Source organism: Croceicoccus esteveae (assembly GCF_031846435.1).
Lineage (GTDB): Bacteria > Pseudomonadota > Alphaproteobacteria > Sphingomonadales > Sphingomonadaceae > Croceicoccus > Croceicoccus esteveae.
The window spans coordinates 342,643-399,567 of the sequence record NZ_JAVRHS010000002.1; the positions used below are offsets into that span (position 1 = coordinate 342,643).

The following is a 56,925-nucleotide window of genomic DNA, read 5'->3' on the forward strand; positions in this document are numbered from 1 at the left end:
CTGGCGCAACCGGGAAGACACGCGGCTGGCGCTGCACGATGGCTGGCTGCACACAGGAGACATCGGGCTGATCGACGAAGCTGGGCGGATCGTCATCACCGATCGCAAGAAGGACATGATCGTAAATGACAAGGGCGACAACATCTCGCCTTCCCGGGTCGAAGGCATGCTGACGATCCAGCCTGAAATTGCACAGGCGCTGGTTTCAGGCGACCGGAGGCCTTATCTTGTCGCTCTTGTCGTTCCCGATGCCGAATGGACAGCGTCATGGGCGGCAGCAAACGGCGTGTCCGGCGACTGGCCTGCATTGACCGGCAATGCCCGGTTCAAAACGGCGGTGGGCGCAGCAATAGACCGGGTAAACGCTACTCTTTCCGTCACTGAGCAGGTGCGAAACTTCGCTTTTGCGGACGAGCAGTTCTCCGTTGCCAACAAGGAACTGACGCCGTCACTGAAGCTGCGCCGCCACAAGGTGCGCGACCGCTACGGCGACCGGATGGCGGGGCTCTACAGCAGGAAAAATTTCGACGGGGCGGCAATAGCTTTAGCGATATGTGAACCGGTCTCTCGCGCCAGTGCGCGGAACCCGATGCAGGTTCATGCGCTTTTTCGCAAAGCTTCCAGGCAAGACGTCAGGCCTGGCATCCGCCGACCCCGCGCAGGAGACCACGACACATGAAAACCCGCCTTGTCATCAACGGTCAAGATCATGAAGTCGATGCCGATACCCGCGTGACCTTGCTGGATGCATTGCGCAACCATCTCAACCTCACTGGAACGAAGAAGGGGTGCGACCACGGACAGTGCGGTGCCTGCACCGTTCTTGTGAACGGGCGGCGCATCAACAGCTGCCTGTCGCTTGTGTGTAGTCACGAAGGCGACGCTGTCACCACCATCGAGGGGATCGGCACGCCGGACACTTTGGCACCGTTGCAGCAGGCGTTTGTCAGCCATGACGGCTATCAGTGCGGCTATTGTACGCCGGGACAGATATGTTCCGCGCTGGCCATGATGGATGAGGCAGCAGCAGGGTGGCCCAGTGCCGTGACGGCAGATCTGGCAGACCCGGTCACTCTCAGCGACGCGGAGATCGGTGAGCGGATGAGCGGCAATCTGTGCCGCTGCGCTGCCTATTCCAATATTGTCGACGCCATCCGTGAAGTTGCGCATGGCGATGTCGCGCACGGAGAAGCAGCATGAGGCCGTTTGCATACGAACGCTGCGCCACCAGCGACGATGCACTTCGTTCGGGCGCAAAGGGTGCGCGTTTCCTTGCCGGGGGAACCAATCTGCTCGACCTCATGAAGCTTCAGATCGAAACGCCGGAGCAGCTTGCCGATATCAGCCGGATCGGCTTTGACAGCATCGATGAAACTGCGGACGGGGGCTTGCGCATCGGCGCGCTGGTCAGAAACTCGGACTGCGCCGCACATGCCCGGATCCGCCGCGATTATCCAGTGCTTGCCCGCGCCATCCTTGCAGGAGCAAGCGGCCAGTTGCGCAACCGCGCGACCACCGGCGGCAATCTGTGTCAGCGCACGCGCTGCAGCTATTTCTACGATATCGCCATGTCGTGCAACAAGCGGGATCCGGACACCGGATGCAGCGCCATCGACGGGCAAAACCGGAACATGGCCATCCTGGGCACCAGCCCTTCCTGCATCGCAACCTACCCCGGTGACATGGCGGTGGCGCTTCATGCTCTTGATGCAGTTGTGGAGACAGAAGGAACAGGCGGCACGTCGCGGCGGCTGCCCGTGCGCCAGTTCCACCGCCTGCCGCAGGACACGCCTCAAAAGGACAATGCACTTGAGCCAGGAGAGCTCATCACATGTGTCGTCCTCCCGCCGCCGGTGCCGGGTCAGCAGGGCTACCGCAAGGTGCGCGACCGGGCGTCCTATGCCTTCGCGCTCGTGTCCATTGCTTATGTGATCGATGTTGCCGACGGCATCATCACCCGCGCGGACCTGGCCTTTGGCGGAGTTGCTCATAAACCATGGCACGATCCTGCAATCGCGCAGATGCTTGTCGGGCAGCGCGCCGAGGCAGGCCTGATCCGTGCCGCTGCAGACGCGCTTCTTGCCGGCGCCCAAAGCTTTGGCGACAATGATTTCAAGATTCCGCTGATGCGGCGGCTTGTCACCGCCACCTTGAGCGAAGCGACAGGAGTTCGCGCATGACCGGGACCGATACGACAAAGCAGGGCTTCATGCTTGACGAAGCTGCGCAAGGCGTGATCGGCACGCCCATGGACCGGCCGGACGGTCCTCTCAAGGTTTCGGGCGCAGCTACCTACGCCCATGAGTGGAACCTGCCCGGCACGGCACATGGCGTGCTGGTGCGCGCGACCATCGCACATGGCCGGCTTGACCATGTAAACGCGACTTCGATTGCCGATATCGACGGACTGCTGGGCGTCTATTCCGGCCCGCGTTTCCTGCGCAATCCGGCGCAGGGAGGCGCAGAGGAAGCGCCGGTGCAAGGGGTCGACATCGAATATTTCGGTCAACCCGTCGCTCTTGTCGTTGCAGAAACCTTTGAAGCTGCCCGAGACGGGGCGATGCGCATTCAGCTGCGGATGGAAGCCGATGACAGCGGGGTTTTCGATCCGGCAAATTCCCCTGCCGAACCGCAAGAGGATGAGGCGCTGGAACAGGGCGATCTTGACCAGGCGATGCAGGACGCTGCCCATGCAATCGACGTGACCTATACCACACCTGGTCACAACAGCGCCGCGATGGAGCCGCATTGTTCCATTGCGCATTGGCAGGATGGCCGGCTGACGCTTCGCGGCAGTTACCAGATGCTGAAATACAACAAGATGGAGCTTGCCGACGCGCTCGACATTGATCCGGCGCGGGTGCGGGTGCTTTCTCCATATGTGGGCGGCGGCTTCGGCTCCAAGCTGGGGCTCGCGCCCGAAGCACTGGCCGCAGCCATCGCGGCGCGCGACCTTGATCGACCGGTTGTTGTCGCGCTGTCACGTCAGCAGGTGTTCGAAGTGGTGATGCGCCGCTCGGAATCGACGCAGCGGGTGCGGCTTGCCGCCAGCGAGGATGGAACACTGACTGGGTTGGGACACTCCGGGCTGGTGTCGAACCTGCCGGGCGAAAGTTTTGCCGAACCGCTCCTGCAGGCAACGCGGTTCCTGTATGGCGGGCAGAACCGCACGCTGTCGCTTGGCCTGTCTCGCGTAAACCGGCTGTGCGCAGGCTCGGTCCGGGCGCCGGGAGAGGCAATCGGGATGCAAGTGCTGGAAAATGCCATGGACGAACTTGCCTGTGCAGCAGACATCGATCCGGTCGAACTGCGCTTGCGCAACATTCCCGAACGGCATCCGGAAACCGGCATTCCTTTCGCTTCGCGCAAGCTTGCCCAAGCGCTGCAGCAAGGCGCCGAGTCTTTCGGCTGGAACCGACGTCAGACGCAGACCGGCGCCTGTCGCGAAGGAGAATGGCTGATCGGCATGGGCATGGCCACAGCAGCGCGTGTGAACTGGCTGTCGAAATCGGCTGCGCGCGTCACCCTGAAAACCGACGGAACGGCTCTGGTCGAAACGGACATGACCGATATCGGCACCGGAACCTACGCCATCCTGACGCAGATCGCGGCAGAGATGCTGGGGCTGACGCCCGGTGCGGTCACCACAACCCTTGGCGATACCGATCTTCCTGCCGCTGCCGGATCGGGCGGGTCCTGGGGCGCGTCCTCCAGCGGTTCGTCGGTTTTTCTCGCGTGCCAGGAAATCAGGAAGGACATTGCACGTCAGATGGGGTGCACGCCGGAGGATCTGACACTGAAGAATGGCACCGCGGTTTGCGGAAACCGCAGCACGCCATTGACCGATTTGTTGACCAGGGACGTTTGCCGCGAGGCAACGGTAAAGCCCGACAAGGCCATGAAGGATAAGCAGAGTGCCAGTTATGGCGCGCATTTCTGCGAAGTCGCAGTCAATGCGGTGACAGGAGAAACGCGGGTGCGCCGGATGTTGGGCGTGTTTGGCGCAGGACGCATCCTGAACGAGAAGACTGCGCGATCGCAGTGCATTGGCGCGATGACCTGGGGGATCGGCATGGCCCTGCACGAAGACCTGATGTTCGATCTTCGCGACGGACATCTCACCAATCGTGATCTTGCGGAATATCACATCCCGGTAAATCTGGACGTTCCACATCAGGATGTCATCTTTATCGAGGAACGCGATGATGACGCCAGCCCGATACAGGCAAAGGGACTGGGCGAACTGGGCATCTGCGGCGCAGCAGCAGCGGTCACCAACGCGATTTACAACGCGTGCGGCGTGCGGGTGCGCGAATATCCGGCGACGGTGGACAAGATCATCACGGGTCTTGCCTGAGCGGATCCTGCCCGTGCGCATGCCGTCTGACCGCAAGAAGGTCAGCCGGGGTGTCGATATCGGCGGTTTCCGAAGGTGAGGCGTTGATGCTGATTGCCTGATTGACGGGGTTGCGCAGGATTGCGCCAGCCCCGGTGTCGCCTGTGCATTGCGCCAGCAGGGCAAACCAGTCGCGACCGAACAGTGCAGGCGGTCCGGGCGGCGCATCACCGGATCGCGTCGCGACGATCGCGCAATGCCACGACCGCGGTGCAGACAGGATTGCAGCAAGCGTGCCGAACGAGACGCACGGCATGTCGCCTAACGTGACGAGCATCGCTTCGATCTGAACCTTTTGTGCCACGGTTGCCGCCAGCGCGATGGAATGGCCGATCCCGGCATCCGGCGCGTCATTGACGATAACTTGCGTGTCCGGCCGTGCGAAACCTGCTGCACGAACAGGGTCCAGCACAATGATCCGCCTGTGAAACCGGAACCGGTCGAGCAGCCGCAGCCCGTTTTCCAGCACGCTGGTGCCATTGATACATGCTGCCAGCTTGTCTGCGCCGAACCTGCTTGCCTTGCCTGCAGCCAAGGTCACGGCAAGTACAGGCAGCACATCGCTCACCGCGGCAGCGCTTCGTAGCAGGCGACAATCTGCGCCAGCGCGGACAGCGCCAGTACCTGCGGATCGCGTGCATGCGCGATGATGCCGACGGGTCCATGCAGCCGGTCCATCCGGGATGCAGGCGTGTCAAACCCCTGCTGCTTCAGGAATGCCATGCGCGCCCGTCGCGTCTCCTGTCCGCCTTGCGCTCCGATGTAGAAGCACTGCGAAGCAAGCGCCCAAGGGAGCAGGGTCCGCTCCCATTCATGGTCGTGGAACAGGACCAACACGGCTGTCCACGGGTCAAGAGCGATATCAGGCACTTGCCCAAGTGATAGCCCGCCGCCGCCGCCGCCGCCGAGCCCTTTTCCATGTGGTGCAAGCGCGATCACTTCGGCTCCGAATGCTGCTGCCTGCCGGTGCAAAGCGACAAGTTCAGGTCCGGTGCCGATAGCAACGATCCGCAATTCGGGGATGTAGCGGCGCGTGCCGCCGCAGCCCGCCGCCAAGGTGGCGACTTCCCGCCGGTCAAGCAATTCGACGCATTCGCGCAGTGCCGTGCGGTCGGGTTCGGGCTCGACGCAGATTGTCAGGCTGGAACCGCACGGGAGCCGTTCGTCTATGGCAGCATCATTGCCCCCATAGCGCACGATCTGCGGCTTGCCGCCTCTTGCCGCGTGCGCGCTGAGCGCTGCTTCAAGGCAGCCGTCCGCCATGCTGCCGACCATCTGGCCAGAAGGCAGAATGGCGAGTTGCGCGCCCAGTCTGCGCGAAAAGCTGCCCTCGATCTCCACTATGGTGCAAAGCGCCCCTGCGATGCTGGACGCGCGCAAGGCTGCATTGTCGCTGAAGGATGCTGCGGGAACGATAATGGCGGATCTCCGCTGATGAGCCAAGGGCGTGCGTTTCATTGCACGCGAGTGGTTGCAGATAGGATATTCATTGATGAGCGACAACGGCTACGAACCGCCCCGGGTCTGGCAGTGGCAAAAGGATGCAGGCGGCACCTTTGGCGCCATAAACAGGCCGACGGCAGGTCCGCGCGAAGAACGCACGCTACCGGTGGGCAAGCACCCGCTCCAGCTTTACTCGCAAGGCACTCCCAACGGCCAGAAGGTCACCATCATGCTGGAAGAACTGCTGGCGGCTGGACACAGCGCGGATTATGACGCCTGGCCTGTCCGCATCATGGATGGCGACCAGTTTACCAGCGGCTTTGTCGACATCAATCCCAATTCGAAGATCCCGGCGCTGGTCGATCGCAGCAACAAGACGCCGGTGCGGGTGTTCGAGTCAGGTGCAATCCTGATGCATCTGGCAGAAAAATTCGGCGCGTTCCTGCCCGAAGCCGGCACTGAACGGAGCGAAACCCTGTCCTGGCTCTTCTGGCAGATGGGATCCGCCCCCCTGCTGGGCGGCGGCTTTGGTCATTTCTATGCCTATGCTCCCGAAAAGATCGAATACGCCATTGATCGTTACTCCATGGAAGCCAAGCGCCAGCTCGACGTGCTTGACCGGACTCTGGCGGATCGTGAATTCGTCGCAGGACCGGATTACACCATAGCGGACATCGCGATCTGGCCATGGCACGGACAGCTTGCGCTGGGCCGGCTTTATGAAGGATCGGCCGTTTTTCTCCAGGTGGAGGAGTATGAGCATGTGCAGCGCTGGGCCGCCCGGATCGATGCACGGATGCCTGTTCAAAGAGGCCGGCGGGTAAATGACACAGGCGACCGGGTTGGCGGCATAGCAGAACGGCACAGCGCCGCGGATCTGGATGCGCTGAACCTCTGAGCGCGCGAATCGCTCAGCCCGCCACGCGCACCGCCGCGCTTGCCAGGCATGGTGGCGGCTTGCCGTCTTTGCCTCACAATAGCGCTCGACGCAGCGGCACCCGACCTTAAAAGACCAGCAGGGGCACAAGGCGGGAGAGATCGATGATAGCGTGGCTGGGACTGCTGGGCGGGCTGGCGCTGCTGATCTGGATGACCATCAGGGGGACCAACATCCTGATCGCCGGTCCTGTCGCTGCACTGCTGGTGGCTATTACTGCCGGACTACCGCTGTTGCCTGGCATCGGCGATGGAGTGCCAGATAATTTTGCCACAAGCTACATGGCCGGATTTTCAAGCTTCCTGGCCGATTGGTTCTTCATGTTCCTGTTGGGTGCAATCTTTGGCGAATTGATGGCCGTTTCAGGTGGGGCAGCGTCGGTGGCGCGGTTCATCACTGGAAAACTCGGCAGCCGCTATGCCCTTGGCGCAACGGTCCTTGCGTGTGCGGTGCTGACTTATGGCGGGGTGAGCGTGTTTATCGTTGCTTTTGCGGTGTACGGACTGGCCGTCGAACTGTTCCGCGACGCCAATCTGCCGCGCCGGTTCATCCCCGGAGCGCTGGCGTTTGGATCGGTGACGTTCACCATGACCAGCGCCGGTTCGCCCGAAATCCAGAACCTCATCCCCATGCCGTTTCTTGGCACCACCGCCTATGCGGGATGGCAGGTCAGCATTGTGGTCGCACTGTTCATGGCGGTTGCCGGCTATGTGTGGATCGCGCGCATGGTGCGCCGTGCGGTCGCGGCAGGCGAAGGGTTCGTGCCGCGCAGCAGCGATGCCGCTTTCGATCTCGATATCCGCCTGCCGCCGCCATGGCTGGCGATCCTGCCACTGGTCGGAGTGCTTGGCGTGTTCCTGGTGACGCAATCGCTAGGCAAATGGGCGCTGGTGGCAGCCCTCGCGACCGGCGTGATGCTGGCCTGCGTTGTCGGCGTGTCGCAACGCGAACGGTTTGGCGCGGCATTCTCGCGCGGGGCGACAGGCGCGGTCGTGGCGATCACCAACACCTGTGCGGTCGTCGGCTTTGGCTCTGTTGCCAAGCTGTCACCTGCCTTTGCCGAGGCCCTGGCCGCCGTGCAGGCAATCCCCGGCAGTCCCTTGATCGGCGCCGCCATCGCAGTGACAGTAATCGCAGGGCTCACCGGCAGTGCGTCGGGCGGGCAGACCATCGCCTTGCCGCTGATTGCGCCACACTACCTTGATGCCGGCGCCGATCCCCAGGAACTGCACCGCACGGTCGCCATCGCGTCGGGCGCGCTCGATAGCCTGCCGCACAACGGCTATGTCGTGACCACCATTCGCGCGGTTTGCGGCGAAACCCACGCGAGTGCCTACAAGGCGGTCGGCGCGACAACTGTAGTGGTCCCGATCATCGGCACGCTGCTGGCGCTGCTGCTGTTTAGCGTGTTCTGACTTGCCCGGCAGAGGTTTTTGCCTGCGTCTTTGCCGCTAGAGCCTGGGCAGGGTGACGCCTTGCTGCTTCATGTATTTGCCCGCCCGGTCGGCATAGCTCACCTCGCAAGGTTCATTGCCTTGCAGAAACAGGAACTGGCACGCGCCTTCGTTGGCATAGACTTTTGCCGGCAACGGCGTGGTGTTCGAAAATTCCAGCGTTACATGCCCTTCCCAGCCCGGTTCCAGCGGCGTGACATTGACGATGATCCCGCATCGGGCATAGGTCGACTTGCCAAGGCAGATGACCAGCACGTCGCGCGGAACACGGAAATACTCCACCGTGCGAGCCAGCGCGAAACTGTTGGGCGGAATGACGCACACGTCGGTCTTGCGATCGACAAAGCTGTTGGCGGCGAAATCCTTGGGGTCGACCACGGCGGAATCGACATTGGTGAAAATCTTGAATTCGTCGGCGACGCGCGCGTCATATCCGTAGGACGACAGTCCATAGGAAATGCACCCGTCGCGCCGTTGGCCTTCGACAAACGGTTCGATCATGCCGGTGGCGTGCGCCTGCTCGCGAATCCAGCGGTCCGATTGTATTGCCATGGTCGTTCCTGTTGCATGCGGCAGATCAGCCGCGAATATGAAGCACACAGATCAGCGTGAACAGCCGGCGGGCAGTCGCAAAATCTGTCTCCACCTTGCCGTCCAGCCGCTCCAGCAGCAGTTCTGCCGCCTGATTGTGGACACCGCGCCTTGCCATGTCGATGGTTTCGATTTCCTGCGCGCTCGCCTTGCGGATCGCCTGATAATAGCTGTCGCAGATGGCGAAATATTCGCGCACCGGGCGGCGCAGGCGGGCAAGGCCAAGGATCAGCGTCTCCAGTGTCTGATCTTGTTCATCGGCAATGACAACCGAGAGCCTGCCGTCCACCACCGACAGTTGCAGCCGGTAAGGTCCGGTATGTCCGGCTGAAAAGGAGCGCAGCGGCTTGAAGCAGTTCTCCTCGATCAGATCGAAAATCGCGATCCGCCGCTCCTGCTCGATATCGGGATTGCGCCACAATATCGTCGCCTCGTCCAGCGTGATGTCGATGATGCGCGGGTCTGCCATGGCCTGCCGCCATTGCAAATGCAGCCGCGCGGCACAAGCAGCCCGAGCAATCACTGCCCGCTTTGCTAATCAGCCTGCGATAGCCGCGCCAGGTCATCGGGCCGGTTGATGTTGCCGATCGCGCAGGCAGGGTCCACCATTCGCGCATGGCTGCGCCGTGCCAGGTTCATCATGGAATGCGAGCCGGAGCCAAGCAGGATATCTTCCAGCACGGGAAGAACGCAGACCGGCCACAATCCCACCACCGGCTGAGAGGCAAAGCACGCAGGTGCGGGCCGCAGCCGCTGCAGACTGTCCGGCGGCAGCCCCACGCTGTCGACGCCGCAAATCAGAACCTCTGCAAATCCAGCTTCGCGCGCATGACGAAGACCGGCGGCAATCCCGCCAAGCGGCCCCATGCCGGCACGCGGCCAGTCCGGGATCGTCACCACCGGCGCTATGCTGCGCCCTGCCACGACAACCGTACCGCACCATTGTGCCAGAACGGCGATCGCGTGATCCAGCAAGGTTTCCCCGTTGAGCAAGGCAAGCGCCTTGTCGCTGCCAAAGCGGCTGCCCTGCCCGCCTGCGAGGACGCACCCCAGCAGATTCCCGTCGATGGCTGCCTCCTGTTTTGATGATCGGATACATCAGCAGTTGACGAAACGCCTCAAGGCGAGTCAATCCGCACTGCCGCCGGGTTTTCCCGGTTCTTCCCCGGTCGGCAACAAGAAAGGCATGTACACGACAGATGTGGCGGCTCTATCAGTTCCCCCTGTGCCCGTTCAGCCGCAAGCTGCGCCTGTTGATGAGCGAAAAAAGCATCCGCTTTTCGCTTGAGCGCGAGAACCCGTGGGAAATGCGTGACGAGTTCTTTCTGATGAACCCGACCGGCCGCACGCCGGTGATCCAGCATGCCGAAAAGGACATCGTCCTGATCGACAGCCGCGCGATTTGCGAATATTTCGAAGAGACGGTGGGTAAGAACCCGATGATCAACGGCACTGCTGCTCGACGTGCGGAAATCCGCCGACTGGTTGCACTGTTTGATGAGAATTTCTACGGCGATGTCACCGCACCCCTTCTGATGGAGCGGATGACCAAGCGCATCGTGCTGCGAGAAGCACCCGATTCGCGCAATCTGCGGGCGGCCATGCGGTTGGCTGACGAACATCTGGACTACATCGATTATCTCATCGACAACCGACCGTGGCTTGCCGGCTCCACGATGAGCCTTGCTGATCTTGCCGCCGCAGCGCAATTGTCTGTCGCCGACTATCTCGGCGGGATCAACTGGTCAGGGCACGAACAGGCGCGCGGCTGGTACTCCACTTTCAAAAGCAGGCCCAGCTTTCAGCCTCTGCTGGCAGAGCGCATGGAAGGCGTGCAACCACCAAAGCATTACAGCGACATCAACGCCTGACCGAACATCTGCGGCACGCTTCCCGATCCGGTTACAGCCCGCGTGTGTCGGTGAAACGTCCGTGCTTGCGATAACGCAACATCCATCTGTCCAGAAACAGTGTCATCGGGTGGGTTGGGACACCGAGGTCGGCCATGCCGGGCATGGCATCATGCGCGACATTGCCCTGCGCCAGCATGGCGTATTGATCGGAGTTGATCGGTGCTCCCGGGAGCCAGCCGACTGCCTTGGCAAAGCCGCTGCCAACCTTGTCCGATAGCGGAACGAACATGCGGTCACGCCCCTGCGCCTCGGACAGGCGGCGATTGATCTCCAGCATCGACAGCTTTTCAGGGCCGGCGATCTCGTAGATGTGTCCGCCATGAAGATCAGGCCGGGTCAGTGCGGCGACTACTGCAGCAGCGGCATCGTTCACGAACAGCGGCTGCAGGCAGGCATCGGGCGCAAACACGGGCAACACCGGAAATTTTGCGATCAGGCCGGCAAACATGTTGAGAAAGGCGTCGTCCTCGCCAAACAGGATCGAAGGGCGCAGGATGGTAGCGGTGGGAAAAGCGTCGAGCACGCTGCGTTCGCCCACGCCCTTGCTGCGCTGGTAACCCAGCGATGAGTTCGCATCCGCGCCGATCGCGGAGATATGAACCAGCGCCTGCACGCCAGCAGCCTTGGCCGCAGCAGCCAGCCGCCCGGCGCCACTGCCCTGCACGGCATCGAGATCGCCCGAGAACGCACCCACCAGATTGACGACTGCATGCGCATCCTGAACGACCGCTCTCACGCTGTTTTCATCTTGAATGTCGCAACGGGAAAACTGGATCTGCCCCAGCTTGGCTAGCGGCTTGAGAGAATAGCTGCGTTCAGGATGACGGCTGGCAATCCGCAACCGCGCTCCTGCGGACAGCAGATCCTGCGCTACATGCGTTCCGAAAAATCCGCTGCCGCCGATCAGCGTTACCGGCCTGTCCGACAGTTTCGAGGACGTCATGCCCCGTCCCTTCCTTCAACAATGCGCTATCCCCGCATCGGGAATACTTCACGCATCGGGCCTTGGCACAGCCGCCGCCTGTCCTGCAAGCATGCAGATGGGTGCTGCTCGCCATGACCGTACATGGATCACACTGCCTGCACGTCCAGAAAGACCTTGCTCCGATTTGCCGACAAGGTCAGCGCGACCGTTCCGATCCCGGCGACTTCGATGTTGCCCGGCCGGTCCAGCGGCCCAGTACGCACGATATGATCGGCAATTCGCATGATCAGCTTTGCGCGCTCCGCACGGCTGGGCGCGCTGCCTGGCAATGCCGCTACTTCCTGTCCGGCAAGCGCGGTCAACCCCCTGCTGTGCATGGCGCCATCGGCATCCGCCCTGATCGAGATCAGCCCCAGCGCCGGAAATGCTCCGCCATTGAGCCATTGCCCAATGACCTCTTTGAAATACCCAGCGCCCATTATCGCACCGGAGGGGGGCCAGCAGAGTGCGATGCAGCCGGGCAATTGCGATAGCCGTAATGCGCCTGCGGCAAGCACACGCAGACGCGCAACCTGTGTGGCAGAAGCGCACATCGGTACGTCGTGCCCCTGGTGGGAGAACATCTGGCAAGGCTGCCGCAGCATCAAGGAAAACTCAGCTTTGCCAAGGCTTGCCGCGTCGACGCCATACAGGACATATCCCTGGCCCGTCGCTCCTTGCGGCGGAAGGGCAGCCATTTCAAAGCTGAATTCATCGGTGCCGATGCGCAGGAAAGTTCCTGCATGATCCTCTGCATCCGACCGGCACCTGAGAACCTCCAGATCCGCCATTTCCGCAGCAGCCGGCTTCAGATCGGCCAGCTTTAAATCGGCCAGCTTTGAATCAGGCAGCGCCGGACCGGCTGCCGTGACATCGCTCATGAAGCTGTCAGAGGCAAGGAACACCTCGATTCCGCTGCTTTCGGCAAAGCATGCTGCCTGTTCTATGACAGTTCTCCCCTCAGCCATGCAGCACGCTTTGCGGTCATTTGCGTGCGCTATCCGCCGGAGAGGGGATCCGTCGAGAGCCGTTGCCGGACTGTGCCCAAATCGAACTGTTTGGATGGCGCCGGCATGAACCTGCGATCAGAAGATGCCGAGACGTACGCCTTCTGCCATTGCGGCACCAAGTTCCCGACAGGGATCAAGCTGATCATCGTCCAGCTCCTTTCGCGCCAAAATCGCACCGGCATCCTGTGCATCGCAATTGATGATGACCGGTTCGGCAATGCGTTTCAGACGCCAGCCGGTGGCAATCCGGTCAATCTGCCGCGTGGCGCCTGTGCCGTCGGATCCTGCCGCAACCATCGTGGCATAAGCCCGCCCCTCGATCCGGCCGAGCACCGGATAATAGCAGCGGTCGAAGAACTCTTTCATGATGCCCGACATGGTGGCAAGATTTTCAGGACAGGCGAACAGCAGGGCAGCAGCGCCAAGCACATGACGAGGCTGTGCCTCGTGCGCAGGCAGCAGGCAGGTGCCGTGCCCACCCGCCGCCGCCGCCGCAGCTGCCATCTGGTGCGACGCGCCTGTACGACTGTGCCACACGATCAGCAGGCTGGTTCCTGCCGTTGACGCCATTTTGTTCATCTTGCGCAGCGCCCCTTGGATCGGCGATGTTAATGCGCCCGGGCAGACGCTGTCAGTCTGGACTACGGCATTTCCCAAAACTGCTCCACCCCGCTACTGCACGCGCATGACGAACAGATTTTCACAGCCTGCCTGCGGGGTCACGCACTCGCTGTCCGACCGCGCCTGGCGCTGGCGCGGCGGCAACATGGATGGCGCAGGCGAGCTCGATGCGGCTGATCTGGTCAGTCAGCTTTTGCTTTCGCGCGGAGTGTCGCCCGACGATCTTCTGCGCCACCGCCAGCCGACCATGCGCGGATTTCTTCCAGATCCATCGATCTTCGCCGATATGGACGCAGCAGCGCAGCGGCTTGCAGATGCGCTGACCACAGGCGAGACCGTGACCATCTATGGCGATTATGATGTAGACGGAGCGACAAGCGCTGCTCTTCTTATCAGAGTGCTGCGGATGCTGGGCGGCGATCCGGGCCACTATATTCCTGATCGCCTGCTGGAAGGATACGGACCGTCTGGCGAAGCACTGGTCAGGCTCGGCACGGCGGGCAGCAGCCTGATTGTCACGGTTGACTGCGGTGCGATGGCTTATGAGGCGCTGGAGATGGCGCATGATGCCGGCATCGACGTCATTGTGGTTGATCACCACAAATGCGCAAGCGTCCTCCCGCGGACCGCTGCGCTGGTAAACCCGAACCGGCTTGACGAAACAGGGGATGCGGCTGCGCACGGCCATCTGGCAGCAGTGGGCGTGGCGTTTCTCCTGGCAGTGGCGCTTGTCCGGCATCTGCGCGCCAGTGACTTCTTCAAGGATCGCGCCGAGCCCGATCTCATGCAATTGCTGGACCTTGTTGCTTTGGGCACGGTCGCCGATGTCGCGGCGCTACACGGGCTTAACAGGGCCTTTGTCGCGCAAGGCTTGAAGGTCATGGCACAGCGCCGCAACATCGGCATTGCCGCGCTGCTTGATGCCAGTGGCGTCAACAGGCCGCCGATCTGCAGCGATCTTGGCTTCGCCCTCGGGCCACGCATCAACGCCGGTGGGCGCGTGGGAGAGGCAACCCTGGGCGTGCGCCTGCTGACCACTCAAAGCGTTGATGAAGCGGCGGATATTGCGCGGCGGCTGGATACGCTCAACCAGGAGCGCCGCGCAATCGAGGCGGCCGTTCAGCACGAGGCAGAAGCACAGCTTGGCGCACAGCACAACCGCGCCATCGTCGTTGTCGCAGGACATGGCTGGCACCCAGGAGTCATCGGCATTGTTGCCGGGCGGATCAAGGAACAGGCGGGCCGCCCGGCGATCGTGATTGCGCTTGACGCGCCGACAGACAGCGCCGTCGATGAGCCGGCGCTGGGCAAGGGGTCAGGACGTTCGATCAGCGGGGTCGATTTAGGCGCAGCGGTGATCGCCGCGCAGGATCGGGGCCTGCTTGTGCAAGGCGGCGGCCACGCAATGGCTGCCGGCATGATTATCCGCGCCGACAAGCTGGAGGATTTTCGCGATTTTCTTGACGAGCGGCTTGGCCAGGACGTGGAACGCGCGCGCGGTGCGGCAGGCATCTCGGTTGATCTGAGCGTCGCACCGCGTGGACTTCGGCCGGATCTTGTCACAACTCTTGAAAGCGCAGGACCGTTCGGCATGGGCTGGCCAGCACCCAAGGTGGCCGTCGGGCCGGTCACGATCGTGAAGGCAGATGTGGTCGGCAACGGTCATGTCCGGATCATCGCATCAGGCGCGGATGGGGGACGCTTGAAGGCAATTGCGTTTCGGGCGGAAGAAAGCAGGCTTGGGCAGACGCTGCTGCACGGATCGCATGGCCGCAAACTGTGGCTGCTGGGTCGGGCGAAGATCGACGACTGGGGGAGAACCGCAGCGGCAGAATTGCATCTGGACGACGCAGCCTTTGCCGAGTGAGGGGGCAGCCGTCTTCACCGAGGCGGTATTTTGTTGCGGCAAGATCAAAACGGCTTGACCGGAGCGTGCTGCGCCCGTAATTGCCCGGCCAGCATCATGGCCCCTTCGTCTAGCGGTTAGGACGCGGCCCTTTCACGGCTGAAACACGGGTTCGATTCCCGTAGGGGTCACCACGATGCTGCACTTCTGGATGGCGATCTCAGTGCATGTCCGGCACGGCCCCTTCGTCTAGCGGTTAGGACGCGGCCCTCTCACGGCTGAAACACGGGTTCGATTCCCGTAGGGGTCACCAGAGCTTCCGTTCAATGCGTATGGCCGCAATCTTTTGATTGGCTCTGAAAAAGCGCTCTTCGGAGCACAGGCGCGCAGTGGCGCGCCGATCGATCGGCAGAAATGTACCCGGATACGCGCGCAGCGCCCTTACGTGCTTGAACTGCCAAACGCCAGGTCGATCTGGCAATGCGTTATCCTACCCCGGCGGTGGGCGTGACAGATGGTCGAGGATGGCCTGGCGCACTGCTGGCAGGTGGCTTGAGGAGACGGGCGGATCTTCTCGCTCTAGATCCCGTGCTTGGTCCGGTACTCCTGCAAGGGCGCAGGCACGCCGGCCTTCCCATGTGCGCAGCATTGCCCGTCCCATGAAACGCCTTGCCGAGCAAGACATCGAAGTCGATGGTGTCGATCAGCGGTGCAACGTAGATGCTGTTCACAGCGGTTTGCTGGCAGGAGCTTGGAGCGGACGAGATTGCCCAAGGCATCCGTCAGTGCCAGAATACGGGTTGGTATGCCGCCTTTGGAACGGCCAATGACCGGCCTCTCAGCCTCCTAGTTTGCGCCAAGGCCGTGCCGGTGAACTTTGACGATGGTGGCATCAACCATGGCGTATTTTCTGTCGGGTGCTTCTGACCCGGCAATCGAAAATCGGTTTGAAACCATCTGCTTCACGCCAGCCACGAAAGCGGCGAAACGTCGTGCTCCGGTTGCCGAACATCGGTGGCAAATCGCGCCACCGACTGCCCGTCCGGACCATCCACAGCACAGCCTTCATGAACAGCCGGTCGTTCCTACCGCTCCGTCACGGCCAGTCGGACGGTCAGTCGGCTTGCCCGGACAGTGTGGTTCCACCTTTGTCCATTGCGCATCGGTTAATACAAAGCGACCCAGCCAAAGCGGCAATCACCTGTTGGACAAAGTGGGAAACCTAAATCCTCGCAACTTTCAGACTGGTTGATGGCCGCCGCATCATTTCTGTGCCCGGCCTGACAGGTTTCGTGAGGTTTTGGCCGCAGACGAAGATGGCGGAGCGACGGAAGTTGTCACGCGATCGGCCTATGGCAAGCATCTGGACTTGACGAGATCAAGAGTTTTGAGGTTCAAGAAAGCCTCTTTCGGAACGGTACTTCTGTCGCAGTGCAGGCACGACTTAGTCCTTCATTTCGCAGCTGGATCGATGCCTGCTTACATACAGCTATATTGTCGGACCTGTTCAACACCGGCTTTCAAGGCCGCAGCGTATTGCAGGTGATACGCGCCGGCGGCCAATGGTGTTTTAGCCCGGCAATCAAAAGCAGGACCGGCATCGCGGCACCCAACCTACGTGACGCAGCTGCGCCTGCTGATCGACAACATCTTTTCGGAAAGGAATCGGATGTTATCAGCCGAATGCTCTGGTGAGATGCAGTACTGCGATCAGGCCGGTAAACTCGAGAGTTTGCCCCCGATCAGCCGGTCAAGGCTGGCAGGTCACCCGACCGAATTCCCGCCCCTTGCCTCCCCGAATGCCCTATATTTATCAGTTCTCACGCGGCATGAGCGTTTGCAAAGAAGATTGTGTGCCAATCTGACGCGACATACCAAATCTTTTCTAGGAGTTTTGCAGAACGACTAAATGTACAGGTGGCCTTTCAAAGGAAAGAGATTCTGTGCCAGTTCACATGCAATACCCTATGGTTACGCTAGGCGCTGGCCTTTTCGGCTGTTTTTCGGACAAGAGTGTGCTGGGTGAGCTGCAAAATGACCTTTGCGTCAACGATCCCTTGCTGGGTGCAGACGAGATGTTCTCGATATGACGCATAACGAATATTCGAATTGTTGCGGTGCGCTGTGATAGTCCCACCTTATCTGCAGTCCGTCGGATCTGGCGATCTGGCCTGCCTCGCCAGTGCGAGCGATCATCGACAATGTCTTGGGCAGACGACCACAAACAATGCGCACAGCGCAATCAATCTTGCTCGGTCTGACAGACCAATCCGGTCCATGGCGGCGATGTCATTGGCCACGTCGGACAGGAATGGAGAAAGACCGGCGCTCGTGCGGTCAGTTCGCTTTCCTCGATAAAGGATGATTCACTTCAAATAGATAGATTGCGCCAGCTTCAGCCGGATTTGTGACGCACCAAAATTTTTGGCTTGATAGCACTTGTCCGCGTTAATAATTGGTTAACTTATGAACATCCGGTGACTACAATGCTTCAAATACGAATGACGATGTTGTCAGTCTTCAAACTCGCTGCGTTTAGACAACAATAACATCCAAGATTCCTTAATCTAATCTACTATCATATCTTATCATGCTACAGGCCCGTGTATTTTGGTGTGATCTAAAACATCGATGGGTAATATTTTACGGCGATCCAGGACATTCTCGTGAAGATCAGTTTGCTGAGGGCCGCGGCGTTCAAACTAGCGATGCATTTTGCTGCGCCTGCTCCTGCGACGTACAGCGCTGCCTTCGCGAACGCCAAACGGTCGCTTCGAAAATTGAAGCCTTTTTCCCGTAAGGAGAGTGGCGGAGTTCCCGGTGCGACAGGTCACATGGCGAAGTATTGTGCATGTTCTGTTCTGTTTTCTGGCACCTTTGGTTGCTGCAACACCTCCCGAAGGAGGCCGCAACACCTCCTCTTCGGTAAAGATCGCTTTCGCGAGGAAACCGGTCTTGAAATTGCCGTCGGTGTTGCGCTGACCTGGCGGAACGGCGGGGTACCCGCAGGATGAGCGATGCCCGCAATCCGAAGGTAGGCGTTATCGTGCCCATGTACAATTCCGCCGCCACGATTGGCGAAGCTCTGATCAGCATCTGCGCACAAAGCTGGCAAAATCTTGACATTGTCGTGGTAGACGACGGATCTGAGGATGGCTCAAGTGAGATAGTGGCCGAACATGCGCGTCGCGATCCGCGCATTCGGATGATCAAACAGCGTAATTGTGGTGTTGCGGCTGCAAGAAACCGCGGCGCCGCTGAAACCGATGCCGATATCTTGTCCTTTATCGATGCAGATGATCTCTGGGCCCCGAACAAGATCGAGGCGCAACTGGCAGTCTCTACAGACGAGCAAGGTCTGCCCAATCTTGTCTATTGCTGGTTTGCCCGAACTGATCAGCATGGCCGCGCCTACAAGGTTGGCGAGCAGGAAATTGTCGAAGGCGATGTATTGCGCCGGATTTGTCGTGAAAACTTTGTCGGCAGTGGCAGTTCGCTATTGATGGCACGCCAGATTTTCGACCGCGTCGGCGGCTTTGATGTCAGCTTGCAGGCTGCAAACGCACAAGGATGCGAAGATCTGCTTTTTCTGGCGATAGCCGCCCGGTTCTTTTCATTCCGTGTCGTCCCCCGCTATCTGCTCGGCTATAGGCTGAGCCATACCAGCATGTCGAGCGATGCCGCGAGCATGTTGCGATCCTTCAGGATGGTCGCACAAAAAATGCTGGCGGTAGAACCGGCCTACAAGGCGGAATGGGACGCCCACCACGACGCCTTTGTCTTATGGCTGATGCGACGGGCAGTGACGGGCGGCCGCATTGCCGATGCCCGGTCCATCATGAAAAATCTGGGGCCGCATCATTCAAGCGCCAACGCTGCCATGCTTCCCGAACTGTTATCAATTTACACAAAGTCTGTCGCCATCCCCCGATCGGTAAAAAGTTTTGCGCAGCGATCACGCATCCAGAAAAAACGTGCTCGGTATCTGGATCTTGTCTGGTAGCGGGAGGTCGTCAGGTCAGGTCTGTTCAGCCACCACTGTCCAGCGGCGCGGCGGCGACAGCGCACCTGGCGCACCAATGGCATTCGTGATTGTCAACGGGTACGCGTGCCAGTGATAATCATAGGCGTACTCCCAGCCTGGATGGTAAATCCCGACGTTTACGAAATATTCGCCAGCTGCCAAATCCACCCTGTCCAGATTGAGGTAGATGGCGCCAGAAGCAATCTGGACGGGAACGGTGACCTCATCAGTTTCGCTGTTCACGTCGAGTGCGCTGTCGCCATCGGCGGTTCCGATGGAAACGCTGACAATCGGCATAGGATCAGTGCTGCCGGTGAAACTCACTTCCACACTCAGTGGATCGCCGCTGATGATCTCTCGGACAATGTGGCGATTCCTATCGCGGATGACCACAGCCTCTATTTGTCTTTCGAGTGAGCCGAAACGGTTTTGATGGGCGCGAAGCACAACGCCGCTCGAGGCGATTTTTTCTGCCATTTGAGGAGGAGTTCGGTCGCGCGTCTGCTGTGCCATTGCCGCGCGATATTCACCAACGATTACATCAGGCTCTCCCAATGCCACCACTTCTCCCTTGCGCAACCACAGGGCATTTGTGCACAATTTTTCTACATGAGAAAGGTCGTGCGTAATCAGTATTATCGCGGAGCCGTCATCCCGGTGTTTTCGGATCCGCTCAAGGCACTTGGCTTGAAAAGCGAGGTCTCCGACAGAAAGCACCTCATCGATCAGAATGACTCCGGGATCGGTGTGGATCGCAACGGAAAACCCCAGCCGCAAGCGCATGCCCATGCTGTAAGTCCGCACAGGGTTATCAATTGAATCTTCAAGCTCGGCAAAGGCGACGATCTGGGACAGACGTTCGCTCACCTGTCGCCGGGTCAATCCCGCAATGACGCCGCCAATCAGGATGTTGTCACGGCCGCTGAGTTCCGGGTGCATGCCAGCGTTCAGTTCCAGCAATCCGCTGACCCGGCCGGTGGTCGTTACCGACCCTGTATCAGATCGCATCACCCCGCCTACCATGCGCAGCATCGTCGATTTCCCGCTGCCATTATGGCCAATCACCCCAAGCATTTCGCCCGGTGCGACCTTGAAGCTGACACCTCGCAGCGCCCAGAACCGTTCGGTTACGCGTGCCTGCTGCAAGCCACGCCGCAGGAACTCTTTCATGGATCCGGCACGCTGCTGGTCATACCGCGCAAAGCGCTTGCCCAGATCGAGCACTTCAACCGAACCGCTCATCAAAGTTCCTCCAGGAAGCGATAACGTGCCCGGCTGAATGTGCGGATGCCAATGAAAAGCAAAACCCCCGAGACAAGCACCAACATGCCAAGCGCGCCAAAGTCCGGCCATGCCCCGTCCATGACAACCTCACGGTAGGAGGTGATGATCAAAGTCATCGGATTGGCCAGAAAGACCGGCTCAAACTCGCCAGGAACATTTGAAAGCGAAAAGAAGATCGGCGTTATGTAATATCCGAGTTGCAGCAGGATAGGCAGGATCTGCTCTATATCGCGCAACCCGACATTCAGCGCTGCAATGATGTACGAAATGGATAAAATGAAAAGAAACTGAGTGACGACGATGAGCGGTAATGCGGCAAGCGTCATCGTGAACTCTGCCCCGTCTGCCCAAGCCAGCAGCATCAGAAGCGGAAATGCAATCAGCAGGTTGAGAAGCGCCGACGCCACCGCGATGATTGGCATTGCGGCAATGGGAAAGCCAGGTTGCGCGACCAGGCCCTGATTTGCCGAGATGCTCGAAGCAGAGGCGAGCAGTGCCTGCTGGGTCCAGTTCCACACGATGATCCCGGTAAATGCAAAGGATGCATATTTCGGAATATCCAGATTGATGACCCGCTGGAACAGGAAGTAGAAGATCAGAAGAAACATGATCGGACTGGCTATCGACCATAGAACCCCGATCTTCGTGTGCTTGTAGCGACCGCGAAAATCGCGGCTCACCAGGAGCACGACAACGTCTTTCCAGTAGCTGATCTGCCTTGCCGTCATGAACCCTGCATCAATCATCCTGATAGAAAGCCTTGTGATCGCCGCCCCCGGAGCACTGGACAGTTCACAACTGAACGCGAGGCGAAAAATTGATTTGGCGTGTCGTCTGAGGCATCATCAAACAGGAAAACCGCGTCACGGCAAGAGCGGGCTTTTCATTCGACCAGTGTAGGGCGGCGGCATGCTTACCGCGCATCTTCTGAGCTTCATTTTTCACGCTGAAGGCGTAGTGTGGCTGACGCTTGTCGCCATGGCGAGCCGATCGTAGGTCTGCTCTACGCCATGAAGAAGGCAAGCTGATGGGTAATCCGCTACAGGCATCACAATTGCCGCGAACAAGGCAGCAGACCGAGGCCCATGCCGATATCCTTCGCCTCGACATCCAGTCGGGGCAGCGCCCGGTCGCGAGCCGGCGCACACTCGTCATCTTTGAAGCCGATAATCTACCTGTAGGACAGCGATGGGTTGAAGCAGGCGAGCCAGTGGTCATTCCCGATGACGTCACAGCGCGTGTCCTCACCCGCAGGAAGGCGCCGCAAGTCGACGCTTTTGCAGGTTCGACAAGCGTGGTCATATGCACGCGCGACCGACCGGACGAACTGGAACGCTGCCTGGCGAGTTTTTCACGACAAAGCCGGACGCCCGACGAACTGATCGTCGTCGACAATGCTTCACGGGGCGAGCGCACGCGCGAAGTCGTGCTTGCAGCGCACGCCACCTACGTCAGGGAGGATCGACCTGGCCTTGATTATGCGCGCAATGCCGGCGCGCGGGCGGCGAGCGGCGACATCGTGCTCTATACCGACGATGATACAGAACTTCACCCGCACTGGGTTGCCAACACCGCTGCTGCGTTCGACAAACCGGAAGTCATGGGCGTCACGGGGCTGGTCCTGCCCGCGGCACTGACCACCAAGGCACAATGGATCTTTGAAACCGAATGGGGGTTTGGCCGCGGCTTCGACCCGATCGACTTCGGGCGCGAATTCTTTCTTGCGACGCGCAAGGATGGCTGCCCGGCGTGGACCATCGGCGCGGGCGCCAATATGGCTTTCAGGCGCCGCATATTTGACGAGATCGGCTTCTTCGATGAGCGGCTCGATGTGGGCCAGGCTGGCTGTTCCGGCGATTCCGAATTCTGGTACCGCGTCTTGGCCGCAGGATATGTCTGCCGTTACGAACCGACCGCAGTGATGTATCATCATCACAGGCTTGAAATGGCGGGACTGGCCAGTCAGATCTATTTCTACATGCGGGGTCATACCGCCGCGCTGATGGTGCAATACCAGCGCACCGGCGAGAAAGGCAATCTCCGGCGTGCTTTTATCCTGCTGCCACGCTACTATCTTGGCCTCGGCTTTGACCGGCTGACCAGGCGCGTTTCGAAAGACCAGCACTTTGTAGGCAAGCAGATAGCAGGAGCGATCTCCGGCATCTGGTTCTTTGCCCGCAATTTCCGGCTGCCTTCTCCCTAAGGCACTTACGACATCATGTCCGCAGGAGGCGATCCGTCCGGCAGCGAAACACCCGGCTCGGGTTTGGCGCCTTTGGCGAGATATGCCGACCCTGCCGAGGAGCCGGGTTGTCCGCGCAGTTTCTGCCGAAGGAACTTGGCGCCAAGTTTGGCTCGCCGCGCGACCATGCGAAGCGGATTGGATTCTGGTCGGCGTTCGTGAATGAGTGTCATGCAGTTGTGCCAGTTCAGAGCAGTCATTTCACGCCATAACAGCCATTCGAGATAATGACGTCGACCCCAGTCCAATTCAAACAGGTATTCAGGGTGGCGTGCGGCCATTTCGTCGCGCACAATTGCATCGGAACGGAGCATTTGCGACACGTCCCCGGACATGGCGGCACTGGTCTGCCGGTAGCCGACAAGATAATCGGGTACGACGGCGAAATGAGTGCGTTCGGCCAGAAGCAAATAAAGCTTCCAATCTTCGCACCCTTGCGCCTTTCGCGCCCGCAATGTTGGATCATAGCCCCCTGCGGCAAGGATTGCCTCCTTGCGCATCAAAGCGGAACTGCCATTACCGACGAAATTGCCGTAGAACAATTGTGGCAGAACATCACCAGCGTGGGATGGCGTGCTCGAGCGTGAGATCACGTCGCCGTTTTCATCAATGGCTGCGCTCCAGCAATAAATGAGCCCGGTTTCCGGGCCGGCAGCGCGCAACGCCCGCAACTGCCGTTCGATCTTGCGTGGTCGCCACAGATCATCGGCATCGACCGGTGCGACAAACGCGCCGCGTGCCTGTTCTATGCCATGGTTACGGGCGACAGCCACCCCGCCGTTGGGCTGGCTGATCACGCGTATGCGCGGATCGAGGCTTGCCTGCCTTTCGCCGATCTCGCGCGTCCGGTCATGCGAACCATCGTCAATGACAATGATCTCGAGGTTGCGATGCGTCTGATCGCGCACGCTCAGCAGCGTTTCTTCAAGAGTGGCTGCAGCGTTGAACGCCGGTACGATTACGCTGACCAAATCTTCTTCTGGAGTGCTCGTCGCGATGGGGCACCTATCTTGCAGTTAAGGTTGATCTTTACATCAGCCCCGATGTTGAGCTTTCTGTCGGCAGGCGCAAGGCTGCAAAAATGAATTTCGACAGCGCCATACTGGGCTTACTACACGAAATCGACGTTCAGGTGCTGTCAGTCTGATCCATATTGCAGATCAGTCGCTCTGGCATCCTCTGCTTCGCAAATAGAACGATACGGACGGTTCAGCCACACCCCCACAAAATGAACTGTCGAGGCTGCAAATTCTGGCTGTCGACGAGATGTCACGGCAACTGACCTGAGTGACCTGAATGCATTGAAACAGGCTTGTCTGCATAGCCTCTTCTTCCGGTGAAGGCGTTTCATACCCGCTTTGGCTGTAAACGCGGCGCGATGAAGGGCTGTGTTCCCAGCTGGTGCCTGCCCAGGGTCATGGCCTTGGTGGTGCAGGCATTGCCCAATACGTTTCTTGCTGCTCCAGGTCGGAATCTTTGTGTCGATCAACGTCTCCAGCAGACCATGACACCCCTTCTGATCGAAGCTCGTGCCGCATAACAGATCTGGCAGGATTGGCGCACTTCTCGTTGGCCATGGCATCAAAGGCGCGCCTTGTTGCGGCGCTACCGCCGCAGTTGGCCAACATCGCTACTGAGGCCAGCACCGCTACTGAGGCCGGTATCATGCGGCGTTTGCCTGCCTTTGCAGTGATGCTGAACCGTTGCAGAGGTGACAGATTTTCGCATTATCAGGCGCGGGACGAAAAATGTTCTCGCACCCGCCATTGGCAGTTGGCATGAGCCCGGTTGAGGATCAGCTTGGAAGTCTGCTTACGCCCGGACAGCGAAACATGACGTTTGATACTGCCTTGATATTCGCAGCTCCGGCTTCATGCCTGCCGCGAATTTCCTATTATTCCGCTGGACAGGCGGCGCTACAGAATCGGCGATAAAGCAGGATTACGCAATGACACGCATCGGAATAGTCGGTTCTGCCGGTCAAATGGGCAAGGCGCTGAAGGAAGCCATTGCAGCTGCCGGACATGATCTTGCCGGCGGCGTGGATCAGGCGGACGGCGATGTGGCTGGCCGTGTTCAAGAAGTTGCGAGGCAAAGCGATGTCCTGGTCGATTTCTCCGCTCCTGACGCATTGTCCGCGACGCTGGCGGCGGCGGTGGCGGCAGAGGTGCCGGTGCTCATCGGCACGACCGGGCTTGATGCTGCGCATCTTGCGGCAATCGACCGGGCGGCATCAAGGATCGCGGTGCTGCAGACCGGAAATACTTCGCTTGGCGTCGCCATGCTGGCGCATGTTGTGCGTGAAACAGCAGCGCGTCTTGGTCCGCAATTCGATATCGAGATCGTGGAGATGCACCACCGGATGAAGATCGACGCACCTTCGGGCACCGCGCTGCTGCTGGCGCAAGCCGCGGCGCAGGGGCGCGGGATCGCACTTGCCGATCACATGGAACGCGGGCGCGACGGGTCAGGCGCAGCGCGGGACAGGGGCGCGATCGGCTTTGCTTCGCTGAGAGGCGGCACGGTTGCAGGAGAGCACAGCGTGATCTTTGCAGGCGATGATGAGCGTGTGGTCCTGTCTCACCAGGCCGAAAACCGCATGGTGTTCGCGCGCGGGGCCGTGCGGGCAGCCTGCTGGCTCATTGGCAAGCCGCCCGGCCGGTTCACCATGGCGCAGGTGCTGGACCTGCAATGACGGGCAACCCGTCGCCCTCTGCAAGCGGCCATGCCCCGCGCACCAAAGCCGATGTGTTCGCTTTTTTCGAACTGCTTGCGCAAGACAATCCCGATCCGGCCAGCGAACTTACCTACGGCAATGATTACCAGCTGCTGGTCGCGGTCGTACTGTCTGCGCAAGCGACCGATGCGGGCGTCAATCGGGCTACGCGCGAACTGTTCAGGACGGTCGCTACTGCGGAGGATATGCTGGAACTGGGCGAAGCGGGCCTGAAGCAGCATATAAGGACGATTGGCCTTTTCAACACCAAGGCCAGCAACATCATGGCGCTGTCGGCCATGCTGATCGAGCGGCACAACGGCCGTGTTCCGCAAGATCGTGACGCCCTTGTTGCTCTGCCGGGTGTTGGCCGCAAGACTGCCAATGTGGTGATGAATTGTGCGTTCGGGATGGAAACGTTCGCAGTGGACACGCATGTATTTCGCGTGGCGAACAGGACCGGACTTGCGCGTGGCAAGACACCCGATGCCGTCGAGTTGAAACTCGACAAGCTTGTTCCGCAGCCATTCCGCATGGGTGCGCATCACTGGCTGATTCTGCATGGACGTTACGTATGCAAGGCGCGCACTCCCGAATGCTGGCGCTGTGTCGTCAAGGATTTATGTGGCTACAAGCACAAGGTTCTGGAACCACGCGGGCGGTCTGCGACTTAAGGCAGCAAGGAGAATTGCTGCCATGTCGATTGCTAGCGCCCACCTCCATCATCGCGATGGTCATCAATATGCGCCATCCGCCCAGCCGCAGGGCGCAGCAGGATTGCTCCGGCTCCGATTGCCTGCAATCCTCGCGCTTGGCGCCGCTGCTGCAAGCCTTGCAGGATGTGCCCCGGCGAAGGACATGACCAATTTCGTCGATGACAAGGCTCCGCCCGCGGTGGTCAGCGGCAAGCCGGTTTCATGCATTCCGCTGGTCGGCATTCGGGAAAGCCGGGTGCGATCCGACTATACCATCGACTTTGTCACCAGCGGCAACGACATCTACCGCAACACCCTTGCCAATCGCTGCTCCGGTCTGGGGTTCGAGCAACGTTTCAGCTATTCCACTTCGCTCAGTCAATTGTGCAACACGGAAATCATAACCATCCTTGACAGCAGCGGCTATCCGCTCGGTTCGTGCGGCCTGGGCGACTTCGTTCCCGTCACGCTTGTCGATGCGCCCAACTAGCGAAAAGCCGGCTTTAGATAGCGCCATGCCGGGCCGAAACCGCTCTGCCGATGCGCGGCTGAACAGATTATCATTGACCTTGCCCTGCATTGCGCAGAGTGGCTGCTCATGTTTTGCGCATGAGGGGTATAATGATGGCTGGTTCCGCACTCAGATGGTCTGCTTCATTTGCAGCAGTGACGCTTGCAACCGGAATGACCAGCCCTCTGGTCCATGCCCAGATGGTCGAACCGACTGTTGCGCAACCCACCACAGGCGAAATCATCGTCACCGCCCGGCGGCGCGAGGAACGCCTGCAGGATGTGCCGATCGCCATCAGCGCCATCGGACAGGAGGCACTGGAGTCGCGCGGCTATGATTCTGTAACCGACGTGCAGCAGACTGTACCCAATCTGACCTTCACGCCAGGACAGGGCGGCAACAGCGGCGGCATTGCGCCCTTTATTCGTGGGGTCGGTGAAAACGACTTTATCATCACCGCCGACCCGGCCGTTGGCCTTTACATCGACGGTGTTTACGTTGCCCGCACCTTTGGCGCCACGACCGAACTGCTTGGCATCGATCGCATCGAGGTCCTGCGCGGTCCCCAAGGCTCCCTGTTTGGAAAGAACACCATTGGTGGCGCCATCAACGTCGTCAGCAGCATCCCGGGCAATTACACCCGGCTGAGCGGGGATGTGCGGTATGGATCGTACAACACCGTGCGGGTCCGCGCCAATGTGGAAACGCCGATAAGCGACACCTTGGCCTTTGGTGTATCAGGCCTGAGCGAGTTCGGCGAAGGTTGGCAAAAAATACCTTCGGGCGACAATCTGGGCAACAAGAACGTGATCGCCGGTCGCGCGATCCTGCATTACGACAATGCCGATCTCGATGCAGTGTTAAGCGTGGACGGGCTGCGCCGGCGGCAGAACTCTGCCCCCCACTCCCTGCTTGCCTTCAACGATCAGGCATTTTTTGCCGTGTTGCAAAATGTGTTTCTCGAGCCGTGCTGCACGGTTCCGGACCGGATCGACCGGACCGACTCCACGCCGGAACTGAACCGCGACGACACAGATGCCTTCAATGCGGGCCTGACCCTTTCCTACGGGCTGGGCGATGCAACGCTCAAGTCGATCAGCGGTTACCGCTGGGTCAGTGCAGAGTTTGGCAGGGACGGCGATGCATCGGCCAGCATCAATTACGCAGGCGATTTCCATGATGAGGAGGCAGAACAGTTCAGCCAGGAGTTCCAGCTGACCACTCCGCTGTTCAACGATCGTGGTAATCTGCTCGTTGGCGGCTATTTCTTCCGCGAGAATACCCGCGACGATACGCGGCTGATCGTCGCCGATGGGCTGTTGGCTGCCCTGCAGTCTGCGCCGCAGGAATTGCTGGATCTGTTCGGCTTTGCGCCTGAAGCGCTGCCGTTCCTCGATTTCAACGTCGATTTCGAAAATCGGCAGAAAACCACCAATTACGCAGCCTTTGCCAATTTTACCTATGACGTTACCGATGCCCTGACGGTGGAGGCCGGCGGACGCTACACTTACGAAAAGAAGCGTTTTTCACAAAATTCGGTGCGGATCGCCAGCGGCCTGCCGCTGATCCCAGGCGTGGTTCCTTACACACTTGAGGAGAACTGGGACGCTTTCAGCCCGCGTCTTTCGGTAGGGTACGATATCACGCCTGATGTCCTTGCCTATGCATCCTGGTCGCGCGGATTTCGCAGCGGCGGCTTCAACGGCCGCCCCACGTCTGCAGCCGAGGTCGGCTCCTATGATCCTGAGTTTCTCACCGCTTATGAGGTCGGTCTGAAAAGCGTGATCGGACCCGTCGTGTTGAATGTCGCTGTGTTCCGCAATGAATACGAGGACCAGCAATTGCTGGTAAACGAAAACAATCTGAACGTGGCGTTCGAGAATGCGGGCAAATCGCGGATCCAGGGGCTCGAACTGGAGCTTGCCGCCAAGGTCACACCGCGTTTTCAGGTCAGCGGCTCTCTGGGGTTGCTGGATGCAAAATATCTGGAGTTCGAATCCTTTGTGAACGGCGTCCTTACGGATCTTACGGACCGCGAACTTAAGAATGCGCCGGATATTACAGGCAGCCTCAGCCTTGCCTATGTGCTGCCCATGACAGACCGGCTAGACGCCCGCCTGCGCGCAGATGTCAGCTATCGGACAGAAGCCTTTGTCGATATCGAAAACTCACCCTTGCGGTCGCCTGATCATGCAGTGCTCAACATAAGCGGAGAGTTCGACCTGCCCTGGCGAGGAACCGCGCTGCGGCTTGGCGTGGACAATGTCACCGACAAGCAGGTGATCATTGCCGGGTTCGACGGCACCGCAAGCTTTGGCTTCCTTGAAGGCTACTACAGCGACCCGCGCCGTTTTTCGGCAACCCTGTCTTTTGACCTGATGCCGTAAACAGGACTTGTCGAGAGAACCTACGCCGGTGGCTCCACGATACTTTCTGCCGGGGTGGATCGCCTCTTTCCGGCGAACGGCTGGTCAGGAAAGCCGTGGCTTGATGCAGGTTACGGCTGCCCTTGTCGCGCTCCTGCTGCTGAACGGTTGCCAGTATCTCGATCCGCCGGCGCTCTACTACAGCCGTGCGCCCTTGCCGGCGCAATCGTCAGCCGCTGCTGAAACACTGCAGGACGGTGAAAGCACCACTTTTTCCGTGCTGGTCTACAACGTCGAAGGGCTCGCATGGCCGGCCCGCTCCAACCGCGGTCCAAATCTGGTTCGTATCGGCGAAGCGCTTGAGTATTGGCGCAATCTTGGGAACGGGCCTGACATCGTGCTCCTCCAGGAAGCGTTCAGCCGCGAGGCAATCGCTATCGCGGAGCGATCCGGCTACGCAAATGCACTGCCCGGACCTTCCACCAGAGACCGGCGGGAAATTGCAGCAGCAGACGTCAGTGCTGATTTCAAGAAGGCCCGCCGCCGCTTCAAGGGCGAGCGGCTTGGCAAGCGCGCCAACAGCGGCCTTTACATACTCACCGATTTTCCGGTTCTGACAGCTGCCTCGCAGCCATTTTCGCGAAGGGCCTGCGCGGGCTTCGATTGTCTGGCAAACAAGGGTATTCTTCTCGCCCGCATCCAGGTTCCCGGAACGCAAGCCGTCATCGATGTTTACAACGGCCATTTCAACTCACGCGGTGCGACCGGGGTAAATGTTTATCGCGCTGACCGCGCCCATGCCTTCCAGGTCTATGAAAGCGCTATTTTCCTTAACGAAACGCATCGGCCGGCCAACCCCATCATCTACGGCGGGGATTTCAACACCAAGCATGCACAGAACCGGTTCGATGCGCTGCGCGAAGGACGCCAACTTGAGATTGCGCATCGGCAATGCATCATCGCCGAACCGCTGTGCAAAGTGATTATCTCGCAAGATGGCGACGAACCATGGCTCGATACGCAGGATCTGCAGTTCTACAGCAACAGTCCTCGGTGGAAACTCGAACCGATCCGCGTCCAGGCGATCTTTGACACTCCCGCGGATGGGGCCAAATTATCAGACCATGATGGCCTGATGGTCACCTATCGTATCATCCGCACGGGCTGATCCGCCTGCATGACAACGGCCGCGAACAATATGGTGCGCCCGACAGGATTCGAACCTGTGGCCCCCAGATTAGGAATCTGGTGCTCTATCCTGCTGAGCTACGGGCGCGACCATGGCTGCCATAAGGTTGCGATATGGGAAACGCAATCATCAAGCGGAGTTCAGTTCACGCTGTCGGGTGGTGCAAGCGGGAACAGGATTGGCGCAACCTCCACCCCTTCGTCAGCCAGTTCCCGCGCCTGTTTGGCCGATGCCTGACCGTGGATCAGTTCAGGCTCCTGTTCACCGTAATGCATGGCCCGGGCCTGATCGGCAAAGGCAGGACCGACCCAACGCGACTTTGACAGTGCCTCACGTTGCATGTCGACAAAAGCGCTCAGCACCTTGCGTGCTTCGGCAGGCAAGGGACTGGGGGCGGCAGGGGCACTTATCTGCTTGCCCGACATAGCTGGAGAAGGCTCGTCGCTGGTCTGCCTTTGAGGGTCGGCGCTGTTGCCCTTGCGGGAAACCGCCGGAGCCATGACTGCCTTTTGCACATTATTGTTGCCACATTGCGGGCACAGCAGCAGACCGCGGGTCTGTTGCTGTGCAAAATCGGCAGACGATCGGAACCATGTCTCGAAACGGTGTTCGCAAAGGCAGCAGGACAGGTCGAAAACAATCATGATGGCGCTGCTGTATCGACAACCTGTCGATTGGCAAGGCTGGGTATCTGGCGTCGCACGGCTTCCGTCCGCTCAAGATCCACTTCGGCAAAACCCAGCGTCTTGCCGGCGCTTCCCATGTCGAGCACCACCTTGCCCCACGGATCGACGACAAGGCTGTGGCCATAAGTGCTCCGGCCATCCTCGTGCCCGCCTTCCTGTGCAGCGGCAATGACCCACGCGCTCGCTTCAATCGCGCGGGCCCGAAGCAGGACGTGCCAGTGAGCCTGTCCGGTAGGCACGGTAAATGCAGCCGGAACCGCGATGACGTCGCAGTGCCTGTCACCCAGGGCTGCGAACAATGCGGGGAAGCGCAGATCATAGCAGATGGACAGGCCCAGCAGACCAAGCGGCGTCTGCGTTGAGACAGCCTTGTTGCCGGCAGCGTAGACAGCGGATTCCCGCCACTGCTCGCCATCATCAAGATCAACATCGAACATGTGTATCTTGTCGTATCGCGCGGTGATGCGCCCGGCGGCGTCAATGACGAAGCTGCGGTTGACGAGCCGCCCGTCCCCGCGCCGGATCGCTACGGAGCCAAGCGTTACCCAGATCCTGTGTCGGGCGGCAGCGGCGCATGCGGCACCAAGCACCGGGTCGTCTGCTTCAGCCTTGATCGCGGCCGCAGCACGGCTGCGTTGCCTGTCGAGCAGGCCGACCATTTCAGGCGTGAACAGCATCTTGGCCCCGCCGTCTGCCGCTTGCCGGATTGCTCCTTCAACATCTGCTGCGTTGGTTGCAGGATCAATGCCGGTATTTGCCTGGTAAAGGGCAATCCGCACGCTCACCTGCCGAGCAAGGCATCAAGCTTGCCGCTGGATTCCAGCGCCATCAACTCGTCAGAGCCACCCACCGGCTGATCATCGATGAAAATCTGCGGAACCGTGCGTGCATCGGGTCTGCGGCTTTGCATCTCGTCACGGCGAGGCCCGCCGCCCGAGATGTCATACTCCTCGAAAGCAACATTCTTCTTGTTCAGCAAGGCCACTGCGCGATGGCAGTAAGGACAGCCATATTTGGTGTAGATTTCCACTTTCGGGCTGGCGCCTGCTTGTGATTGTTGTTCCGTCATTGTTTTTCCCTTGCAGTTTGTATGACACTGGCTCGCCGGTTCATCAGGGGACTTGAAGCCGGCCTTCCCGTTACCAGATATAGGACGGTCGTGACATGCCGAAAGGGTGCGCGACGATACTGAACCAAGTCTTGTAGGAATGACCGGGCGCAACGCCGCACAGGGTGGTGCCCAGGTCGTGAATTGCTTCTTTCGGAGGATTTGCACAATGAACCGTTTCGATTTTACCCCTTACCGGCGCAGCACCGTTGGCTTCGATCGTGTTTTCGATCTGCTGGAAAACCATGGCCGCGCTGGCAACAATGACAATTACCCGCCTTTCAATATCGAACGGCGCGGCGACGATGCTTACAGGGTTACTCTGGCGGTAGCCGGCTTCCGGCGCTCCGACATCGATATTACAGCACAGCAGAACCTGCTCGTCGTGACGGGTCGCAAGGGCGAGGAAGAGCAGCAGGGACAATTCCTGCACGTGGGCATTGCTCAGCGCGGTTTCGAACGCCGCTTCGAACTTGCTGATTTCGTCCTGGTCAAAAATGCGCGCCTGCAAGATGGCATGCTTACCATCGATCTGGCGCGCGAAGTGCCCGAAGCCATGCGACCCAAGACGATCGTTATTGATGACGCCGGATCGCCCGATCGCGATGCGATGCTGGTCGCGGACAACAAGAGCGATGAGCCATCCGAACATGCCGCCTGAGCAGTCAGGCATTTTGAAGCCATAATAAAAGGGCGCGCTTCGTAATGAGGCGCGCCCTTCTTGCCATGGTATTCAGAAGAGCGCCTGCCGATTGATCAGACAAGCCGCGACTGTTCGACGGCGGCAGCAATGAAGCCGACGAACAGCGGATGAGGGGCGAATGGGCGGCTTTTGAGTTCGGGGTGGAACTGTACGCCGATAAAGAAAGGATGATCCGGCCGTTCCACGATTTCGGGCAGCAGGCCGTCAGGCGACATGCCGCTGAACAGCAGGCCGCCGGTTGCCAATGGTTCACGATAGGCACTGTTTACTTCGTAACGATGGCGATGCCGTTCTGAAATGGTGGTGGCGCCGTAAAGCTGTGCGGCGCGGCTGCCCTTGGCCAGTTCGGCCGGGTAGGCGCCAAGCCGCATGGTGCCGCCAAGATCCTGATTTTCAGCCCGACGCTCCAACCCCTCTGCGGTCATCCATTCGGTTATGATGCCCACCACCGGCTCGTGCGTTTCGCCAAATTCGGTGGATGAGGCAAGGTTCACGCCGGCGGTGTTGCGCGCCGCTTCGATGCAGGCAAGCTGCATGCCAAGGCAGATGCCAAGGAACGGCACGTTGCGTTCGCGGGCAAACCGTACGCTGGCGATCTTCCCCTCGCTCCCCCGCTCCCCGAAGCCGCCGGGCACCAGAATGCCATGCAGCGGCTCAAGCTGGGCAATGATCGTGTCGTCTTCCTGCGAGAACAGTTCTGCGTCGATCCAGCGCAGATTGACCTTGACCCGATTGGCCATGCCGCCGTGGATCAAGGCCTCGTTCAGCGATTTGTAGGCATCGGGAAGACCGACATACTTGCCCACGACGCCGATCGTCACCTCGCCTTCGGGATGCTCGAACCTGTCGACGATGTCTGTCCAGCGGGACAGGTCGGGCAGGACAGATTGCATGCCGAAATGGCGCAGCACCTCTGCATCCAGCCCTTCTGCGTGATATTGCAGCGGCACCGCATAGATACTGGTGGCGTCAAGCGCGGGAATGACCGCTTCGGTACGCACATTGCAGAACTGCGCGATCTTGCGCCGCTCGCCATGAGGCAGGGGCCGCTCGCACCGGCACAGCAACATGTCGGGCTGCACGCCGAGGCTGGTCAGTTCGCGCACCGAATGCTGCGTTGGCTTGGTCTTCAGCTCCCCCGCAGCGCTGATATACGGCACCAGCGTTACGTGGATGGCGAGCGTGTCTTCGCGCGGCATGTCGTTGCGCAACTGGCGGATCGCTTCGATGAACGGAAGGCCTTCGATATCGCCGACCGTGCCGCCGAATTCGCACAGCACGAAATCCAGCCCGTCTGTATCCGCGCGGGCAAATTGCTTTATCGCGTCGGTGACATGGGGAATGACCTGGACTGTCGCCCCGAGGTAGTCGCCACGCCGTTCCCGCGCGATGATCGACTGGTAAATGCGGCCCGAGGTGATGTTGTCGCTTTGATGTGCGGAGACGCCGGTGAAGCGTTCGTAATGCCCGAGGTCGAGATCGGTCTCGGCGCCGTCATCAGTCACGAACACCTCGCCATGCTGATACGGGCTCATCGTGCCGGGATCGACGTTGAGGTAGGGGTCGAACTTGCGAATACGGACCTTGTAGCCGCGCGCTTGCAACAGGGCCGCAAGACTCGCCGCCATCAGACCCTTGCCAAGCGAGGAAACCACGCCGCCGGTGATGAAAATATACCGCGCCATGGGAGCTATGCCTTATGTCATTGCCGGGTTTGTACGCAAGCGAAAGCTGTCGCTGCCGGTCGGAAGCGGGAGCCGATTGATCGTGCAGTTACCGGTGGAGCGTCTTTTGATCAAAACCGCGCAAAGCTACTGACCGGCGAGCGGATCAATGTCTGCAGGGGCAGGTTGCGGTGCCACAGGTTCAGCCGGGAGAGGATCGGTCTGACCCAGCGGATCGGGCGCCGCAGCCGGCAAGGACCGGTCAAGCGATGTATCGATTGTGCCGGCCGAAGTGGCCTCTACCGAAACGGCCGCCAGAGCGATCGAGAGGATGACGAACACCAAGGCAAGAATGGCGGTTGCCCTGGTCAGGAAATCTGCCGCGCCGCGTGCGGACATAAGGCCCGACGGACTGCCGCCGACACCAAGCCCGCCTCCTTCCGATCTCTGCATCAGGATAACCCCGACCAGCGCGGCACCCACCAGCGCCTGAATGATCGTCAGAAAGAAGAAAAGCGACATGAACGTCAATCCTGCAAGACTAGCGACAGATCCATAAGGCTACACACCGTGGTGAATGGAACGGGGGCAATCAGCTTTATGACCACCCCGCGTCCAGTCCTGCCCGGTTGTGTTCATCCCGGCACTGTCAGCCGTCCTTATCGCCGCGACCGGCCGAGCGCAACCCATGCCCCCGGCGGCTGGCGGACGACCCTGCCCTTGGAGCGCCAGCCGTGCCGGACCATGAGAGACAAGCGGTTCAGGCCAGTTCGGCAGCGGCGGCAAGGATCGGAACGAACGCATCGGCTGTCAGGCTGGCACCACCGACCAATGCGCCGCCTACTTCAGCCACGCTCAGCAGGTCTGCCGCATTGTTGCCATTTACAGAACCGCCGTAAAGGATACGGACGGCTGCACCAGCTTCGCCATATGCTTGAGCAAGCGCGCTTCGCAGGCGCTTGTGCATGGCAGCGATATCCTCGATCGAGGGAACGCGGCCGGTGCCGATCGCCCACACCGGTTCATAAGCCACTGACAGCCGGTCTGCCGAACCCGGCAGCGACGCAGCCAATTGTCGTGCGACCACTTGCTCCGCCTCGCCGGCGTCACGCTGTGCCTCACTCTCGCCGACGCACACGATCACGCCCATGCCGGCTGCCTGCACTGCTTCGGCCCGAGCCTTGACCATGGCATCTGTCTCGCCATGATCGGCGCGACGTTCGGAATGGCCCACGATCACAAATTCAACCCCGCTCTCGCGCAGCATTGCGGCGGACAGGTCACCGGTATGCGCGCCTTTTTCCGCCGAATGGCAGGTTTGCGCCCCGATGCCGATATTCTCGACCGCTTCGCGCATGGCTGCAATCAGCGTCACTGGCGGTGCGACCGCCACCTCCACCTTGGGCAGACGCTGCGCCGCCCTATCGATCGCACGCGCTTCAGGCAGCGCGGTGCGCATGCCATTCATTTTCCAGTTGCCGACGATATAGTAACGTTGGGCCATTGCATTACTCTTGTAAGAAAATCAGGCAAATCCCTGCCTTGCCGGCATTCAGGCGGCTAGACCAAAGGCGGCACAGTGTCAAAGCTGGACAGCCCCCGAGGACAGGATTCGTGCCTTGGGCTGCGGCGGCGCTGCTAGGCTGATTGTAGCCCGGATCCCCGCGTGCACCGGCCCCGTGTTGCAGGAGCGGCAAGACCCGCCTAAAGGCGCTGATGAATGCGCGATGGAGCCGATATACAAAGGGTCCTGTGTGCGTGACACGATCAATCGGAACACAGGCAATCGGAACGCAGGCAGATGATCCAGGGATTTCGCAAGCTTTTCAAGTCGAAGATCGGCCTTGCTCTCGTGCTTGCGTTCGTGGGGCTCATTGCGCTCGCTTTTGCCAGTGCGGATATCACAGGCTTCGGCTTTGGCGGGGTGGCCGGCACTGAACGGGCTGCCAAAGTAGGCGACGAGACGATCACGACGGGCGATCTTCGTCAGACCGTCGCCGGCGCCTATGATGCGGCAAGGCAGGAACGTCCGGACCTCACCATGCAGGAGTTTGTCGCAACAGGCGGCGTCGATGCAGTGCTCGACCAGATGATCGAACGTGCTGCACTCTATGATTTTGGACGGCAGAACGGCGTAAGGATCGGCGATGCACTGGTAGGCAGTGAATTGACCCGCATTGGAGTGTTCCGCGGTCCTGACGGCAATTTCAGCGAGCAGGCCTATCGCCAGGCCCTTGTGCAGCAAGGAATCAGCGAGGCAATCCTGCGGGCGGACATCGAAGGCGGCCTTGTCGCGCGTGTCATCCTGGAAGCTTCGACCTTTGGTGGCGATACGCCTGCACTTCTGGCACGGCGCTATGCGATGCTCCTGACCGAGCGGCGGGAGGGTGCCATTGCCCTGCTCCCTTCTGCGGCTTTTGCAGGCACGAAACCTATTTCAGATGCCACCTTGCAGGATTATCTTGGCGCCAATCGTGAACGTTATCTCCTGCCCGAGAGGCGGACTATCCGCTATGCGGTAATCGACAGCGGCAATGTTGTGGATGTCACGGCCACGCCGGCCGAGATCGCTGCGCAATACAGGCAAGATGCCGTCCTTTACGAAGGATCGGAGCTGCGCAATCTGTCGCAACTGGTCTTGCCGACCGAGGCTGCGGCGCAAGCGGTGCTGAAAAGCGTAGATGGCGGCGCCTCGCTTGACGCTGCTGCGAAAAACGCCGGGTTGAGCACCGCGCAGCTTACCCGGCAAAGCCGCGAGGCGCTTGCCGCTGCCACTACCGAAGCTGTGGCACAGGCTGCCTTTGCCACTGCGAAGGGCGAGCTTGCGGGACCGATACGCGGGCCTCTGGGCTGGTACGTGTTGCGGGTCGACAGCATCGAGAGCAAGCCTGCACGCAGCCTTGCACAGGTGCGCGCAGAACTTGCCGAGACAGTCACTGCGCAAAAGCGTCGCGACGCACTTGCCGATCTTGCAGCCCGGGCGGAGGAGCAACTGGTTGGCGGGGCAAGTCTTGCAGAGGTCGCCCGATCGCTGGATGTGCCCATCCGCACGACGGGGCTCGTTCTTGAAAATGGCAGTGCCTTCGGTTCCGATGAAGCGCCGCTCGCGCAGATCGCGCGCATCGCGCCAGCAGCCTTCGCCATGGATGAGGACAGCGATCCTCAGATCGCGGCGGGTGAAGATGGCACAAGCTATGTCCTCTACGCACCGGGCGAGATCCGCAGGTCGGCGCCGCCGGAGTTTGCCGATCTGCGGAGCAGGCTGGTGGCCGATTACCGCCTTGAGCAAGGCGAGAAACTTGCCAGATCGGCAGCCGACCGGGTGATTGCAGCAGTAACACGCGGCGCCTCTCTTGGAGAGGCCCTGCGTATGCTTGAGACAAAGGTACCGCCGCCGGAAACGGTCGCACTCTCGCGTCAGCAACTGGTGTCGAGTGGGCAATCGGTACCGCCGCCGCTTGCCTTGATGTTCACCATGGCCAAGGGAGCACCCAAGAAAATTACGGCACCAGGCAATCAGGGCTGGTACGTCGTCGCGCTGAACGAGATTGAAACCCGTGACATCGAGGCTGGCAATCCGTTGCTGGCGCAGATGCAGCAGGAGTTGACGCGCCTGCGCCGCGAGGAATACGCCCAGCAGCTTGGCCGCGCGATCATGCTTCAAACCAGCATCAGGCGCAGCGACAGTGCCATCGGCGCAGTCCGCACGCAGCTGGTCGGGCAGAACTAGGTTCTGGTGGTGTCACAGGGAAAGGTGCTAGGATCGGGCAATGGAGCGGATGACGGTCCTGACTGGGATGAGCGCGCACGCGCTTGTCTGGATAGCGGCCAGGCAGGTGTGGTATGGCGGCGCGTGATTGCGGATTGCGAAACGCCGGTATCCGCCGCGCTCAAGCTGATGGTCGAGGGGCGGGGCGACTTCCTGCTCGAATCGGTAGAAGGCGGTGAAACACGCGGACGATACAGTCTGGTCGGCATCGACCCGGATCTGGTGTTCCGCGCCAGCGGCAACACTGCCTGGGTAAACGCGCAATGGCAGCAGGACGCAGACGCGTTTGAAGTGGCCAGTGGCGACCCGCTCCAGTCATTGCGCGCGTTGGCTGCACAGTGCCGCTACGATGTGCCTGATCCCCTGCCACCCGCCCTGTCCAGCCTGGTCGGGTATCTCGGTTACGAGACGATCGGTCTGGTCGAAAAGATCGAGCGACCCGAGGCAAATCCGCTTGAATTGCCTGACATGCTTTTCGTGCGACCCACTCTGGTGCTCGTGTTCGACAGCCTCAAGGCAGATATGTTCTGCATCGCCCCGCTTTGGCCGGGCAGCGGGAACACCGCGTCAGCGCTTGTTGCTGATGCCGCAGAACGGATCGATAGCTGCCTCGCCCGGCTCGGGGGCACGCTGGTGCGCGATGCGGTTGCAGGCATGGCTTGTGCACCGTTGGCAGACGGGTCACTACCTGAACCTTTGCCTGATCCTTTCGCGACACCCTGTCTGCCTTCCGGCGAATATCACCGCATGGTCGATCGCGCGAAAGACTATATCCTGGCGGGAGATATCTTCCAGGTCGTGCTGGCGCAGCGATTCACTGCGCCCTTCCCGCTTCCGCCGCTATCGCTTTACCGGGCACTGCGCCGGATCAATCCATCGCCTTTCCTTTATTTCCTCGACCTGCCTGGCTTTTCCCTCATTGGCAGCAGCCCGGAAATCCTCGTGCGCGTGCGCGATGGAGAAGTGACAATCCGGCCCATTGCCGGCACCCGTCCCCGGGGCAGGACCCCCGCAGCGGATGAAGTGAACCGGGCAAGCCTGCTTGCCGACCCCAAGGAGCGTGCCGAACATCTGATGCTGCTTGATCTTGGCCGCAATGACACCGGACGCGTGGCGGCGGCAGGGAGCGTGCGCGTGACCGATAGCTACAGCGTGGAAAAATACAGCCATGTCATGCATATCGTGTCGAATGTGACCGGCACCCTGCGTTCCGGTCTGGACGCTGTGGACGCGCTGCTCGCCGGGTTTCCAGCAGGTACGGTCAGCGGCGCACCCAAGGTTCGCGCCTGCCAGATCATCGCTGAACTGGAAAACGAGACGCGCGGCGCCTATGCCGGCGGCGTCGGCTATTTTGCGCCGGATGGTTCCGTTGATAGCTGTATCGTGCTGCGAACCGCGGTTGTGAAGGATGGCGTCATGCATGTGCAGTCGGGGGCGGGGATCGTTGCCGACAGCACGCCTGAATACGAACAGCAGGAATGCGAAGCCAAGGCAGGTGCCCTGTTTGCAGCCGCCAGAGAAGCTGTGCGGCTTGCCAGTCTGACCGGGTTTGGCCAGTGAAGACCGGACAATCAGGGCAGGCCTTGCGCCTGTCCGGTATTTTGCTCGTGGTTCTTCTGGCGCTTGGCGGCTGCGAGCCGATGGGCTCGTCGGCAGCGCGGACAGCAGATGACAGCACCGCCGCCTGTATCAAGGAAGCGTTCGAAGGCAGCAGCTTTACCCATTGCCTTGCCGACCCGCAGCAGCATGCCATCGCGCTTTATCTTGCAGGTGCAGACAGCCTGCCGTTGCGATCGTTCGGAGCCTTGCGATCAGCGCTTGGCGAAGATGCCGCAACGGTGGTGTTTGCTGCCAACGCCGGGATGTTCGATACAGATGGGCGGCCAATCGGGCTTTATGTTGAGCACGGTAAAGTGCTGAAATCCTTGAACCGCAACGAAGGCGCGGGCAATTTCCACCTTCTGCCAAATGGCGTTTTTCTGGTCGACGATTCCGGCTGGCAGGTCCTGACCACGCAGGATTTCGCGATGCGCGACACAGATGTCGCGTTTGCCACGCAATCGGGCCCTATGCTGGTGATCGACGGAAAACTGCACCCCGAATTTGCGCCTGACGGAACTTCCATCAACTACCGCAACGGTGTCGGGGTTGACCAGGAGGGGCGAGCACATTTCGTGATCAGCGACGACCCGGTTTCATTCGGTCGCTTTGCGCGGTTTTTTCGTGACCGGGCAGAGACACCGAATGCGCTATATCTGGATGGCGCGGTGTCGGCGCTGTGGGATCCGGCGTCTGCGCGTATCGATGCTGCCCCGCCGCTTGGGCCCTTGATCGCGGTTCAGGATCGGGCAAGGACGCTGCCATGATCCTTGTTATCGATAATTATGACAGCTTCACCTGGAACCTTGTCCATTACCTTATGGAACTTGGCGCGAAGGTTGAAGTGGCGCGTAACGACGCATTGTCCGCCAGCGACGCCATTGCGACTGGAGCAGAAGGGTTCCTGCTGTCGCCTGGCCCCTGCACACCTGATGAAGCCGGCATCAGCCTGGATCTGGTCGCTGCCTGCGCACAATCGGGCCGGCCATTGCTGGGCGTGTGCCTTGGCCACCAGGCGATCGGCCAGCATTTTGGCGGCATCGTGCGGCGCGGCGGTCTGATGCATGGCAAGACATCGCTTGTCACGCATGACGCCAGCGGTGTCTTTGCCGGACTGCCATCGCCTTTTGCCGCCACCCGCTATCACAGCCTGGTGGTGGAGGACGTTCCTTCGTGCCTTCATGTCAATGCGCGCACGCCGCGCAGCGATGGTACGGACGGCGATGCACTGGACGGCGACGCGCATGTCATGGGGTTTCGCCACACCGACCTGCCCATCCATGGCGTGCAGTTCCATCCCGAAAGCATTGCAACCGAGCATGGTCATGCCGTGCTTGCCAATTTCCTCGGCATCTGCGGTATCGATGCAGGAATGCCGTCATGAGCATGTCCATGGCGCAGACCGAAGAAGTGTTTGGCCAAATGCTCGATGGCATGATGGATGACGAGGCAATTGCAGACCTGTTGAGCGCAATGGCCACGCGCGGCGAAACTGCCGAAGAAATGGCTGGCGCTGCAAAGGCGCTGCGCAGACGCATGCTCCCTGTAAAAGCGCCAGTAAATGCCATTGATGTTTGCGGCACGGGCGGAGACGGTCAGCACAGCCTCAACATATCCACCGCAGTCGCGCTGGTGGTGGCAGCCTGCGACGTCCCGGTCGCCAAGCATGGCAATCGTGCAGCGTCGAGCCAATCGGGCGGAGCGGACACTCTGGAGACGCTGGGCCTCAACCTGGCGCGAGCAGGTCACATGGCGCAGGCGACGTTGCCCGATCTCAACATCGCGTTCCTGTTTGCCCAGGCGCATCACCCGGCCCTTGCGCGGCTGGCGCCGATCCGCAAGGCGCTTGGCAGACGCACGATCTTCAACCTGGTCGGCCCGCTTGCCAATCCTGCGTCGGTTGATCGGCAACTGGTCGGTGTTGCGTCGCCCGAGCTTGTAGATCGTTATGCAGAGGCAATGCGTCTGCTGGGTATCGGGCATGCGTTGGTCATATCGGGCATGGAAGGTCTGGACGAGCTTTCCATTGCAGGCCCCTCGCGCGCGAAAGGCATCGGGCTTGATGTTCCCGACACCATCGTGCCTGAAGATGCGGGCCTGCCTCGCCACCCGCTTGACGCGCTGCGCGGCGGAGATTGCGAGCACAATGCCGCGGCGTTGCGGCGGCTGCTGCTGGGCGAACAGGGTGCTTACCGCGACGCAGTCCTCCTCAACAGCGCGGGGGCATTGCTGGTGGCAGGAGCGGTCGACAATCTGGCCAGCGGGGCCGAGGAAGCAGCAGAGGCATTGGACAAGGGACTGGCCAATGCTCTTCTGAACTGCTGGATCGAGAGTGTGAAATGACTGTCAAGCCAGAAGGAAAACTGGGTGAAATCTGCCAGACGAAGCGCGCCGAAGTTGCTGCGCGCAAGCAGGCGCGCTCGCTTGACATGCTCGACAGCGTGGCACGCGCGCAGGAACCGCCGCGCGGGTTCGAACGACGCCTGCGCGATGCTGCGCACGTCGGTTTCGGCCTCATCGCAGAGATAAAGCGGGCTTCACCATCCAAGGGGTTGATCCGTACAGACTTCGACCCTGCCGCCCATGCGCGGGATTATGCCGCCGGCGGTGCGAGCTGCCTGTCGGTGTTGACCGACGCACCGTATTTCCAGGGGCACGAGGATTATCTGGTGCTCGCACGAGATGCATGCACGTTGCCGGTGCTGCGCAAGGATTTCATGGTCGATCCGTGGCAGGTTGCCGAAGCACGAGCAATAGGTGCCGATGCCATCCTGATCATCGTGGCGGCGCTTGACCTTGAAACCATGCAGGACCTCGAAGCAGCCGCAACGGAGCGTGGCATGGATGTGCTTGTCGAAGTGCATGATGAAGCTGAGATGGAGCTTGCCCTGCAGCTTGACAGCCGGTTGATCGGCATCAACAACCGCGATCTGCGCAGCTTTGCGACCGATCTGGGCGTGACGGAACGGCTTGCATCCATGGCTCCTGAAGACGCATTGCTGGTCAGCGAAAGCGGGATCAGCGGGCCGGCTGATTGCCAGCGACTCGCACAAGGCGGGGTGCGCTGCTTTCTTGTCGGAGAAAGCCTGATGCGACAGACCGATGTGCAAAGCGCCACGCGGGCATTGCTCCACCCGTGAACACCCTGACCCATCTCGATGCATCAGGCGCTGCCCGAATGGTGGATGTCAGCGGCAAGGATGTTACCCGGCGCACCGCAGTGGCGCGCGGCCATATCACGCTGTCACCAGCCGCTCTCGATGCAATCCGGGCCGGCACGATGCGCAAGGGCGACGTGCTCGCAACGGCACGGATCGCCGGGATCATGGCGGGCAAGAAGACGGCCGATCTCATTCCGCTGTGTCATCCGCTCGGTCTCGACGCGATGGAAGTCGCCTTTGCGTTCGAAGATGATGCGATCAGCTGCACAGCCAGTGCCACCCTTGCGGCACGCACAGGTGTCGAAATGGAGGCCATGACCGCCGTTTCGGTAGCTTTGCTGACCATTTATGACATGGCCAAGGCGGTGGACCGTGGCATGGTGATCAGCGCAGTTCGCCTTATTGCAAAAGACGGTGGCAAGTCAGGCAGATGGCGCGCAGCGGGGCACGAGGACCTGATGGCATGAAGCCGCTGCTGGCCTTGGCAGAGGCGCAACGCCACCTGCTCTGGCGCTTGTCGGGCGGACAACAAATGTGCACCTCCAAGTTGGACAGGCGCTCGGTCACTATCTGACCGAGCCGCTGGTCGCGCGCAGAACGCAGCCTCTCCGGCCCCGTCCGCCATGGATGGTTGGGCAGTGCAGCCGGCCGATGTGCCTGAGCTGCAGAGCGGGTCCGGCGCATGGCAGATCGTGGGCGACAGCGCGGCAGATCGCCCGTACGAGACAGCACGCTTGCGGCCGGTGCAGCGGTGCGCATTTCGGCAGGTGCGGTGCTGCCCGGTGGGGCCGATATGATGCTGGTGCGGGAAGACTGCCGGACCAGCGGCGCGCTGTCGAGGTTCAGCGGCTCACCTCCCCGTCCGCCCGGACGGCACATCCATCAACCGGACCTTGATTTCAATACCGGGCACATGGTCGCACGCGCTGGTGGTCATATCACCCCTGCCCGGCTTGCATTTGCCGTTAGTGCCGATCTGGATCGACTGCAGGTTGGCTGCGCGCCCCAGGTGGCGGCGATCGACAGCGGCACTGAATTGCGCGCACAAGCCGCGCCGGATGATCTGAGGCCCGGAGACATTCCTGCGAACAACGGTCTCATGCTGGCCGGTTATCCCTGCGCTGCGCAAAGAATCGCTCCTGTCAGTGATGACAAGGCGGTGCTGCAGGCCGCTTCGCCAGCGTAACGGATGCAACCATTGTAATCACCAGCAACGGTGTCTTTATAAGGAGCACGATCTTGTCCGGCCGGTGATCGCCGAGATGGGAAGCACGGTCGAGTTCCGGTGCGTCGCGAGCAAACCGGTCATGGTGGCAAGTCGGCAGGATCAGCTGATCGTCGGTCTGCCGGGTAATTCCGTTTTCTGCTTTGTCATCGCAATGCTGTTTGCGCTCCCCTGCCGCGCGCAGTGCTGGAGGCAGGATCGGCCCATACCGGTGCTCGACAGTCAGAACAGTGGTGCGCTCTTGCCGCTGGCATTGGCAGACGCGCTGATTGTTCGCGCATCACACTGGCCGAAGCGGGCGGCAGGCGAAAAAATCGCAATACACCGCATCTGAGTTTCGTCCTTGTTGACGCAGGCTGTTTTTGTTGCTTAATTGTTCCGTGTTCGTTCAAAGGCACAGGTGCGAAACGGGCGAAGAGGAACCGTTTGATGCTTACACGCAAACAGCATGAACTGCTGACTTTCATTCAGCTGCGGCTTGAGGACGGCGGCATTTCGCCTTCTTTTGAAGAAATGAAGGATGCGCTTGATCTCAAATCCAAATCTGGCGTGCATCGCCTTATCTCGGCGCTGGAAGAACGGGGCTTTATCCGTCGCCTGCCCAATCGCGCCCGCGCGCTTGAGGTCATAAGGAACGCGGACGCACAGGGAACATCGTTGCGCAGACCATCTGATGGAACGCTGAACGTTGGCATTAATGGACAGGCAGGCGACATCCGGACGCAATTGAGGAACCCCGCCAATGATGTGGTGGAAATCCCGCTGCATGGGCGGATCGCCGCGGGCGTTCCGATCGAGGCGCTGGAGGACACCAGAACCCTGCCGGTGCCGGCCGCCCTGCTTGGTTCAGGAGAACATTATGCGCTGGAAGTGGCAGGTGATTCCATGATTGATGCCGGGATCCTTGATGGAGATCTTGCTCTCATCCGGCGGACCCACATCGCCGACGATGGCGCGATTGTCGTGGCCCTCGTAAGGGATGAGGAAGCCACGCTCAAATATCTGCGTCGCGACAATGGTCGGATCCGGCTTGACCCTGCCAATGCCTCCTTTCCCTCGCAGATCTATGACGCAGCGGAGGTCAAGATCCAGGGGCGATTGGCGGGATTGCTGCGCCAGTATCACTGATCGAGAACGAGAGAGCCGGCCGTGATGGCAGGGGCGCCGGCTCCTTCAAGAAGGCGCTTGGTTTGCTGCCTCCGACTCTGCCTTACATCCAGCCGTGACGGTCTCGTGCCGGACGGGCTGATCGGATCACGCCTGTCTGCAGGTTCATTGTCACGCCGCCCCGGCGCGTAAGCAAGGGCTGGTCGATCTTTGCCATTCGCGGGCGGCAATGTTCGGGCAGCTTGCGCTCTGCGACAACCACGTCGCTCGCCGCGCATGCTGCCAGCAGCGTCGCATAGTCGACATCCGAGCGGCGGCGCGAGATCAGGAGCACGCGGTGGCGGTGCGTCAGCAGGCAGAAATCGCGGTTGCAATCGGCCCCCGGCCATTGGGTAATGGCTTGCACATCTTGTTCAGAAGCGGCGTCGAAGCCCGCCTCTTCCAGCAATTGGTCATGCGCAAAACCGCGGCGGTTCCTGAGAAGGAATATCTGCCCCTCGTCATTGGCGATCGCGACATGCCGCCCTTCTGCCGCGACCATGAGGTCGGGCGGAGTTGCAACGGCGAAACCTGCAAGCCCCGCAAGCGCAGGCAGCACACCCCAGACCCGCACCCGTCCTTCCCACAAGGCGAGCCACAGAAACCCGCTCACAAACAACAGCGCCGCCCACAGAGGAATGGCAGGCACCAGCAGGATGGATCCGTCAATGGAGCTGACAAACTGCGCGATCCCGATCAGCAGTTCGAGCGCCTTGCCAGTGACGAACCATGCCGGCCAGCCAAGACCGACGAGGTCGAGCAGCAGCGCCACTCCCAGCGCTGGCATGATCACAGTCGTGGTAAGCGGGATGGCAACAAGATTTGCAAGAGCGCCGAGTACGCCCGACCGGTGAAAATGGAAAAGCACCAGCGGTGCCAGCGCCGCTTCCACGACCAGACCCGTAATGAGCAACGCCAGCGCCGCCCGCGCCAGCCGCATTGCCGCGCCATGCTCCCCACGGGCGACGAGTGCACGCATGGGGGCGCTGTTATGCAGGGCGACGATGGCGATGACCGCGGCAAAACTGAACTGAAAGGATGGCCCCACCACCGCCTCTGGCCAGAACAGCATCACGGTGATGGCAGCAAGCGCGATCAGCCGCATGGACAGTGCCTGCCGCCCCAGCGCAAGAGCCGCCATGACCAGCAATGCAGCGATGCATGCGCGGATCGTCGGCACCGCGGCGCCCGTCATCAAGGTATACGCAACAGCAGCGACAGCGCCGCCCGCGCTGGCGACAAGCGGCAACCGCGTCCTGAGCGCCAGCGCGGGAAAGAGCGCCAGCGTCTTCATCATTGCAAACCACACGATACCGACCACTGCGCCGACATGCAGACCGCTGATCGACAGCAGATGGGCCAGCCCTGCATCGCGCATGGCAAGCGCATCATCGTCATTGATCGCACCACGATCGCCGCTGGCCAGCGTGGCGGCAATAGCTGCATGTGCCCCGTCACTGCCGGTCGCACTTGCAACGCTGGTGCGCACATGCCGGGCAAGGTCGCGACGATACAGCGCCATGCCACTTGCCTGCGCTTCTGCAGGAGAAGCCAGGACAGGCGGGTCGATTGCAGAACCTGTCGCGGCAATCCCGTCAAACCAGGCAATGCGTGCAAAGTCATATCCGCCGGGCAGGACGGGATGCGTCGGCGGCGTCAAGCGTGCGCGCACATTTATGACCGCCCCTTCCTGCAGGAAAGGGCGGTCATCGACAGCCGAGATGTTGATGCGGGCACGGATCGCCCGGTCCCTCTGTGGATCCTGCGTGGCGACCACCAGCCGTACCCTGTTGCGCGCGGGCTGCTCCTCTCGTTCAAGGATCAAGGCGTGCAGCCGCGTGACGACTGGTGCTTCGATCGGATGTGTGCCCACCAGTTCGGAACGCAGCCATGCAAGCAGACAGCCGGCCGCCACCATGACCGCGACTGCCATTATGGCAGCACGCAGAACCGCAGTGTCCTCATCCTGCCACCAGGCCCAGCCACATCCCGCGACAAGACCGCACAGCCCTGTCAGGACAAGCCATTCTGCCGGTCCGGGAAGCAGGAACCACAGGCCCGTGCCTGCCAGCATCGCAACCGCCAGCCAAGGCATGCGTTCAAACGGCCGGCTCGCGAGGAACGCTTCTGCTGCGTGGAGCACACTGGACAAACCGCCCCGCCTGCGCCATTGCCGCAACAGCGAAGAAGGGCGGTTTTCCGCTTCTGGTTGGTCCGCGACGGGAATGGCCGCATGCGCTGCGAGGTTTTCGTATCCCGGTATCAGCGGCCTGCCCATGGCACTATAGGAAAGGAAGCGGGAGCAGATGGCAAGCGGCAACAATGATCCCGACCGCAGCATGGCGGATCACAACGGTCGGATCGTGACCAGGTTTGCCCCCTCCCCCACTGGCTTCCTGCATATCGGCGGCGCACGCACGGCGCTCTTCAACTGGCTTTTTGCACGGCATCACGGTGGTAAGGTGCTGCTGCGGATCGAAGACACCGATCAGACCCGATCCACCCGCCCGGCCATCGATGCGATTATCGACGGGCTGGACTGGCTCGGCATCGACTTCGACGCGCCGCCTGTATTTCAGTCGCAACGCGCCGACCGTCATGCCGAGGTTGCGAACATGCTGCTCGACGCAGGTCATGCTTACAGATGCTATGCTTCGGCGGACGAACTTGAAGAAATGCGTGCCGCTCAGCGGGCAGCAAAGCAGCCGATGCGTTATGACAATCGGTGGCGCGACCGCGACCCTGCCGATGCACCTGCGGGCAAGCCGTTCGTGGTGCGGCTTAGAACGCCTTCCACCGGGCAGAGCGTCATAGAAGACGCAGTTCAGGGTGGTGTTACGGTGCAGAATGCCGAGATCGACGATTACGTCTTGCTGCGCTCCGACGGCACGCCGACCTACATGCTCGCCGTGGTGGTCGACGATCATGACATGGGCGTGACGCATGTCATTCGCGGTGACGATCATCTCAACAATGCGTTCCGGCAGCTGCCGATCATTCACGCCATGGATGCAATCACTGGCGGCGACTGGCCGGAGCCTGTCTATGCGCATATTCCGCTGATCCACGGCGCCGACGGTGCCAAGCTGTCGAAACGGCACGGTGCCATGGGTGTCGATGCCTACCGCGATGAACTGGGCCTGCTGCCCGAAGCGGTGGTCAATTACCTGCTGCGGCTGGGGTGGGGATATGGTGACGAGGAAATCATCGAGCCTGCACGGGCCATAGAACTGTTCGACCTTGACGGTGTCGGCAAGAGCCCGTCGCGGTTTGACATGAAGAAGCTGGCCAGCCTCAACGCGCATTACATGCATGCAGCGCAGGACGCACGGCTTGCCGACCTTGTCAGCAGGCGGATCGCGGCACTGGAACCCCGCTTCAATGCCGAAACGGACCATGACCTTCTGGTCCAAGCCATGCCGGTGTTCAAGGAGCGGGCCAGGAACCTTGATGAACTGGCCGCAGCGATGCTGTTCCTGTTCAAGACACGGCCCTTGCAGCTGGAGCCCAAGGCCGCGGCCTTGCTGACACAAGACGCGCGTACGCTGCTTCAGGCGGTTCATGAGCGGCTGACCGCACTGGCCGAATGGCAGGACGATACGCTGGAAGACAGCCTCAAGCAGATGGCAGAGGAACGCAGTGTGGGGTTGGGCAAGCTTGCACAGCCGTTGCGCGCGGCCCTGACCGGTCAGACCACCTCACCCGGCATTTTCGATGTGCTGGCTCTGCTGGGACGGGAAGAAAGTCTGGAGCGCATTGCGGCCCAGGCCCACAGCATCACGCAGGCTCATGACAACACGCAGGCGCAAGGCACCACCGCAGGTGCCGCATCGCCGGACAGATGACATTCAGAGGAGACAGACGAGTGGCGGACAATCACGCAATCTTGAGCGTCAAGGGCAAGGATCACGAATTCGGGATCAAGAGCGGCACGCTTGGCCCCGATGTCGTTGATATTCGCAAGCTTTACGCGAATACCGGAATGTTCACCTATGATCCGGGTTTCACCTCGACCGCCAGCTGCGATTCCGCGCTGACGTTCATCGATGGTGAGGAAGGCGTGCTGCTGCATCGTGGCTACCCCATCGGTCAGCTGGCGGAGCATTCAAGCTTCATGGAAGTGTCGCACCTCCTGCTGAACGGCGAATTGCCGACGCGCGAGGAGCTTGACGATTTTACCTATACCATCACGCGCCATACCATGCTGCACGACCAGCTGCGCGGGTTCTACCAGGGGTTCCGTCGCGATGCACACCCCATGGCGATCATGTGCGGGGTCGTGGGCGCCCTCTCCGCCTTCTACCATGACAGCACCGACATTTCGGACCCGGAACACCGCAAGATCAGTTCGCACCGGCTGATTGCCAAGATGCCGACCATCGCGGCCATGGCCTTCAAATATTCGAGCGGGCAGCCGTTCCTCTATCCCGACAACACGCTGTCCTATACGGGTAATTTCCTGCGCATGACCTTTGGCGTCCCGGCGGAGGATTACGTGGTGCATCCGGTGATCGAGCGCGCGCTCGACCGGATCTTCATCCTGCATGCGGATCATGAGCAGAACGCATCCACATCGACCGTGCGCCTGGCCGGATCGTCCGGCGCCAACCCGTTCGCCTGCATCGCGGCGGGCATTGCGTGCCTGTGGGGTCCGGCGCACGGCGGTGCGAACGAGGCAGCGCTTAACATGCTGCATGAAATCGGGCACCCCGACCGCATTCCTGAATATCTCGCCCGCGCCAAGGACAAGGACGATCCGTTCCGCCTGATGGGATTTGGCCACCGGGTGTACAAGAACTACGATCCGCGTGCGACGGTCATGCAAAAGACAGTGCGCGAGGTATTCGAAGCTTTGCAGGTTAGCGATCCTGTGTTCGACGTTGCCCTGCAGCTTGAGGAAATGGCGCTCAATGATGATTATTTCATCGAAAAGAAGCTCTTTCCCAATGTCGATTTCTATTCGGGCGTGATCCTTTCGGCGATCGGTTTTCCGACCACCATGTTCACCGCGCTGTTCGCGCTGGCCCGCACGGTTGGCTGGGTGGCGCAATGGAACGAGATGATTTCCGATCCTGCCCAGCGGATCGGTCGCCCACGTCAGCTTTACACCGGACCGACGAAGCGGGATTATGTGCCCGTTTCGGAGCGTTGACGATCGATAAACACTGACGATCGCTAAAGGCTGAGATAATTTGGGCTGGCAAGAAAGGAACTGAGGCAATGCTGAAGTTGGTTTTGCAGATTTTCGGCATTGCTCTTGTTCTTGTCGGTGGGCTGTGGACGCTGCAAGGCTCAGGCCTTCTTTCCTGGCCTCAAGAAAGCTTCATGCTCGGGCAGGGCGAATGGGCCATATACGGCCTCATCGCCCTCGCCGCCGGTCTGGTGCTGCTGTGGCTGGCAAGACGGTCATCACGAAGGCCGCCACCGCGGCGCTGATATACCGATCGGCTTGAGCCGAACCGGTTCAGTCCTGCGCGCTATCACCGGCGCCATTGTTGTCCGGGGCATCGCCTGGCGCTGATCCGGATCGGCGATAATCCGCGCCTAGCCAAAACAGCAGGATCAGCACGGGCACAGCCGCTGTGGCGAATACAGGCGCACCAACAAGAGCGCCTGCGGCAAGGATCAGCGTCAGCACAAGACGGTCTGCCAACCACCTCCGGAGCCACGCGGCAGCCACATGGCGCTGCGCGATCCGCACCACAGCGACCATGACGAATGCCACAAACCAGTTCAGTGCAAAAGGCGCATTGCTGGCCATCATGAACCCCGCTGACGCCAGCACGCCTGCATCCAGCGCTGCAAGAGCAGGCGCAGGCTTGACAGGTGGTCGCGGCCGGACAAGGCGGCCTTGCATCACCGCCTCGTGCAACAGGGCCGCCATCTGGCCAAGCAGGAACGAAGAACCCAGCAGAACCATGGCAAGCGCCCCCCACTCAAGCCATGCCAGCAAGGGTGCAAGGACAAGCAGGAGCACTGCCACCCACAACAGGCGCACGGCCGCTCCTTTCGTGGCCAATAATCTGTTACCCAGACCATGCAGGGCAAGCTGCGCCAGGCGCGGACCCGGCGTACCGGCACCTGCTTCGCGCAATTGCCGGCTCAGCCGACCCTGTTCCAGCACCTGCACCTCAATGGTGTCCAGAACCAGCATCCAGCCATCATTTTCAAGCAGATCGACCGGCAGCGACCGCATCGCGACGCCGTTCATCAGAGCAATGCGCAGCAGCGAGGAGCCGACATCGCAATCGGCAGGCAGCTGCCGCAATTTCTCGCAGAGCGCTCCTGCAACCACCAGCAGGCCTGCCCAAGCCCATCGGGCGTCGATCCGCTCGAAACCGAGCGCCATGGCAGGATCGACCGGCAAGACGGCAACCCCTGCCCCGTGCTCCAGGATGGCAAGCGCAACGCTGGCGTCGGGCAGGAGGCAGTCGGCCACTACGGCCAGTTCATCGGCGCTCGTCACCTGGGCACACATTGCATGCGCATCGGCAACCATGATGGCCTCCATACCCATGCGGCGGGCACTCTCCACCACCTCATGCACCGCGTTCATCTGTGGATCGGCAAGCAACAACAGGCGTTGCGCGCCCCAGGCTGACATCACATCGAGCTGACTCTCGATCAGTTTGCGGCCGAGCACGGACTGTGTCGCGCGCGGTGTGTGCCGGTCCGACGCCAGCGGCTCGAGCAAGGATAGCACTGCAATGCGCACGATAGTGTCTTTCCGGCTCCAATCAGTGCCATCCCGTCTGGAAGGCTGTGTCGTCAAAGCAGCTTTTGGATAAGCACACCCGATCAGGCAAGGGTGAAGCGGTCACCATGCGGGAAATGCCTGTGCCGGAGCAGGACCTGCCGAAGAAGGAAAACAGGCGGAAGCGGGCATAACCGGGCGCAACAGGGTTTCGGTCGATTAAAACCGTGCTAGGCAATTTCACCATGACGGAAGAACGCAAGATCGTGCCGCTGGGCACTGACGAGCAGGCAGGCGAACCGCAGCAACGCGATGAGAACCTGCACTACCCGCAGGCCCATGCTGTTGCGCCGGATGAGCCAGGAGCGGTTGAACGCGCGAACCCCAGGGCATTTGCCCTGCTCACTGCGACTGCGATGATCCTCATCGCTGTTTGGACAGCATTGCTGGTGGCAGCAGTGCTGCCCGAGGTCGGGAACGGCGCAACGGTGGCGCAATGGGCCGGCTGGCTGCGGGACTGGACCATGCCTGTCCTGCTCATCGTTACGGTCTGGGCGCTGCTGCTGTTCGGCTTCGGGGCCGGGACGACGCGGCTTGCTGGCAACGCTGCACGGCTGCGTGAGGATGCCCGCATTCTCGAAGACCAGCTCACCCGCGTCAATGGCGAGCTCAGCATTGCTCGTGAGTTTCTGACCTATCAAGCGCGCGACCTGGAATCGCTTGGCCGGGTCACCGTGGACCGGATCGACGAAAGTGCCACCAGGATGGAAGCGCTCATTGCCCACAATGCTGCTCGGGTGCAGACCTTGCAGGATGTAAGCAGCGCCGCGCTTCACAATATGGAGCAGATGCGCGGACAGGTGCCTGTGCTGACCAACACGGCGCGCGACCTTGCCAATGCGGTAGGACAGGTCGGCACGCATGCGCAGGAGCAGGTCAGGCAGCTTGTCACCAGGCTGGAGACGCTTGACCAGCAGGGCGAGGCAAGCACGGTTCGTCTGGCCGAAATGCAGCGCCTGCTCGAAAGCGCAGCCGCGCAGGCGCAGGCGCTGGCAACTCAAGTTGACGATATCTCGCACGACAGCATGACGCAACTTGAAACCAGGCTGGTCGCCACTGCGGAACAGGCACACGCTGCCTTCAACAACATGGATGCGCAGACCGCCGCGATGCTCGGCACCGCCGAAAAGCGTATCGCCGCTGCGGCAGCCGACATCAGCAACCTGCACGAGGATCTTTCCCGACAGGGTGAGGCGATGGATGCCCAGATTGCGCAGCGACGCACGGAAAGCGGTGAGCTGAACGAGGCGCTGATCGAGCGGCTCGCCGCCAGACTGGCAGAAATCGATGCCGAACTGGAAGAGCGGCGGCGGCAGCACGACAAGGCGACGCAGGCCCTCGCACGATCCGCGCAGGAGATTGCCCATAACCTCGATGCCTACGCCCGCACGATGCAGCTTGCCGCCCAACAGGGTGCCCGATCCGAAGAAACCGTGCTGACCGGGCTCGACACGGTGGAGGATCGGCTGGCGGCGAGCCGAGAGGCGCTCGTCGACATCGACCGCACGATCGCCAGAGCATCGCAACAAGGCGCCCATCTTCTCGAAATGGTAGAGCAAAGCAGCCTGCGGACCCGTGATGCACTGCCGGTCGCCTTTGCCGATGCTCAACAAATGCTCGAGGGGCTGAACACCGGCGTTGAAACGGTACGCAACCTGCTGATCGAAGCCAATGATGATGGACGTTCACTGGGCGAAATGCTCGCCCGGACGGGTGAGACGACATCGCTCGCCATGGCGCAGATGCACAATCTGCACGACACGATCCAGGTGCGCGGATCCGAACATGCCGAGCAGCTGGGCGAATTGCAGGACATGCTCGCCGCCGTGCGCAGCGACAGCGCCGCTCTGGCCGATTCTGCCGAGCAGGCTCTGGCAGGCCAACTGACGCAGCTTCGCGAAGCAGGGCCCTTGGCTTTGCAGGGTCTGGAGACTGACATGATCGCCACGGTGCAGCAAATCAGCCGGCAGCTTGCCGATGAAGCGTCAGCTGCGCTCGCCAATGCACTTGAGGACACCACCGACAGTACGGCGAGGGAACTCAATACCGTGGTGGCTGGCGCGATCAACGCGGCCAGCGATGCAAGCGCGGATCTTGCACGCCGGCTGGCGCAGGTGGAGGAAGTGACACGATCCCTTGATCAGCGGATTGCCAAGGCGCGTGACGCAACGCGGACCGATGTGGATGTGCAGTTTGCCCGGCGTGTGTCGCTGATCGTGACAATGCTGAATGCCACTTCGCTTGATCTTCAACGGATATTTGCCGCGGATGTCAGCGACAGTGCCTGGCATGAATATCTGAGAGGTGACGCGGGCATATTTACCCGGCGCGCAGTCCGGCTGCTGGGCCAGGATGAAGCGCGGATGGTGCATTCGCTTTATGCAACCGACGCGGCATTTCGTGAACATGTGACGCTATACATCAGCAAGTTTGAAGATCTGCTGCGCGATCTTCTTGCCACCGGCGAGGGCGAAGCGCTGGCGGTCACGCTTGTGTCGTCGGACATGGGCAAGCTTTACGTTGCCTTGGCGCAGGGGATTGACCGCCTGCGCCATTGAATTGCCTAACGGGCAGTCTGCTTATCGATGTATTCAGGCGGATCGGGTAGCAGGTTCAGATCATCGATCCCGACCCAACCCGCCTGATAATTGGCGTAGAACAGCCCGAAGGCTACCAGAGAGACGAGCGTTGCGCGGATTATGATCCGCATCGGCCGGAAATCTACAGGCGCACTGTCTGCTTGCCCCTGCACCCTGTCTGTTCCCGCTTCAGCGTTGGTTCTGACGCCAAACGGCAGCACGACAAAAGCGCTCATCACCCAGAAAAGGAAATAGATCGCAAGTATCGAGGTAAGCTTCATGAACCTATCCGGCATCCATGGTGAGCACCGCCACTTGCGGATTCTTGCCGGACCAACGCCGTGCTGCCCGCCGCGCTGCCAGCCGAACCGCTTCGTGGAGCGCGTTCTGGCCCGATCCGCCTGAGGCATCCCTGCCCTTGCTTCCACCGCTACCGCCGCGCTGCCGCGCGGGCTTGCCTCGACCACCATTTTCCTGGCGCTTCATCACCTTGGCCACGTCCGCCTGCGTTTCTGCAACGAACTCGGCCATGTCTTCCTCGAGCGGCAGGCCGACGGCGTTGACAAGGGCAGGGACGTGCGATCCAGCAGGTGGCAGCACAATCGTCACATGACCGTTCTGCGCCAACCGACGCCGCATTGCTATCGCCTCGCCGTCTGCCGGGATGATGATGTCCCCATCGAGCAACAGGCGGCCGGTACGCGCCTCGCCGATCTTCTCGGGACCATCGGGTGCCAGGCGAATGATGTCGCCATTGCCCTGCACGATCGCCTTGGGAATGCCGGCTTCGCGCCCGACGCTCGCCTGCTCTCGCATGTGACGCGTTTCGCCATGAACGGGGATCAGTATTTGAGGCTTCAGCCACCCATACAGCGTTTCCAGCTCCGGTCGGCCGGGATGACCCGATACATGGATCAACTCCTGCCGGTCGGTAACCATCTCGATATTCTTGGCCGCAAGCTGGTTCATGATGTAGCCGATGGCAAGCTCGTTACCGGGGATCTGCCGGCTGGAAAACAGGACCACATCTCCCTCGCTAAGCTTCAACGGGTGATTGTTGGCTGCAATCCGGCCAAGCGCGGCGCGCGGCTCCCCCTGCCCGCCGGTGGCAATGATCAGCACATCGCCGCGTGGCAGGTCCATCGCTTCATCGAAGCTGATGGTATCGGGGAAATCCTGAAGATAACCCGCCCCCTTGGCTACACCGATGATCCGGTCAAGTGACCGGCCGGCAACACACAATTGGCGCCCGCTTTCGATCGCGACCCGGCCAAGCGTCTGCAGTCGTGCAACATTGGACGCAAAAGTCGTGACAAGGACGCGCTTGCCGGCGTGCTTTGTCACCTCGCGTTCCAGCGCGACACGCACGGCACCTTCGGACCCCGATGCCGCCGGATTGAAAACGTTGGTGGAATCACAGACCAGCGCCAGCACGCCATCCTCGCCAATCCTGCGCAATTCTTCAGGAGTGCTGGGGACGCCGACCTGCGGATCCTCGTCGAGCTTCCAGTCACCGGTATGGAACACCCGGCCATAAGGAGTGTCAATGACCAGCGCGTTGCCTTCGGCGATGGAATGCGCAAGCGGCACGTAGCGCACGTTGAAGGGCCCCACGTCAAAGGCATCAAGATGATCAATGATGATCAGTTCGACCTCGTCTACCAGCCCCGCCTCCTCCAGCTTGAGCCGGATGAGTTCGGCGGTAAAAGGTGTTGCATAAAGCGGCACCTTCAGCTCGGCCGCGAAATAGGGTATCGCGCCGATGTGATCCTCATGCGCATGCGTCAGGACAATGCCGGCAAGGTCCTTTGCCCGTTCCTCGATGAACTCCAGGTCAGCGAAGACCAGATCGACTCCGGGATATCCCGGATCGGCAAAAGTCATGCCAAGGTCGACCATGAGCCACTTGCCGTCACAGCCATAAAGATTGACGTTCATGCCAATTTCGCCGGAGCCGCCAAGGGCAAGGAAAAGAAGTTCGTTTTTCGGTGTCATGTCTGCTTTCCGGCCCGGTCTGCCAACAGCGCGAGCCCATGTAGAGTAAGATCAACCTCAACAAGGTCGAAGATTTGCGTATGCTTGTCGAACAGGATGGCAAGGCCGCCTGTCGCGATAACCTTGGCCGGACGGCCGATTTCCTTCTTCAAACGCGCCACCAGCCCCTCCAGCATCGCGACATAGCCCCAGTACACACCGATGTGCATCTGCGCCTCGGTGTTGCGGCCGATGACAGAGACAGTCTGTGTCGGCGCTTCGATCGCGATGCGCGGCAAGCGCGCCGCTGCATTGATCAAGGCATCGAGCGAAAGATTGATGCCAGGCGCGATGA

Annotated in this window: 55 protein-coding genes and 3 tRNA genes (2 of these 58 cut by a window edge); 34 read left to right on the forward strand and 24 right to left on the reverse strand. The window is 60.6% G+C overall.

Annotation, left to right across the window (positions count from 1 at the left end; genetic code table 11):
• The 4 genes in view from RM533_RS04525 to RM533_RS04540 are tightly spaced (each overlapping or abutting the next) and all read left to right on the forward strand, a layout consistent with a single transcriptional unit that may run on beyond the window.
• A protein-coding gene (locus tag RM533_RS04525) for an AMP-dependent synthetase/ligase (RefSeq protein ID WP_311340004.1) crosses the window boundary here: on the forward strand, positions 1-679 show its 3' portion. The gene continues 1,283 nt to the left of window position 1, outside the view; the window shows 679 of its 1,962 coding nt (coding positions 1,284-1,962); its start codon lies beyond the left edge, outside the window; the stop codon is at positions 677-679.
• Positions 676-1,200: a 2Fe-2S iron-sulfur cluster-binding protein gene (locus RM533_RS04530; protein ID WP_311340005.1), complete on the forward strand. Its 525-nt coding sequence runs from the start codon at positions 676-678 to the stop codon at positions 1,198-1,200. The genes RM533_RS04525 and RM533_RS04530 overlap by 4 nt, the downstream gene beginning before the upstream one ends.
• Complete coding sequence (locus RM533_RS04535) at positions 1,197-2,180, forward strand: FAD binding domain-containing protein (RefSeq protein WP_311340006.1); 984 nt, start codon at positions 1,197-1,199, stop codon at positions 2,178-2,180. Before RM533_RS04530 ends, RM533_RS04535 begins: the two co-directional genes overlap by 4 nt.
• Entirely contained in the window at positions 2,177-4,357 is a 2,181-nt protein-coding gene (locus RM533_RS04540) for a xanthine dehydrogenase family protein molybdopterin-binding subunit (protein WP_311340007.1), read from the forward strand. Before RM533_RS04535 ends, RM533_RS04540 begins: the two co-directional genes overlap by 4 nt.
• Here RM533_RS04540 and RM533_RS04545 read toward each other — a convergent pair.
• Both RM533_RS04545 and RM533_RS04550 read right to left on the reverse strand, forming a co-directional pair.
• Entirely contained in the window at positions 4,341-4,964 is a 624-nt protein-coding gene (locus RM533_RS04545; RefSeq protein WP_311340008.1) for a nucleotidyltransferase family protein, read from the reverse strand. The two genes, RM533_RS04540 and RM533_RS04545, sit on opposite strands and share 17 nt — an antisense overlap.
• A complete protein-coding gene (locus RM533_RS04550; RefSeq protein WP_311340009.1) occupies positions 4,961-5,854 on the reverse strand; it encodes an XdhC family protein in 894 nt (297 codons plus the stop codon). Before RM533_RS04550 ends, RM533_RS04545 begins: the two co-directional genes overlap by 4 nt.
• Positions 5,855-5,888: 34 nt before the next feature.
• Here RM533_RS04550 and yghU point away from each other — a divergent pair, with 34 nt between their 5' ends.
• Both yghU and RM533_RS04560 read left to right on the forward strand, forming a co-directional pair.
• Positions 5,889-6,737 carry a glutathione-dependent disulfide-bond oxidoreductase gene (gene yghU / locus RM533_RS04555; RefSeq protein WP_311340010.1) on the forward strand — a complete coding sequence of 283 codons (849 nt, stop codon included), beginning with the start codon at positions 5,889-5,891 and terminating at the stop codon, positions 6,735-6,737.
• A 143-nt stretch (positions 6,738-6,880) separates the two neighbouring features.
• Entirely contained in the window at positions 6,881-8,191 is a 1,311-nt protein-coding gene (locus tag RM533_RS04560) for a GntP family permease (RefSeq protein ID WP_311340011.1), read from the forward strand.
• A 36-nt stretch (positions 8,192-8,227) separates the two neighbouring features.
• On the opposite strand, the gene dcd is transcribed toward RM533_RS04560, so the two are convergent.
• The 3 genes from dcd to mobA all read right to left on the reverse strand — a co-directional run bounded on the left by dcd (position 8,228) and on the right by mobA (position 9,916).
• The gene (dcd, locus tag RM533_RS04565) at positions 8,228-8,782 is read right to left on the reverse strand and encodes a dCTP deaminase (RefSeq protein ID WP_311340012.1); all 555 of its coding nucleotides are present in this window, start codon (positions 8,780-8,782) and stop codon (positions 8,228-8,230) included.
• 25 nt (positions 8,783-8,807) lie between these two features.
• Complete coding sequence (locus RM533_RS04570; RefSeq protein ID WP_311340013.1) at positions 8,808-9,290, reverse strand: UPF0262 family protein; 483 nt, start codon at positions 9,288-9,290, stop codon at positions 8,808-8,810.
• A 65-nt stretch (positions 9,291-9,355) separates the two neighbouring features.
• Complete coding sequence (mobA, locus tag RM533_RS04575) at positions 9,356-9,916, reverse strand: molybdenum cofactor guanylyltransferase (protein ID WP_311340173.1); 561 nt, start codon at positions 9,914-9,916, stop codon at positions 9,356-9,358.
• A 104-nt stretch (positions 9,917-10,020) separates the two neighbouring features.
• On the opposite strand from mobA, the gene RM533_RS04580 reads away from it, so the two are divergent.
• Positions 10,021-10,692: a glutathione S-transferase family protein gene (locus tag RM533_RS04580; protein ID WP_311340014.1), complete on the forward strand. Its 672-nt coding sequence runs from the start codon at positions 10,021-10,023 to the stop codon at positions 10,690-10,692.
• Between the two features lie 31 nt (positions 10,693-10,723).
• Here RM533_RS04580 and RM533_RS04585 read toward each other — a convergent pair whose 3' ends face one another.
• From RM533_RS04585 to RM533_RS04595, 3 genes are all read right to left on the reverse strand, one after another.
• Positions 10,724-11,677: a complex I NDUFA9 subunit family protein gene (locus tag RM533_RS04585; protein WP_311340015.1), complete on the reverse strand. Its 954-nt coding sequence runs from the start codon at positions 11,675-11,677 to the stop codon at positions 10,724-10,726.
• A 128-nt stretch (positions 11,678-11,805) separates the two neighbouring features.
• Positions 11,806-12,666: a hypothetical protein gene (locus tag RM533_RS04590; RefSeq protein WP_311340016.1), complete on the reverse strand. Its 861-nt coding sequence runs from the start codon at positions 12,664-12,666 to the stop codon at positions 11,806-11,808.
• Between the two features lie 117 nt (positions 12,667-12,783).
• Positions 12,784-13,287, reverse strand: coding sequence for a flavodoxin family protein (locus RM533_RS04595; RefSeq protein WP_311340017.1), 504 nt, complete (start codon positions 13,285-13,287; stop codon positions 12,784-12,786).
• 106 nt (positions 13,288-13,393) lie between these two features.
• Here RM533_RS04595 and recJ point away from each other — a divergent pair, with 106 nt between their 5' ends.
• The 4 genes from recJ to RM533_RS04615 all read left to right on the forward strand — a co-directional run bounded on the left by recJ (position 13,394) and on the right by RM533_RS04615 (position 16,102).
• The gene (gene recJ, locus RM533_RS04600) at positions 13,394-15,196 is read left to right on the forward strand and encodes a single-stranded-DNA-specific exonuclease RecJ (RefSeq protein ID WP_311340018.1); all 1,803 of its coding nucleotides are present in this window, start codon (positions 13,394-13,396) and stop codon (positions 15,194-15,196) included.
• Positions 15,197-15,294: 98 nt separating this feature from the next.
• Positions 15,295-15,369 (forward strand) — tRNA-Glu (locus tag RM533_RS04605).
• Between the two features lie 44 nt (positions 15,370-15,413).
• Positions 15,414-15,488: transfer RNA gene (locus RM533_RS04610), tRNA-Glu, on the forward strand.
• A gap of 407 nt (positions 15,489-15,895) precedes the next feature.
• A complete protein-coding gene (locus RM533_RS04615) occupies positions 15,896-16,102 on the forward strand; it encodes a hypothetical protein (RefSeq protein ID WP_311340019.1) in 207 nt (68 codons plus the stop codon).
• On the opposite strand, the gene RM533_RS13640 is transcribed toward RM533_RS04615, so the two are convergent.
• Positions 16,068-16,250, reverse strand: a complete 183-nt coding sequence (locus RM533_RS13640; RefSeq protein WP_432265032.1) for a transposase — start codon at positions 16,248-16,250, stop codon at positions 16,068-16,070. The two genes, RM533_RS04615 and RM533_RS13640, sit on opposite strands and share 35 nt — an antisense overlap.
• 1,935 nt (positions 16,251-18,185) lie before the next feature.
• Between RM533_RS13640 and RM533_RS04620 the strand changes: the two genes are divergently transcribed.
• Positions 18,186-19,178, forward strand: coding sequence for a glycosyltransferase family 2 protein (locus RM533_RS04620; RefSeq protein WP_311340020.1), 993 nt, complete (start codon positions 18,186-18,188; stop codon positions 19,176-19,178).
• 15 nt (positions 19,179-19,193) lie between these two features.
• Here the strand turns inward: RM533_RS04620 and RM533_RS04625 are convergent, their stop codons facing one another.
• Both RM533_RS04625 and RM533_RS04630 read right to left on the reverse strand, forming a co-directional pair.
• Positions 19,194-20,441, reverse strand: a complete 1,248-nt coding sequence (locus tag RM533_RS04625; protein ID WP_311340021.1) for an ABC transporter ATP-binding protein — start codon at positions 20,439-20,441, stop codon at positions 19,194-19,196.
• Positions 20,441-21,229 (reverse strand): ABC transporter permease, encoded by a 789-nt coding sequence (locus RM533_RS04630; RefSeq protein WP_311340022.1) that lies wholly within the window; start codon positions 21,227-21,229, stop codon positions 20,441-20,443. Before RM533_RS04630 ends, RM533_RS04625 begins: the two co-directional genes overlap by 1 nt.
• A 281-nt stretch (positions 21,230-21,510) precedes the next feature.
• On the opposite strand from RM533_RS04630, the gene RM533_RS04635 reads away from it, so the two are divergent.
• Complete coding sequence (locus tag RM533_RS04635) at positions 21,511-22,686, forward strand: glycosyltransferase family 2 protein (protein WP_311340023.1); 1,176 nt, start codon at positions 21,511-21,513, stop codon at positions 22,684-22,686.
• 5 nt (positions 22,687-22,691) lie between these two features.
• On the opposite strand, the gene RM533_RS04640 is transcribed toward RM533_RS04635, so the two are convergent.
• A complete protein-coding gene (locus RM533_RS04640; RefSeq protein ID WP_311340024.1) occupies positions 22,692-23,696 on the reverse strand; it encodes a glycosyltransferase family 2 protein in 1,005 nt (334 codons plus the stop codon).
• A 977-nt stretch (positions 23,697-24,673) separates the two neighbouring features.
• On the opposite strand from RM533_RS04640, the gene dapB reads away from it, so the two are divergent.
• The 5 genes from dapB (at position 24,674) to RM533_RS04665 (ending at position 30,181) form a co-directional block, all read left to right on the forward strand.
• Positions 24,674-25,420, forward strand: a complete 747-nt coding sequence (dapB, locus tag RM533_RS04645) for a 4-hydroxy-tetrahydrodipicolinate reductase (RefSeq protein WP_311340025.1) — start codon at positions 24,674-24,676, stop codon at positions 25,418-25,420.
• Positions 25,417-26,115 (forward strand): endonuclease III, encoded by a 699-nt coding sequence (gene nth, locus RM533_RS04650; RefSeq protein WP_311340026.1) that lies wholly within the window; start codon positions 25,417-25,419, stop codon positions 26,113-26,115. The genes dapB and nth overlap by 4 nt, the downstream gene beginning before the upstream one ends.
• Positions 26,116-26,137: 22 nt before the next feature.
• Positions 26,138-26,626 carry a hypothetical protein gene (locus tag RM533_RS04655; protein WP_311340027.1) on the forward strand — a complete coding sequence of 163 codons (489 nt, stop codon included), beginning with the start codon at positions 26,138-26,140 and terminating at the stop codon, positions 26,624-26,626.
• A 194-nt stretch (positions 26,627-26,820) separates the two neighbouring features.
• Positions 26,821-29,034 (forward strand): TonB-dependent receptor, encoded by a 2,214-nt coding sequence (locus tag RM533_RS04660; protein WP_311340028.1) that lies wholly within the window; start codon positions 26,821-26,823, stop codon positions 29,032-29,034.
• Positions 29,035-29,137: 103 nt separating this feature from the next.
• Positions 29,138-30,181, forward strand: coding sequence for an endonuclease/exonuclease/phosphatase family protein (locus RM533_RS04665; RefSeq protein WP_349254669.1), 1,044 nt, complete (start codon positions 29,138-29,140; stop codon positions 30,179-30,181).
• 31 nt (positions 30,182-30,212) lie between these two features.
• On the opposite strand, the gene RM533_RS04670 is transcribed toward RM533_RS04665, so the two are convergent.
• The 4 genes from RM533_RS04670 to grxC form a co-directional block, all read right to left on the reverse strand.
• Positions 30,213-30,289: transfer RNA gene (locus tag RM533_RS04670), tRNA-Arg, on the reverse strand.
• A gap of 53 nt (positions 30,290-30,342) precedes the next feature.
• The gene (locus tag RM533_RS04675; protein WP_311340030.1) at positions 30,343-30,846 is read right to left on the reverse strand and encodes a DUF1178 family protein; all 504 of its coding nucleotides are present in this window, start codon (positions 30,844-30,846) and stop codon (positions 30,343-30,345) included.
• Complete coding sequence (locus RM533_RS04680; RefSeq protein WP_311340174.1) at positions 30,843-31,667, reverse strand: carbon-nitrogen hydrolase family protein; 825 nt, start codon at positions 31,665-31,667, stop codon at positions 30,843-30,845. The genes RM533_RS04675 and RM533_RS04680 overlap by 4 nt, the downstream gene beginning before the upstream one ends.
• Before the next feature lie 2 nt (positions 31,668-31,669).
• Positions 31,670-31,957 carry a glutaredoxin 3 gene (grxC, locus tag RM533_RS04685; protein WP_311340031.1) on the reverse strand — a complete coding sequence of 96 codons (288 nt, stop codon included), beginning with the start codon at positions 31,955-31,957 and terminating at the stop codon, positions 31,670-31,672.
• A 208-nt stretch (positions 31,958-32,165) separates the two neighbouring features.
• Here grxC and RM533_RS04690 point away from each other — a divergent pair, with 208 nt between their 5' ends.
• Positions 32,166-32,657, forward strand: a complete 492-nt coding sequence (locus RM533_RS04690; RefSeq protein WP_311340032.1) for an Hsp20 family protein — start codon at positions 32,166-32,168, stop codon at positions 32,655-32,657.
• 95 nt (positions 32,658-32,752) lie between these two features.
• Here the strand turns inward: RM533_RS04690 and pyrG are convergent, their stop codons facing one another.
• Positions 32,753-34,384, reverse strand: a complete 1,632-nt coding sequence (pyrG, locus tag RM533_RS04695) for a CTP synthase (RefSeq protein ID WP_311340033.1) — start codon at positions 34,382-34,384, stop codon at positions 32,753-32,755.
• Between pyrG and RM533_RS04700 the strand changes: the two genes are divergently transcribed.
• A complete protein-coding gene (locus tag RM533_RS04700) occupies positions 34,365-34,517 on the forward strand; it encodes a hypothetical protein (protein ID WP_311340034.1) in 153 nt (50 codons plus the stop codon). The genes pyrG and RM533_RS04700 overlap by 20 nt on opposite strands.
• Here the strand turns inward: RM533_RS04700 and secG are convergent.
• Together secG and tpiA are read right to left on the reverse strand one after the other, a co-directional pair.
• Positions 34,511-34,885 (reverse strand): preprotein translocase subunit SecG, encoded by a 375-nt coding sequence (gene secG, locus RM533_RS04705; protein ID WP_311340035.1) that lies wholly within the window; start codon positions 34,883-34,885, stop codon positions 34,511-34,513. The genes RM533_RS04700 and secG overlap by 7 nt on opposite strands.
• A gap of 238 nt (positions 34,886-35,123) precedes the next feature.
• Complete coding sequence (gene tpiA, locus RM533_RS04710) at positions 35,124-35,867, reverse strand: triose-phosphate isomerase (RefSeq protein ID WP_311340036.1); 744 nt, start codon at positions 35,865-35,867, stop codon at positions 35,124-35,126.
• 297 nt (positions 35,868-36,164) lie between these two features.
• Here tpiA and RM533_RS04715 point away from each other — a divergent pair, with 297 nt between their 5' ends.
• The 10 genes from RM533_RS04715 (at position 36,165) to lexA (ending at position 45,245) form a co-directional block, all read left to right on the forward strand.
• Entirely contained in the window at positions 36,165-38,093 is a 1,929-nt protein-coding gene (locus RM533_RS04715) for a peptidylprolyl isomerase (RefSeq protein ID WP_311340037.1), read from the forward strand.
• 24 nt (positions 38,094-38,117) lie between these two features.
• On the forward strand, positions 38,118-39,692 hold the full coding sequence (gene trpE, locus RM533_RS04720; RefSeq protein WP_432265033.1) for an anthranilate synthase component I: 1,575 nt from the start codon (positions 38,118-38,120) through the stop codon (positions 39,690-39,692).
• Positions 39,689-40,498 (forward strand): phosphodiester glycosidase family protein, encoded by an 810-nt coding sequence (locus RM533_RS04725; protein WP_311340038.1) that lies wholly within the window; start codon positions 39,689-39,691, stop codon positions 40,496-40,498. Before trpE ends, RM533_RS04725 begins: the two co-directional genes overlap by 4 nt.
• Positions 40,495-41,115 (forward strand): anthranilate synthase component II, encoded by a 621-nt coding sequence (locus tag RM533_RS04730; RefSeq protein ID WP_311340039.1) that lies wholly within the window; start codon positions 40,495-40,497, stop codon positions 41,113-41,115. Before RM533_RS04725 ends, RM533_RS04730 begins: the two co-directional genes overlap by 4 nt.
• Entirely contained in the window at positions 41,112-42,074 is a 963-nt protein-coding gene (gene trpD, locus RM533_RS04735; protein WP_311340040.1) for an anthranilate phosphoribosyltransferase, read from the forward strand. The genes RM533_RS04730 and trpD overlap by 4 nt, the downstream gene beginning before the upstream one ends.
• Complete coding sequence (gene trpC / locus RM533_RS04740; protein WP_311340041.1) at positions 42,071-42,871, forward strand: indole-3-glycerol phosphate synthase TrpC; 801 nt, start codon at positions 42,071-42,073, stop codon at positions 42,869-42,871. Before trpD ends, trpC begins: the two co-directional genes overlap by 4 nt.
• Entirely contained in the window at positions 42,868-43,359 is a 492-nt protein-coding gene (gene moaC, locus RM533_RS04745) for a cyclic pyranopterin monophosphate synthase MoaC (protein ID WP_311340042.1), read from the forward strand. The genes trpC and moaC overlap by 4 nt, the downstream gene beginning before the upstream one ends.
• 215 nt (positions 43,360-43,574) lie before the next feature.
• A complete protein-coding gene (locus RM533_RS04750; protein WP_311340043.1) occupies positions 43,575-44,078 on the forward strand; it encodes a MoeA family protein in 504 nt (167 codons plus the stop codon).
• A gap of 76 nt (positions 44,079-44,154) precedes the next feature.
• The gene (locus RM533_RS04755; protein ID WP_311340044.1) at positions 44,155-44,451 is read left to right on the forward strand and encodes a hypothetical protein; all 297 of its coding nucleotides are present in this window, start codon (positions 44,155-44,157) and stop codon (positions 44,449-44,451) included.
• 95 nt (positions 44,452-44,546) lie between these two features.
• Positions 44,547-45,245 (forward strand): transcriptional repressor LexA, encoded by a 699-nt coding sequence (gene lexA, locus RM533_RS04760; RefSeq protein WP_311340045.1) that lies wholly within the window; start codon positions 44,547-44,549, stop codon positions 45,243-45,245.
• A gap of 82 nt (positions 45,246-45,327) precedes the next feature.
• Here the strand turns inward: lexA and RM533_RS04765 are convergent, their stop codons facing one another.
• Positions 45,328-47,541: a ComEC/Rec2 family competence protein gene (locus RM533_RS04765; RefSeq protein ID WP_311340046.1), complete on the reverse strand. Its 2,214-nt coding sequence runs from the start codon at positions 47,539-47,541 to the stop codon at positions 45,328-45,330.
• A gap of 28 nt (positions 47,542-47,569) precedes the next feature.
• On the opposite strand from RM533_RS04765, the gene gltX reads away from it, so the two are divergent.
• The 3 genes from gltX to RM533_RS04780 all read left to right on the forward strand — a co-directional run bounded on the left by gltX (position 47,570) and on the right by RM533_RS04780 (position 50,699).
• A complete protein-coding gene (gltX, locus tag RM533_RS04770) occupies positions 47,570-49,108 on the forward strand; it encodes a glutamate--tRNA ligase (RefSeq protein WP_311340047.1) in 1,539 nt (512 codons plus the stop codon).
• Positions 49,105-50,415 (forward strand): citrate synthase, encoded by a 1,311-nt coding sequence (locus tag RM533_RS04775; RefSeq protein WP_432265025.1) that lies wholly within the window; start codon positions 49,105-49,107, stop codon positions 50,413-50,415. Before gltX ends, RM533_RS04775 begins: the two co-directional genes overlap by 4 nt.
• 68 nt (positions 50,416-50,483) lie before the next feature.
• Positions 50,484-50,699: a hypothetical protein gene (locus RM533_RS04780; protein WP_311340049.1), complete on the forward strand. Its 216-nt coding sequence runs from the start codon at positions 50,484-50,486 to the stop codon at positions 50,697-50,699.
• Between the two features lie 28 nt (positions 50,700-50,727).
• Here the strand turns inward: RM533_RS04780 and RM533_RS04785 are convergent, their stop codons facing one another.
• Entirely contained in the window at positions 50,728-51,957 is a 1,230-nt protein-coding gene (locus RM533_RS04785) for a hypothetical protein (protein ID WP_311340050.1), read from the reverse strand.
• 245 nt (positions 51,958-52,202) lie between these two features.
• Here RM533_RS04785 and RM533_RS04790 point away from each other — a divergent pair, with 245 nt between their 5' ends.
• On the forward strand, positions 52,203-54,575 hold the full coding sequence (locus RM533_RS04790) for a hypothetical protein (RefSeq protein WP_311340051.1): 2,373 nt from the start codon (positions 52,203-52,205) through the stop codon (positions 54,573-54,575).
• Between the two features lie 5 nt (positions 54,576-54,580).
• Here the strand turns inward: RM533_RS04790 and RM533_RS04795 are convergent, their stop codons facing one another.
• The 3 genes in view from RM533_RS04795 to RM533_RS04805 are tightly spaced (at most 4 nt apart) and all read right to left on the reverse strand, a layout consistent with a single transcriptional unit that may run on beyond the window.
• Positions 54,581-54,877, reverse strand: coding sequence for a DUF1467 family protein (locus RM533_RS04795; RefSeq protein WP_311340052.1), 297 nt, complete (start codon positions 54,875-54,877; stop codon positions 54,581-54,583).
• 4 nt (positions 54,878-54,881) lie between these two features.
• Positions 54,882-56,591, reverse strand: a complete 1,710-nt coding sequence (locus RM533_RS04800) for a ribonuclease J (protein WP_311340053.1) — start codon at positions 56,589-56,591, stop codon at positions 54,882-54,884.
• Positions 56,588-56,925 carry the 3' end of a type III pantothenate kinase gene (locus RM533_RS04805; protein WP_311340054.1) on the reverse strand. The gene runs 448 nt beyond the window's last position, so only the last 338 of its 786 coding nucleotides appear in the window; its start codon lies off the right edge, out of view; it ends in the stop codon at positions 56,588-56,590. The genes RM533_RS04800 and RM533_RS04805 overlap by 4 nt, the downstream gene beginning before the upstream one ends.

Coding starts and splice junctions, on each gene's coding strand:
- RM533_RS04715 (WP_311340037.1), top strand. CDS start 36,165: ATGATCCAGGGATTTCGCAAGCTTTTCAAGTCGAAGATCGGCCTTGCT.
- RM533_RS04585 (WP_311340015.1), bottom strand. CDS start 11,677: ATGACGTCCTCGAAACTGTCGGACAGGCCGGTAACGCTGATCGGCGGC.
- RM533_RS04550 (WP_311340009.1), bottom strand. CDS start 5,854: ATGAAACGCACGCCCTTGGCTCATCAGCGGAGATCCGCCATTATCGTT.
- gltX (WP_311340047.1), top strand. CDS start 47,570: ATGGCAAGCGGCAACAATGATCCCGACCGCAGCATGGCGGATCACAAC.
- pyrG (WP_311340033.1), bottom strand. CDS start 34,384: ATGGCGCGGTATATTTTCATCACCGGCGGCGTGGTTTCCTCGCTTGGC.
- RM533_RS04660 (WP_311340028.1), top strand. CDS start 26,821: ATGACCAGCCCTCTGGTCCATGCCCAGATGGTCGAACCGACTGTTGCG.
- RM533_RS04635 (WP_311340023.1), top strand. CDS start 21,511: ATGGGTAATCCGCTACAGGCATCACAATTGCCGCGAACAAGGCAGCAG.
- RM533_RS04755 (WP_311340044.1), top strand. CDS start 44,155: ATGGGAAGCACGGTCGAGTTCCGGTGCGTCGCGAGCAAACCGGTCATG.
- RM533_RS04620 (WP_311340020.1), top strand. CDS start 18,186: ATGAGCGATGCCCGCAATCCGAAGGTAGGCGTTATCGTGCCCATGTAC.
- RM533_RS04730 (WP_311340039.1), top strand. CDS start 40,495: ATGATCCTTGTTATCGATAATTATGACAGCTTCACCTGGAACCTTGTC.
- lexA (WP_311340045.1), top strand. CDS start 44,547: ATGCTTACACGCAAACAGCATGAACTGCTGACTTTCATTCAGCTGCGG.
- nth (WP_311340026.1), top strand. CDS start 25,417: ATGACGGGCAACCCGTCGCCCTCTGCAAGCGGCCATGCCCCGCGCACC.
- RM533_RS04775 (WP_432265025.1), top strand. CDS start 49,105: ATGACATTCAGAGGAGACAGACGAGTGGCGGACAATCACGCAATCTTG.
- RM533_RS04625 (WP_311340021.1), bottom strand. CDS start 20,441: ATGAGCGGTTCGGTTGAAGTGCTCGATCTGGGCAAGCGCTTTGCGCGG.
- RM533_RS04530 (WP_311340005.1), top strand. CDS start 676: ATGAAAACCCGCCTTGTCATCAACGGTCAAGATCATGAAGTCGATGCC.
- RM533_RS04630 (WP_311340022.1), bottom strand. CDS start 21,229: ATGATTGATGCAGGGTTCATGACGGCAAGGCAGATCAGCTACTGGAAA.
- RM533_RS04765 (WP_311340046.1), bottom strand. CDS start 47,541: ATGGGCAGGCCGCTGATACCGGGATACGAAAACCTCGCAGCGCATGCG.
- tpiA (WP_311340036.1), bottom strand. CDS start 35,867: ATGGCCCAACGTTACTATATCGTCGGCAACTGGAAAATGAATGGCATG.
- yghU (WP_311340010.1), top strand. CDS start 5,889: ATGAGCGACAACGGCTACGAACCGCCCCGGGTCTGGCAGTGGCAAAAG.
- trpD (WP_311340040.1), top strand. CDS start 41,112: ATGAGCATGTCCATGGCGCAGACCGAAGAAGTGTTTGGCCAAATGCTC.
- RM533_RS04675 (WP_311340030.1), bottom strand. CDS start 30,846: ATGATTGTTTTCGACCTGTCCTGCTGCCTTTGCGAACACCGTTTCGAG.
- secG (WP_311340035.1), bottom strand. CDS start 34,885: ATGTCGCTTTTCTTCTTTCTGACGATCATTCAGGCGCTGGTGGGTGCC.
- RM533_RS04790 (WP_311340051.1), top strand. CDS start 52,203: ATGACGGAAGAACGCAAGATCGTGCCGCTGGGCACTGACGAGCAGGCA.
- trpC (WP_311340041.1), top strand. CDS start 42,071: ATGACTGTCAAGCCAGAAGGAAAACTGGGTGAAATCTGCCAGACGAAG.
- RM533_RS04580 (WP_311340014.1), top strand. CDS start 10,021: ATGTGGCGGCTCTATCAGTTCCCCCTGTGCCCGTTCAGCCGCAAGCTG.
- RM533_RS04590 (WP_311340016.1), bottom strand. CDS start 12,666: ATGGCTGAGGGGAGAACTGTCATAGAACAGGCAGCATGCTTTGCCGAA.
- RM533_RS04700 (WP_311340034.1), top strand. CDS start 34,365: ATGAAAATATACCGCGCCATGGGAGCTATGCCTTATGTCATTGCCGGG.
- RM533_RS04615 (WP_311340019.1), top strand. CDS start 15,896: ATGCTGTTCACAGCGGTTTGCTGGCAGGAGCTTGGAGCGGACGAGATT.
- RM533_RS04570 (WP_311340013.1), bottom strand. CDS start 9,290: ATGGCAGACCCGCGCATCATCGACATCACGCTGGACGAGGCGACGATA.
- grxC (WP_311340031.1), bottom strand. CDS start 31,957: ATGACGGAACAACAATCACAAGCAGGCGCCAGCCCGAAAGTGGAAATC.
- RM533_RS04800 (WP_311340053.1), bottom strand. CDS start 56,591: ATGACACCGAAAAACGAACTTCTTTTCCTTGCCCTTGGCGGCTCCGGC.
- dapB (WP_311340025.1), top strand. CDS start 24,674: ATGACACGCATCGGAATAGTCGGTTCTGCCGGTCAAATGGGCAAGGCG.
- RM533_RS04795 (WP_311340052.1), bottom strand. CDS start 54,877: ATGAAGCTTACCTCGATACTTGCGATCTATTTCCTTTTCTGGGTGATG.
- RM533_RS04780 (WP_311340049.1), top strand. CDS start 50,484: ATGCTGAAGTTGGTTTTGCAGATTTTCGGCATTGCTCTTGTTCTTGTC.
- RM533_RS04690 (WP_311340032.1), top strand. CDS start 32,166: ATGAACCGTTTCGATTTTACCCCTTACCGGCGCAGCACCGTTGGCTTC.
- RM533_RS04750 (WP_311340043.1), top strand. CDS start 43,575: ATGGCAGATCGTGGGCGACAGCGCGGCAGATCGCCCGTACGAGACAGC.
- RM533_RS04540 (WP_311340007.1), top strand. CDS start 2,177: ATGACCGGGACCGATACGACAAAGCAGGGCTTCATGCTTGACGAAGCT.
- RM533_RS04560 (WP_311340011.1), top strand. CDS start 6,881: ATGATAGCGTGGCTGGGACTGCTGGGCGGGCTGGCGCTGCTGATCTGG.
- RM533_RS04595 (WP_311340017.1), bottom strand. CDS start 13,287: ATGAACAAAATGGCGTCAACGGCAGGAACCAGCCTGCTGATCGTGTGG.
- recJ (WP_311340018.1), top strand. CDS start 13,394: ATGACGAACAGATTTTCACAGCCTGCCTGCGGGGTCACGCACTCGCTG.
- RM533_RS04665 (WP_349254669.1), top strand. CDS start 29,138: ATGCAGGTTACGGCTGCCCTTGTCGCGCTCCTGCTGCTGAACGGTTGC.
- RM533_RS04655 (WP_311340027.1), top strand. CDS start 26,138: ATGTCGATTGCTAGCGCCCACCTCCATCATCGCGATGGTCATCAATAT.
- dcd (WP_311340012.1), bottom strand. CDS start 8,782: ATGGCAATACAATCGGACCGCTGGATTCGCGAGCAGGCGCACGCCACC.
- RM533_RS04535 (WP_311340006.1), top strand. CDS start 1,197: ATGAGGCCGTTTGCATACGAACGCTGCGCCACCAGCGACGATGCACTT.